We start from the raw sequence: 57,671 nt of genomic DNA on the forward strand, positions 1-57,671 counted from the left end.
AGCCACACCCCACCCGGGGGTTCTCCTCACATCAAGCCGACACGCCTGCTACCAACGTCACGACCGAGTACACCTAGCGCTTCACGACGGCGCCGACTGAGAATGCGACGTTCCTGCCCACGCCACCGTCGTCACCCGGCGCCCCGGGCGCGGTCCACCGCACGCGTGCGGTACCGGTGACATGCAGAGCGGCACCGGTATCGAAATCGACGAACAGCAACGCGGCCTCGTCGTCGACGGCCAGGTTGCCGTAGCTGTTGAACATGTTGTTGCCCGGGAAATCCGGCCACCACAGCCGGTCGGGGGAGTCGACTCGGACGAATCCGGGTGGACCTCCGCGGTGTGACGCATCGCTGCCTCGACTGGGATGACTTGTGCCCAAGAAGAATGTGTCGGACGAGGCGATCATCGCCCGATCGGACGGATCGAGAAGCGTTGCGCGCCTCGCGGGTATGCGAGGAGCGGAACCAAACGCGGCGACATCGATGGCGTGGGGGTGAATGTACTTGGGGCAGTTGCCGTATGACTGGTCGACGCGGACCGTCATACCCGCCTCGTCGGCGCCGACGAGCTCGCCGTTCACCCGCAGTCTGCGGCGGGTGGCGAAGTCGATGGCGATCAGCCCGACCTGCTGACCGATCGGGATCGCGTCCAGCGGATCGCCGGCGCGGGGCACGGCCGAGATGCGCACGACGTCGCCATCCCCGCGAAGGAACCCCGGCCGTCCCGCCAGTGGCGATACCCACAGGACGCCGGCGTGGTCGCGTCCGGTGAGCGCGGCGAACCGCTGCGACGCGAGAAACGCCGCGGCTCCCCGGGACAGCAGCGACGAGTCGAGCATGCCCTCCAGCCGGCTGGCCTCGGCTTCCACCCCCGCTTGGCGTTGTGTGGCGATCTCTCCCTCGTGGAAGCCCATTGCGGTCATGGGTGCAGTAACAACGCCGCCACCGCAAACCTTCCTAACGGTGTGGGGCCGGTGGGCCGGCGTTGGCCCTAGGCGACCGACACGATGCGCGCGACCGGCCGGCCGCCGCGCATGACCTCGATCGTCTGACCCGCCGCGACCTCGTCGAAATAGCGGCCGGCTCGTTTGCGCAGCTCGCCGAGCTCGATCCCCCCACCGGCGTCCGCTGGGACGGCGGCGGGCTCCGCATCGCCGGCGGACACGATCCGCGCCAGCAACTTGCCGCCGCGCACCACGCCGATCGCCTCGCCGGCCGCCACCCGGTCGAAGCACCGCCCGGCGCGTGTTCGCAGTTCGTCCAACCCGACCCAGCCCCCCGGGGCCACGGCGCCGACGGATCGGGCTGGAATCGGAGCAACCCTCCAGTCGCCGACGGATACGATCCGCGCCACGAGTTTGCCGCGCCGGACGACGTCGAAGGTCTCGCCCGCGGCGACGCGCTCGAGGTACCCGCACGTGTTACTCCGAAGTTGGCCTAGGCCAATCGATTCCCGCATTTCGCTGTGATCCCTTCGCTTACCTGATGGCCGGCGGCGCCAGCATGTCCTGCCAGCCGTCATCGCCGGTCTTTCTCGAGTTTTCGACCCCGTACTTCACGCCGTCGGGGCCCACCAGCTCGCCGCTCTGGGGGAGGTAAACGGCGGGGGGAGGGCCGCCCGGGGTGTAGACGCACGGATTCGGTTGCTGCCCATTGCATTCGACGGTCCCCGATCCAGGCCGCTGTAGTGGGTCGCTGACCGGTGGCGGCGTCCCCGGAACCCGGTCGGCGGGCGCCGGGTTGAGGCCGTTGTTCACCGACGGCGCGGGAATGACCAGACCCGGTTTCACTGGTTGGTCGCAGCGCGCCGCGGGCGCGGGGCACGTCACGATCTGGTTGGGGTCGCCGTACCACGGGTTGGTGCCCAGCGGAACGTAGGGCTTGGAGTCGCGGCATTCCCGCGGCGTGGCGGCCCGCTTCCCGGGCACGTCGACGCACGGCAGATTGCGCGCGCCGCGTACGGCGTTGGCGGGGGTGTCTTGCGGTATCTTGCAATAGGTTCCGGACGGCATCGGCGCCAAACTGGTATCCGCGGGAGACCGCCACTCGGCCGCCGGAAGGAAACCGGTCAGGCACGGCGGGGGCTGATTGATCGTGAGCGAGGTGCCCAGAGAGGCGTATCCCGGGAAGGCCGAGGTGACCGTCTGGCCTTCCGATGCGCCCTGCGGATACGCCACCAGCAGCTGCTCGACGCCCTTGTGATAGCGCTTCAGCATGTCGAGCACGATCTCGAGGTTCGCCAGCGTCTGCGGCAGCGACTCCCGGACATCGCCGAACACCTCGTTGACCTGATCGGCGGTCGGCGCCGCCTGGGTCAGAATGCTTTGCACGTGCTGGTCGTTTTCCGCGCTCTCGGCGGCCAGGATGTTCAGGTTGTGCGACCAGCGCTCGATCGAGTCGCTGGAGTCGACCTGACTGTCGATGAGTGGCCCGGAGTTTTGGACGATGTCGTTGATATCGGAGAGGTTGGTCTTGAAGTCACCGGCGATTGCCTGTGTCGCGTCGACGAGCCGTTGCAGCGCTGGGCCCAATCCGCCTACGGCTTGGGCGGTTTCGTCGAGTAGCGAGGCGATCTTGTCCTTGGGTAGCACGGCCAGCCCGCGGTTGGCCGCGTCCAGCGCCGGCCCGATCTCGGTGGGCACGGTGCCCTTGGTGATGGTCTGTCCGGGCGAAAAGTATTGGCTCGGATTGCCCGCCGACACCAGGTCGAGGTACTGCTCACCGACCGCGGACACCGAATGCACGTTCGCCGACGCGTCGATGGGGATCCGGTAGCGGTCGCCGATGCTCATGGTCACCCGCGCGCCGGTCTTGGTCGGCTCGACGTCGGTGACCGTGCCGATGGTTTCACCGCGGTAGGTCACGTTCGAGGTCTTATACAGACCCCCCGACGCGGGCAGGTCCGCCCTGAGCGTGTACTGGCCGATCCCCATCGCGCTGGGAATCTGCAAGTAGTACCAGCCCAGGGCGACCGCGGTGACCGCGGTCAGGATGGCGAACATGACCAGCTGGCGTTTGATGAAGCGGGTCAGCATTGCCGGTCCGCCCTTTCGACCAGCGGCCCGCCCGGGACGTCGTTGGGGTTCGGGGTGTAGCGGACGTCGGGGATCATCGTCTCGGGGTCGCGGCCCCACGACTGCTCGAGCGCGCGCAGCGCTCCGGAGAACCCGGTCCCGGTGAGGACCGCGTTGTCGACGGCGCTCATGGTCAGGTCGAGCGTCAGCGACAGGTTGAAGTAGTCGCCGCGGAACGCCTTGGGCACGGCGTCAATGTCGAACGGGCGGACGAGGATCAGCTTGAGCGCGCGAATCAGGTACGGCGCCCCGCGGCCCAGTTCCCGCAGCGGGCACTGCAGCGACTGCAAATCCTGGTGGATGTCGCCCCGCGCGCCCGACAGGTACTGGTCGGCCAGCTGGCTGAGCCGCCCGGTCGCGTCAACCGCGTTGATCAGAAGGTTCTGCTTGTCGGCGAAATGCTTGAGCAGGGGCGGGAATTCGGTGAGGACACGATCCAAGACGTCCGAGCGGGGACCCACGTACGCCAGCAGGCGGTTGGTGGAATCGATGGCGCGGGTGATGTCCTCGCGTTGCTCGTCGAGTCGGGCGGTGAAGGTGTCCAGCTTGCCGAGGAAGGCGCGGATCTGGTCGGCCCGACCGTTGACGATGTTGTAGACCTCGTTCTGCAGCACCTCGAGGTTGGGAATACCTCCGCCGCGCAGCACGATCGCGAGGCTGGCCAGCGTCTGTTCGGTCGTGGGGTAGGTGGACGCGTTTTTCAGCGGGATGAGGTCACCGTCTTTGAGTAGCTCGGGCGACGGGTTGGGTGGCGCCGCCAGCTCCACGTGCTGCGAACCCAGCAGGCTGGTCTGCCCGATCTTGGCGGTCGCGTTCTTGGGTAGCTTGACTTCCTTGCCCAGGCGGAGCGTCAGCGTCGCAACCCAGTTCTTCAACTGGATCGCCCGCACCGTGCCGACGAAGACGTCGGCCACCCGCACCCGGCTGTTGTCGTTGAGGGCCAGGGTGTCGGGCATCTGCACATAGACGGTGTAGGAGCCCGGTCCGGAGCCGGGCCCCCCGGGCATCGGCACGTTGGCGATTCCGTGCCATTTCGCGCACGACGCCAGCGACACGGCAGCCGTCAGCAGGGCCAGACCCTGCCAGGCCCGATGCCGGCCGCGGACGGCCAAGGCGCGCAACGCGTTCACGATCCCGATCCTGTCGATGCGGCCGCCGGTGTCGGCGCGACCGAGCCCGGGACCACGCCGGGTCCCGGCGGCGGTGGCGGGATCGGCACCTGCGGGGCCTGTAGGCCGATCGGTGGCACCACCGGGTTCTCGTCGTAGGCGTTCGGCGGTCCGGGCGGGGTTTGCAGCCCGGCCGGCGGGGGCGGGCTGTCCGGGCCGCCCATCAGTTCGCCCAGCGACTCGGGCGTCAACAGGCCACCCGTGATCGGCCCCACCTGCGTGCCCTGCATGCCTGGCGCGACGACCCAGCCCGGCTGCGTGTTGCGGTGCGAGAGCGGCGTATCGGGCACCCAGATCCCGGGGACGGTGGTGTCCTTGTAACCGTTCGGCGGGTGCAGCCGCGGTTCGGAGTAGGCGACTTCCTTGGGCAGGACCTCGGCGGTGCTGAACAGGTTCAGCCCGAACGGAAGGTAGTTGAACTTGATCGAATCGAGGATCGGCGCCAGGTATTGCGCGCACAGCTCGGCGGATTCTTGATAGCCCAACCGGCTTCCGGCCTGAATCATGCTGCACATGAACTGCATTGGGTTCGCGAAGTTCGGGATCGCGGGGATGGACATCACGGCGCCGTGCGAGGGGTGATAGATCTGGCTGAGGTTCGTCTCCAGCGTCGGCAGGACGTGCAGTGCGGTTTCCAAACCGTTCAGCGGGTCGGGTTGGACCAGCGTGGTGGTCAGGTTGGCGAGGTTGTCGACGTCGTGCGCGAGCACCTCTCGGTTCTTGGTCAGGAATGGGCGCAGCGTGGAGAGCAGGCTGTCGAATTGCTGGATGGCCGTGGACAGGTCGCGATCGGACCCGGTCAACTTGTCGGTGAACCGCGCCAGGTTGGTGTTCAGCGCGACGAACTGCTGGTCGTCTTTGTGCAGGGCGTTGACGAACTGCGCCAGGCTGCGCACCACCGCGAAGAAGTCACCACGGCCCTCGTTCAGCGCGGTCAACGACCGCGACAGGCTGTCCAGCGTGGTGTTGATCTGTTTGCCCTTGCCCGCCAGCCCATCCGCGAACGACTCGATGGCCTCGCCGAACGGGCCCTTGGGTTGCTCGGGCGTCGGCCCGAGCTTGGAGATGATGTTCGCGACGCTGTCGCGCAGTTCGTCCCACTCCGTCGGCACCTGCGTGCGCTCGATCGGGATTACCGCGTTGTCGGCCATCACCGGGCCGCCTTTGTACGGCGGCTCCAATTGGATGCTCCGGGACGCCACCAGCGTTGGGTTCACCACGACGGCGGAGGCGTTGGCGGGCACCTTGTACTTGTTGTCGTAGTGGAACGTCACCTTCATCTTGTCGCCGGCCGGTTCGATCTTGTCGACCGAACCGACGCGGACGCCCATGATCTGGACCTTGTCCCCGGAGTAGAGCGCGTTCGCCGTTGGGAGGTAAGCGATCACGGTGTTGGTGGTCAGCTTGTGATAGAGCCGGACGCCGATGAATATGGCGACCACGGCCAGCAGCGCCACCAACGCTCCGACGATCGTTCGGGTCCGCGGTTTGTGGATATGCAAGGCGCCGCTCAATTCTGGTTACCTCCCGTGATGCCGCTGCCTCCCGTGCCGCCCGGGTTGATGAACGGGGCGGGCAACTGCTGCCCGGGGCCCGGCGGCGCGGGTGGCCCCGGCGGCGGCCCCGGCGCGAACGTCGACGGTGGGGGAGTGGGGCCGGCGGGTTGCAGGTTCTCGGTGCGGGCGCCCGGCGGCGCTTGGGCGGGCAGCGGCACCGGCGTGCCGACGACGTCCGGCACCGGTTCGCCCGGTCGCCCGGCGATCGGGATTCCCGGGGTCGGTGGCAGGCCGTTCGGGTTCGGCGGCGACGTCGCGACGTCGATCGGCGCGGGGAAACTGCCGCCGAACGGCCCGGCGTTCACCCCCGCGCACGGCAGCGGGTTCCACGGCCGGGGCAGCGAGTCGGCCGGCGGGGTGTACGAACACGCCGTTCCGGGCGGGACGGCCGGTCCTGGATGATCCGGGGTGCCTTCCAGCACCGGGGGCGCGGGCGGCGGTGCCCCGTTGGGGAACCGGGTGCCGTTGGGGTCGGGCCAGCGGAACTCGGGGAGGCCGGCGCTGCGCCAGAAGTCTTCGGGGTCGATACCGCGCTTCTTGAACGCGGCGTCGACGAACGGCTGCAAGATCCAGTACGGCAACAGGTTGGACAGGACGATCTTGAAATAGGGTCCCGACGCGACGGATTCCCCTAGCGACGCGGCGAATTGGCTGACGTAGGTGAGGGTTTGAGCCAGGTCGTCTTTGCGTTCCACCAGCACATCGCTGATCGCGCGCAGCTGCTCCAGCACGGGGTTGAGATTCGGGTTGTCGTTGATGAAGCCCTGCACCTCGGCCGAGAAGGCCGAAATGTTCTGCAGCAGTGCGCTGATGGCCTGGCTGCGTTCGTTGAACGCCGCCAGCAGCGTCTTCGCGTTGACCAACAGCCGGTTGATTTGTTCGCTGCGGTCACCGAGCACGCTGGCCACCTGGTGGGCCTGCGCGAGGAGGTGCTTGATCTGTTCGTCGCGTTTACCGATGGTGTCCGAGAATTTGGTCAACCCGTCGAGTGCGGAACTGAGGTGCGGGTAGGTCTGATCGACGGTCTGCGACAGGACATTCAGCGACCGTTTGACGGTGTCGACGTCCCAGCCGGTGGCGGCCTTGGTGACGTCGAAGGCCGCGTCGTAGAGCTGATAAGGGGTGGTGCTTTGGCCCAGCGGCAAGACCCCACCGGGGCGCAACGCCTTGCCTCCCCGCGGCTCGATCTCGAGCACCTTCTTACCCAGGATGGTGTCGGTCTTGATGGCGAGCCGGCTCTCGGTGCCAATGGTGTTGCCGCCGATGGAGAACTTCAATCGAACGTGGTCGCCGTCGATCTCGAGCCCCTCCACCTTGCCGACGTTCACGCCGGAGATGCGCACCTTGTCGCCCTTGTTGAGCTGCCCGGTGTCGGTGAACTGCCCGTAGTAGCTCGGGCTGGCGAACATCATCGGGATACTGGTGAAGCTCTGGCCCACGGCGACCACCAGCGCCAGCACGGTGATGCCCATGACGCCGGCCCGGCCGCGGTTGAATTCCGTCAGGGTTCTCATTGCGGCGTGCACCTACCCGTGGGCTGCTGCCAGATCCGGACCGTGCGCACCGGGCCCCCGGGCTGCAGCCCGTTCCACCGGATCGACAGGTCGCAGAGGTAGAAGTTCACCCAGTCGCCGTAGAGCCCGATGCTGCGTCCGATCAGATTGAGCGCGTTCGGTGTCTTGTGGATCAGATCGCCGAGCTGATCGCGTTGGTCGACGAGCGGTTGTTGAAGGGCCTGCAGGTAGTTGATCGCCTTGTGCAGCAGGGCGCGGTTGTCGGAGAGCAGGTCGGCGACCGTTCCCGCGGCGTTGCTGATGTTCGCGGTGCCGGCGGCGAGCGGGTCGGCGTGGTTCTGCAGGCCGGTGATCAACCGTTCGAAGTTGTCGACGGTCTGGTCGAACTCCTGGCGATGCCTGACGGTGGTGTCGAGCACGACGTTGAGGTTCTTGACCACCTCGCCGATCGCCTGGTCGCGTTCGGCGATGTGGGCGGTCAGCCGCGCGGTCTGGTCCAGGATGTCGTTGATGGTGCCGCCCTGACCCTGAAACACGGTGATGATGGACGACGCGATGGTGTTGACCTTGTCCGGTTCGAGCGCGCGGAACAGCGGCTTGAAACCACCGATCAGGGCGTCGAGATCCAGCGCGGGCGAGGTTCGCGACAGCGGGATGAAGCCGCCGGGCGGCAGGGTGCGGTCGGCGCCCTCGCCCTCGCCGCGTTTGAGCTCCAGGTAACGGTCGGCGAACAGGTTGAGATAGCGGATCTGCGCGGTAGTCGTCTGGTACAGCGGTATCGAGCGGTCGACGTCGAAGTCCACCATTACCCGCTGGCCGCCATCGATCAGCCGCACCGCCTTGACCTTGCCGATCTCCACCCCGGCGGCGCGGACGAACTGGCCGTCCTTCAAGCCGGTGGCGTTCTTGAACTCCGCGGTATAGCTGTTGGTGCTGTTGAACCGCATCTGAGCGAACACCACGACGATCGACACGGTGATCAGCAGCAGCACCAGCGAGACGATGCCGAGTTTGATGGCGGATCCGGTGATTTTCATGGGTTGATCGTGTTGTCCCCGACTTGGCGGCCCCACACGTACTCGATTGCGTACGGTGAGCCGGTATCCAGGTGGTTGTAGGGCGCGAGGCTGGCGCCGGTGTCGACTACCAGGCTCGGCGCCGGCCACAGGTCATGGGTGATCGCTTGCCAGCAACCCGGCGCGCCGCCCGGCCCGCCGCGGGCGTTCACCTTCGGCAGATTGTCCGGGTACACAAAGGGATTCGGCGCGCCGCCGACCAGCCCGGCCAGCGTGAGGAGCCCCATGGTGGCCGCCGTGCCGGCCAAGCCGGGCAGCGTGAGCATGCCACCCAGCCCCGACGTCAGCTCGGTCATGGTGCGCAGCGCGTAGCCGTTGCCGCCGCCCGTCGTCGCATAGGCGGCGGGTTCCTCGTCGTAGTAATTGCGGATGGTGCAGAAGAATTCGGGGCTGTAGGTATCGAGCAGCTGGGCGGTGGGCACCAGATCGGCGGCCCCCCGCTGCAGGTAGGGGCCGCCGCGGGCGAAGATGTCCGCGCCGGTGTTGCCCAGCCCGGCGGCCGCCAACAACGCGGCATCCAGGTCGGCCTCCTGCCGGTGCAGCGTGCGCGCGGTGACCACCGCGTGGTCCAGGGAGTCGAACAGATCCGGTGCGGCGTTGGCGTAGACGTCGCCCAGGGCGGCGAACTGCCGAATGTCATGCCGGATCTGCGGCATTTGCGGATTGATGTCGTCGAGGATGGCGTTGGCGTTGACGATCGACTGCCCAAACTTGTCGCCTAACCCGGTCAGCGCCTGCGCGGCCGCGGCCAGCGTGAGGTTGACCTTGACCGGGTCCAGCTTCTCGGTGATCGTGGTGAGCGTCTCGAACAGCGTGTTGAACTCGGTTGTCACCGACCGCGCATCAATCACGTGGTCCGATGTAATGCGTTGGGGGGTAGGGTTTTTCGGGGAAGTCAGGGATACGTACTTGTTGCCGAACAACGTGGTCGCCTTGATGTTGGCGTCCACGTTGGCCGGAATCAGCTCGATCCATTTCGGATTCACGTTCATGACGAACTTGGCCGCCGGTACGCCGTCACGCTCGGTCTCCGAAATGGTGGCCACCCGGCCGATTTCCACGCCGTTGTAGGTGACCTTCGACCCGGGATCCATTACCAGACCGGCCCTGGGGGCCAGCATCGTCAAGCGCGTCATCGGCGAGAGCTGGCCCCGAAACTGCAACCACACGAACCCCAGCACCACCGCGGCGACCACCAAGAACACCAACGCCGCCGTCCGGTACGGCGGGATGCGCTTCGGGTTTTCCTTGGGTTTCGGTGCCGGGGCTGTCATTGGCGGCTACACCGTGAGGTTGAAGTTCGGGGTTTTGCCGTACACCGCCATCGCGGTGAGCACGACGACCACCACGATCGTGATCAGCGACAGCCGCATCGACCGGCCCACCGCTTCGCCAACCCCGACCGGCCCGCCGGTGGCGGTGTAGCCGTAGTAGCAGTGGGTGGTCATCACGACGACCGCGACCAGGATCACCTCCGCGAACGACCAGCCCACGTCGTTGAGGCGCAGGAAGGTGTGGAAGTAGTGGTTGTAGGTGCCGATCGACTGCCCGTACAGCAGCACGGTGGTGACCTGCTGGGACAGGAAGGCCATGGTCATCGCCAACCCGTAGAGCGGGATGATGACGATCAGACCGGCCAGCACCCGGGTGGATGCCAGGAAGGGGACCGACCGGATGCTCATCACCTCGAGCGCGTCGATCTCCTCGCTGATGCGCATGGCACCCAGTTCGGCGGTGGCGCCGGCGCCGACCGTTGCCGCCAGCGCCTGCCCGGCGGCCACCGGCGCCACAAACCGCACATTGACCAGCGCGGCCAAGAAACCCGTGAACGCCTCGACGCCGATGTTGCCCAGCGTCGCGTAGCCCTGGATAGCGACCAGTGACCCCGCGGACAGGGTGATGAAGCCGACGATGGCGGCGGTGCCGCCGACCACGGCCATCGCGCCGGTACCCATGCCCATCTGGGCGACCATTCGTAGCAGCTCTTTGCGGTAACGATGCAGGGCGAAGGGAATCTGCCCGACCGCGGTCAGGGCGAACCAGACCATTTGGCCGATCTCGACCAGCACCCGGTCCGGGGCTTCCGCGTACCGAGTGAAGGCGGCCCGGGGAAAATGGAGATGCCGTGCGGGAACCCCTGTGGTTGCGGCCATTTCAGCGCCCCGTTCCGAACCGAACACCGATGGTGGTCAGCGCCGCGTTGACCGCGAAAAGCGCGATGAAGCAGAGGACCACCGTCTCGTTGACCGCCGTGCCCAACCCCTTGGATCCGCCGCGGACGATCAGCCCCCGATAGCAGCCGACCAGGCCGGCGATCAGACCGAACGTCGCGGCCTTGATGAACGCGATCACCACCTCGGGCAAGCCGGTGAGCGCCGTCAGCGTGGAGAGGTAGGCGCCGCTCGAGACGTTCTGCAGGTACACGCTGAACAGATAGCCGCCGCCCAGGCCGACGGCGACCACGAGGCCGTTGAGCAGTACCGCCACGAGTGTCGAGGCGACGACGCGGGGGACCACCAGCCGGTGGATCGGGTCGATGCCGAGCACCTCCAGGGCGTCGATTTCCTCGCGGATGGTGCGCGCGCCGAGGTCGGCGCAGATTGCGGTGCCGCCCGCGCCGGCGACCACCAACACCGTCACGATCGGGCCGAGCTGGGTGACCGCGCCGATCGCGGCACCGGCACCGGATACGTCGGCGGCGCCGATCTCCGCCAGCAGGAGGTTGAGCGTGAAGATCAGGAGCACGGTTTCCGGGATCGACACCGCGATGGTGGGCAGCAGCGAGACCCGCATGAGAAACCAGCCATTCCAGATGAACTCACGCCACTCGAACGGCTGCCTCAGCGCCTTTCCGGTCAGCACGCACATGCGGAAGAACCCGCCGGCCACTTCGGTGCCCGGTCGTATCCGGCTAACGACTTTGCTGCTAGACAGGTGTGCGCTGGTCATCGCGCCGCCCTGGAACCGACCACGCGACGAGGCGCGAGATCTCGGCGCTGCGTCCCGTGCGCGTTACATGCCGTCGCGGAGCCGCTCGAGCCGAGCCCGATTGAGGATCGGCAGATCGGGTGAGCGCGCCGCGAAACGCGATGCGCTAGAAACCCTCTGGAAGCGTGTGGAGACGACGGTCGCGGTCGGCTTCTTCGCCCCGTGTTGCGATGCCCGCAGTCCCATTCCTGGGTTGTCGCCTTGGTCGCTACGCCGCTCGACCGGATGGTCCCCGAATCGGCACTCTGGCGCCGCGCCCTCCGGCTCCACGCCGCCCTCATCTGCGCCACGCAGCAACTATCGCATTAGACCGTACGGTCAGTCAATAACACCGGGAATCATCGGAGTTTCGTGATCGCGACCCATGGGCAAACTTCCAGCCCGGTTTCCGCCAATTACGCTCGGAACAGGCGTCTTTAAGGGTTCTAACGCGACGGCAATGGGTGTTCCGGGTGATTCCGTGAAAACGGGGACAAGTGAAGTCTCGCCGGATAAACTGACCGAGCGTACAGCGATGGATCGAGCGCGCCTCGTCGCGGTTAACTGCCGTCGGGCTGGGCGGCTCAGCGCTTCAGCGCGGGTCCGGTTGTGCAGTTGCCGCCATGCGCAACGGATTTCGTCGTGTGGCGGTCAATCCGACCGTTCCGCGACCGCGGCTAGGCATTCACGCACGACGGAAACGACGTCAGCGGAAGGGCTGGCCCACGTGCTGAGCCCCAGCCGGTCGAGTAGCAGTCCACCGAGGAACACATCGACGAAGGCAGCCCCCACTTGTTCGGGCGAACGTGCGCCGGCGGGATCAAACCATACCCACATCCACTGCAGCGATCCCCACAGCTGCAGCGCAGCCAGTTCGACGTCGACGCTGCGGAAAACACCGCACTCTATGCCCGTTCGGATCTCGTCAATCGCCAGTGTTTGCAACTGATCACGCAACTTACGCACTTGCTGCATCGCCGGGTCGTCCGACAGCTGAACCACCTCGCGCTGGCTCGCTACCGTGGCATCGCGCGCGGTCACTTGCAGGAGAGCGGAGGCGTAAATGATTGCCGCGATGCGTTCGTGGGGCGCGGCCAGGCGGGCCCATGCCATCTGCAGCACGTCGAGTTGCCCGGCCAGGTGGCTCTCTTCAAGCTCGCGCAACATCTGCGCTTTGGTTCCGAAGTGATGGACAATGGTGCCCTTCGACATGCCGAGCTCGTCGGCGATGTCGCCCATATTCGTTCTGTCGTAGCCACGTTCGGCGACGTAGCGAACAAACGCGTCGAAAATCTCGCTGCGTCTACCAGGCGATCGGGGCATCATCCACCCTTCGCTAGACTAACCGTACGAACGGTCCATCATAAGCTTCGCCGTGTCAAGATCCCGTTAGCCGTGCCGCCGGCCGATTGTCGCGCGGCGGCCCGGGAACTGTGCGATCCGCTGGAAGCCTACAGCGCCCTGCGGCCGGCGAACCGGTCCGGCGCCGTGATGACATATGTGTTCGCCCCGGGCGCCGCCTTGATCTCGCCGGCGGCGTACACGGTCATGAGCTCTTGACCGTCGCTGTCGGCGACGCACACATAAGTGTCCGTCTCGGCGTCGTAGTCGAAGCTGTCCCAAGCCAATACGAACGCCAAGCAGTTGCCGTCGCGGTCTGCGATGACGAGCTTGTGAACCCCGGACTCCTTCAACAGCTCGGCATCCTGAGCGTGCCGCTGAGGGATCTGGTTGTCCTGGACCGTGAGGCTGTTTAACATATGGCTGCTCCCTCTCCGTCGGACCCGGGCTCGGATCCTTAGACGGTCCGCGCCTGGTCGAAACGTTTCTCCCGGAATACCGCCCCGACCAGGGCACTAGGGCCTCTCTCGGGGGGCCGTAAGTCGCTAACCCCGCCGCAGCCCGCCTCAGGCGCTCGGGCGCCCCTGCGAGCGGTGGCCGGTCAGCGGCGACAGAGTCCTGGGACGCACCGCGACCAAGAGCACGCCGGTGGCAAAGAGGGCCGCGGCCGGCCACGAGAATCGCCCGTCCGGGGCGAAGCCGCCCTGCGCCAAGAAGTGCAGGCCGACCGCTGCCAGGACTGCGCCGGTCACCATGGTCGCCTCGGCCCAGCGATCGCGCAGCGGCAGGCCGAACGTGGGCAGGGGAACCGCGAAGAACCGCCGCTGCCACCACAGCAGCAGCAGTTCGACCGCGGTGACCACGCTGAGGATGGTGATCCATTCCAGCCGGACCAGCCACCACGCCACGGAACCCTCGGATGGCTGCGGAATCAGCCCGGCCGGGTAAGCGATGATCGCGACGATGACGACCGGCACCATGTGCCACAGGTAGAGAGCCATGACGTTGGCGTTGGCGGTGGACAACACCCGCTGCACCGGGCCGTGGCGCAGGACCCGGTCGAGTGTCGCCGCCAATGCCATCGCCAGGCCAGCCTGGGCGCAGGCGAACGCCATCATCGCCACCGTGGGGGGCGTCGTGTTCTCGATCGGCTCGCCGGGAACCCCGATCATGCTGACCGGATACGGCCCCACCCGAATCAGCAGTGCCAGAGCAACGGCCGAACCGGCCGCGAGCAACACCGGCCTGCGCCCGGCCAACAGCCCACCGTGCCAAGCGATCCCGAGCTGGTAGAGCAGACCCCAGCACATCAGGTAATTCAGCCAGCCGATATACGGGACGTGACCGGCGAGCGAGACGGCGTCGACGAGCACCACACCCGCGGCCAGCGCTGCCGGCACCCTGAGCCCCCAACGTCCGTGCGCCGCAACGGCAATCGGGGTCAGCGACACCACCAGCACATACACGGCGAGGAACCATAGGTGCATGGCCACCGCCCAACCCGCGTATTCCAGCACCGTGCCCGACACGTGGCGGACCTGAAGGACCACCACGAGCGCCGAAACCAGCGCGACGTAGACCGTGGTCGGTCCGAGCACCCGCGCCAGTCGATGCCGAATCCAGGCCTGCCGGGAGAAGCTGTCGGCGCCGCGGCGATGTGCCCACGACACCGCACCGGCGTAACCGGCCACGAAGAAGAACACCGGAACCGCCTGAAATATCCAGGTCAGCCATTGCGTCCACGGCATGTCGAGCAGCGGGTTTTCGCGTCCGAATTGCCCGTCGTGATAGGTCACCGAACCGGCCAGCCAGTGGCCGAGCACGATGAGAACCACGCCCGAGGCGCGGTAGAAGTCCACCGCCAGATTGCGGGCCGGTCGCGCGGTTGCTACGTCGTCCATCGGATCGCGGCAACATCGATGCGGTGCACTCGCGCAACGGTACCCGCCCCGTGGCGTCCAGTCGCGAAGCGCACAATGACTCCATGAAACAAGCGCGCCTCGCGAACCTGGAGGTCGGTCGCCTCGGCTTGGGCGCGATGGGCATGTCCGTCGCCTACGCCGGCGCCGGCACCGACGACGCCGAGTCGATCCGTACCGTTCATCGCGCGATCGACCTGGGCGTCACGCTGATCGACACCGCCGAGGTCTACGGCCCCTACATCAACGAGGAATTGGTCGCACGCGCCCTGCAGGGCCGGCGGGACCGGGTGGTGTTGGCCACCAAGTTCGGCCTGATTTCGCACACCGGCCGCAACGGCTTGGACAGCAGCCCCGCCAACATCCGGATCGCGGTGGACGGCTCGCTGCAACGATTGGGCACCGACCGCATCGACCTCTACTATCAGCACCGCCTCGACCGCGAGACCCCGATCGAAGACACGGTCGGCGCGTTGGCCGAATTGGTCACCGCCGGGAAGATCCGGCACATCGGCCTGTCGGAGGTCGGCGTGAACACGATCCGGCGCGCACAAGCGGTGCACCCCATCACCGCGGTGCAGTCGGAATACTCGCTATGGACGCGCGACCAGGAAGACCAGATCCTGCCTCTGCTGCGTGAATTGGGGATCGGGTTCGTGCCCTACTCGCCGTTGGGCCGCGGCTTCCTCACCGGCGCCATCCGCTCCACCGAGGGGCTGCCCGACAGCGACTACCGCAAGACCAATCCGCGGTTCTTCGAGGAGAACTTCCGGCACAACCTTCAGAGCGCGGACGAATTACGGAGCATCAGCGCTGACGTCGGCGCCACTCCCGCTCAGGTCGCGCTGGCCTGGCTGTTGGCGAAAGGTCCCGACATCGTGCCGATTCCGGGAACCAAGCGGGTGTCGCGCCTGGAGGAGAACGTCGGCGCCGACGCCGTCGAACTGACACCGGACCAACTGTCCCGGCTCGACCGGATCACCCCACCCAAGGGTGGCCACCATGCCGAGGCGCAGATGCAATGGATCGACCGTTGATGGGCACGCGAGAACTAGGCATTTGTCGGCGCGAGTCATGTTGCGGCACAACAGAACTCGGTCAGCGCGAGTCGATCTAGTCGGCGCCCGCCAGCGCCGCCGCGCCGTACTTCTTCTCGATCAGCCCCCACGGGTCGGCGTAGGGGCCGCGGCCCTCCAGCCGGCGCTGCACCGCCAGCGCCGCGCGCAGGACCGGCCGCAGCACCGGGCTCAGCAGCCGCAGCACGGTCCGCCTGCGCCCCTGCGTCCCGGCGATCCAGTCCAGGGTCTGGGACCAATCGTGCTCCTGGAAGTCGAGCAACGCCTGCGCTTCGGTGGTGTCGTACCAGCCGGTGAAGCTCCAGCCGCGGTCGTCGCCCGGGTCACCGGGCAGCCCCGCGGAGGGGCCGAGCGGGCCCAGGCCGGCGGCCCGCATCAGATCGTCCTGAAGCCCGTGCTGCAGGAGCACGTACGTCTCGTTGCCCCCGATGAGCAAAGCCTTGCCGGAAATGGCTGCCCCGCGATCGACGCCATTGGCGAACGCCAGCGCCACATCGCGCGCATCGACCGCATGTATGCGGTTGTCGCTCGGCATCGACCGCATCAGGATCAGGTAGTCACCGTTGATGCCGGCCTGAGTATCCGGCGAGATGACGCCGGCCAGCCGGAAGAGCGCGTAGGGCAGGCCGCTGCCGCGGATCGCCGCTTCGGCAAGCACCTTGTCCTCACCGTATTGATCGATCGGATTCACCGGGGTGTCCGGGGTGATCCGCTCGGGTTGGCGGTAGGGGTTGCGCGAGCCGTAGACCGCGGCGCTGGAGGCCATCAGAAACAGCGGTGGGTCGGGGAGCGCGGCGCAGGCCGCCAAGAGATTCTCGGTACCACCGACGTTGACGCGACGGGCCAACGCCGGGTTGCGGTACGACGGTGGGGAGACGATCGCGGCCAGGTGGATGACCGCTCCGGGCCGATGCGTCTCGATGAGCCGCCGCACCGCTTCGGCGTCCATCAGGTCGGTGTACGCGGGGATGAGCGTCCCGGAATGCCGGCCGCCGGCCAATTCTTTCTCCACCGCGACGGTGTTGTCGTTGCGCAGATCCATCGCGATCACGGTGCGTCCGCGGTCGAGCAGGATCCGCGTGCAACCCTTGCCGACCAGTCCGAACGCGCCGGTGACCAAAACGGTGGCGATTGTCATGACCAGTCACCGCCCATCAGCCGGCCGGCGGCCTTGCCGATCGCCGTGCGAACCCGCGGGGAGACGTAGATCGAGAACAGGGGAGTCACGATGTCCTCGCGGAGCCGAGTCAGCTTGGAACTCTTGATAACCCACTGGCCGGCGACGTTTTCGTAGGTCTCGTGGTAGTGGCCGTAGCCGACCAGGGTCACCCCCGGACCGAAGCGGACGACGTCTTGCAGGGCCCATATTCCGCGCGCCGTCGTCGCGGACGTGACCTCGATTTCGGGGGCGTGCACCTGGTGGGCGGTGGGCTGTGTCGGCCGGCCGAGGGCCCGGCGGGTGAACGCGACGAAGTCGTCGGCACCTGCGATCACCTTGCCGCCCGCTTCGGAGGTGTCGCTGACGAAGTCGTCGGAGAATATCGTTCGCCACGCCGCCCAGTCCTTGGCGTCCAGGTAGCGGCAGTAACGGGCCTTGAGCTGCTTGATGGCTTCGATCGCCGGCATCGTGTCGGCGACCAGCATGTCCGCGCGCTCTGTCATAGCGGCTCGATTCCTTGCGTAAGCGTTCCGGCGTGACGTTTCACTGGCGAAGTGTAAACCGGTCAACCTTTGTAGTAGACGACCTGATGGGTGGTGGCCAGCAGCACGCCATCCCGGGCCCATACCTGGGCGCTCTGGTCGAAGTAGCCGCGGCTGAAGCGGTTGGCGTGGGCGGTGCACAGGACGAAGTCATCGCCCGAGCGGTCGAGTTCGTGCTGATCGGCGTGGAAGTACGTCGTCAACGAGATCGTCCCGGACGGGACGAAGCCGCCGCGCCGCAGGAACACGCGCGGGTAGAAGGCGTCCGACAGCGCTGCCAACACCGGGTAGTCGATGGGGCGTCGCGCGGCGTCACGCAGCCACAAGGTGGTCGTCGACGACGGGCTCGGTTGCCCGTCCTTGCCGGGCATCGGGCCTTCGACGAACCGCATGTCATAAAGGCTCGTCCATCGGACGAGGCCCGGATCGGTGGCAGGCACCTGCTCCGGGTCCGGGGCGCTCGGCGGACGCAGCTCCGTGTCGGCCCAGCCGTCGCGGCGAATGGCGAACAGCGCGGTCGCCGTGGTCTTGATGTCGCCGTCCTGGCTGAGTTTGGCGATCCAGTGCTGGTTGGTGCGGTTGGTGCGCGCGGCCCGCAACGAGATGTCGAAGTCGCCGTCGGCGATGGGGGCGGCGTAGTTGACGGTCAGCGCCAGCGGCTCGCCGATGCGGTCGGGGTGCGATTGGACAGCGTGCAGCATGACGGCCGCGGTGATTCCGCCGAAGGGCCCCACCATGTTGGCCCACTCTGGATGGGTCCGGCCGCGCCTGGTGCTCGCGTCGATCTTCTCGAGCTGGATGGCGTCGTCGAAGGGATGTGTCATGAGTCGAACGCAGATTACCGGCGTCGGGCACGGAGACTCGCCGCGGGCCGGGCGGACAACGCCCGTGATATACCGTCCGGCGAGCGACAACCTCTGCGAAAGGACGGAACCGTGACGAAGACTCCCGCCGAGCTGATCGACGCCAGGATCTCGGAGCTCGGAGATTGGCGCGGCGAAATGCTCTCCCGCATCAGGGAACTCGTCAAGGAAGCCGAACCCAACGTGGTGGAGGAGTGGAAGTGGCGCGGCGTTCCGGTCTGGTATCACAACGGGATGATCTGCACCGGCGAGACCTACAAGAACGTGGTGAAGATGACCTTCGCCAAGGGCGCCTCGCTGCAGGATCCCGCGCGCTTGTTCAACTCCAGCCTGGAAGGCAACACCCGGCGCGCGATCGATTTTCACGAGGGCGACCAGGTCGACGAGCAGGCCCTGAAGGGGCTGATCCGTGCCGCGGTGGAGCTGAACCGGTCATAGGCGCCGACCTGTACAGCGGCGGCGGCGGTGCTGTACAGTCGCCCAGCACACGGTCGACGCTCGAATGAGAGGCCATCGGTGAATTCCGAGCCGGTCGAACAGTTCCGGAGCCGGGCCAGGGCCTGGCTGGCCGAAAACCTGCCGCGGCTGGATTCCGGGGACGCGATGGTCCTGCAGCGCGACGAAATGACCTCCTGGCGGCGCGCCCGAGAACTGCAAAAGAAGCTGTACGACGGCGGATTCGCCGGCATCTGCTTCCCGCGCGACTATGGCGGACTCGGCCTGAGCTACGCACACAAGAAGGCGTTCGACGCCGAGGCCCTGGCCTACGAGACCCCGCTCATGCTCAACGTGCCCTCCTTCGCCATTTGCTGCGCCACGATCCTCGACATGGGCAGCGAAGAACAGAAACGCACCCATATCGCGGCCGCGTTGCGCGGTGACGAAGTGCTGGTACAGCTGCTGTCCGAACCCAGCGGGGGATCGGACCTTGCTGGCGTCCTCACGCGCGCCGACCGCCGCGACGGACGATGGATCATCAACGGCGCCAAGACCTGGAGCACCTGGGCGTTCGCCGCCGACTACGGCCTGTGTCTGGCCCGGACCGATTGGAGCGTGCCCAAACACCAAGGCCTGACGATGTTTCTGATGCCGCTGAAGCATCCCGGCGTCACGATCAACCGCATCAAGCAGGTCGACGGCTCCGTGGAGTTCTGCGAGGAGTTCTTCGACGACGTCGAACTCGGAGACGACGCCGTCGTGGGGGAGCCGGGGAAGGGCTGGGACGTCGCGTCGTGCCAGCTCTACCACGAGCGCCGCACCATGGGGGACGGATCGGAATACACCAGCGGGCCGGGAATCGCTGAGGCCCAAGATATTTCGGTCGACCTGCTGTCCCTGGTCGAGGAGACGAACGGGGCGGGCAGCGAACGAGTCCGCGACCTGGTGGGCCGGGCCCTGGTCCACCGAGCGGTCCAGGGGCAGCTCAGCGAGCACGTCTTCCACGCCGTGGCCAATGGCTCGCTGCCGCCCGCCGCCGGTTCGATCATCCGACTGTGCATGGCCGAGGTGCACGATGTAGAAACCGACACCGCGTTGGCGGTCGCCGGCCCTGCCGCCGCGGTCGATGACGAGGCGGGGCTGCTCGACGTCGGCACCCGCTACCTCGGCCGTCAGATCGCCAGCATCGGCGGGGGAACCACCGAGATGGCGCGCAACGTGATCGGCGAGCGGGTGCTGAACTTTCCGCGCGAGTACGCCGCCGACCGCGGCGTGCCCTTCAACCAGGTGCGGCACGGAAAAGCCTGAAGGAGGCCGGAATTGAGTGACCAGCTTCGTGACATCCGGGAGTTGGCAGGAGACTCCGATGCCTACCGGAACGAACTTTACCGGCGGTGGACGGGGCTGCTCAGCTACCGCTACATCGGCCGCAAACACTCCTCGATGGACCTCGGTGAGGTCGACGACACCGTCACCATTCGCCGCGACATGCGCAACGAGGCCGGAGGAATCATGGTGGCGCCGTTGGCCATTTCCTCCCCGGAGGGATGCCAGACGGACATGGTCGCGGTGCCCAACCCGGTCATCGCGTCGGTGCAGATCATCGACCCCGGCTACGACGTCAAGCGGGTCGAGATCGTCGGCTCCGGCATCGTGCATCAGGGCCGCACCATGGGCTACGGGCGGTGCAAGATCGTCGACGCCGACAACCCGGACCGGGTGATCGCCTTCAACGAGGGCCAGGGAGCGATCATCGGCATCCCGCCCGAAGGCCTGGGCCGCATGGACGTTTCGGGCACCGAACTGGTGATCGAGGACTCGCCGGACCTGCCGCCGCTGTGGCAGGCCTTCGGCGCCAGCAGGCGTAACGATGGCCACTGGGTACTGCCCGAGCTCAGCACCGAACTCGCCTCCCCGGACGCCGCGCTGCACATCGGCCCCCAGCACGTCGTCCTAGAAACGGCGGCTATCGATCTCGCCGCCGGCATCGCCGGGACCCGAAAGCTCCAGGTGGTCAGCTGGCACGTCATGTTCATGTCGCGCGGCAAGGTGGGCCCCTTCCGGGTGGAAGGAGTCGCGCACCGCGGCGGGCCCGGCCGGGTCGGCGTGCGCATGCTGCTGCACGACGAGGGGAAGGCCGACAAGGCCGTCACCTCCGCCGCCGCGGTCTTCGAGGTTGTGGGCTAGACATCATCGCCACACGCGAAGGAACTCTCGTCTGAATTGAGAACGGAAACCGACAGCTATTGGCCTGCCTTCTTGGCGTCTTGGATGAAGCGGACAGACGCAACGATCGAAGCGACTGCCAGTACAGCGATCATTACCCAGAGTGGCAATGTGGGCTTGAGGAGGCCACTTATGAAGGTCAACGCGGCCAAAGTGATCGCGCCGAGCAAGGTCACCACCGCGACTGTGAGTTCGAGGATTGCACCAGGTCGGTATCGGACCCGACTCCAAAACCCTGCCGCCCTGAAGCGGACTTCGACACCGTCGGTTTCACCTTCTCGGGCAAAACCGTCGAAACAGCTTTGGGTGACCGCGATATCGTTGGACGTGTCATTGGTGAGCTGCGTGCGCATTATCACCTTCTTACCGGTGCGATCGCTCCGGCCCATCACCACAGCGGACGGCGGATCCCCATTGGCGTTCGCCCATTCCCGGGTAAACACCGCGCGTCCCTCAGTAGCTAGACGATCTTGGGGGTAGATCACAGCGACCCGCCAATTCACGCTCCCACACCCCCGCCGGCTGCGATAGGAGTTGACTGCGCATACAACTCGGAGAGCACCAACATGCTGGTGTCCGCACCCCCGACGACGTCCAGTCGCCGGAACGGCGACTCTCCGGGCTGAAGATTCCACACATATGCATTGAGGCCCAGCGCGTCGGCGAATAGGACTGTGTCGATGGCGCCGCGTGTGGTGTAAGCCTCACCGAGCCAAACTGTTTCATCCAGATGAGGATGGATCGAGGCCATCCAGGATGGCATCTCCATGCGAATCCAGTTGCCGACGCGGCTGATGATCTCGCCGACCCCTGCCGTGGTCATCTCGTCAAGGCCACCGCGCTCGTCTTCGAAAATGTCGCGCAAGCCGCCACTAAATCGCAGTTGGCGCGCAACCTGGTCCCGCACAGGCTCCTGGACTTCTTCTGAGGCCCTGACGAGAAAGTCGGCCCTACTCTCTTCATCGTCCTTGAGCCGGAACAGGCGTCGAAGCGTCTCCTTCAAAGCGTCGGATCGAATGAGGCGTCGTCGATCCTCTGATGCTGCTGCAACGTTGGGGAGTTGGAGCTCAAAATCGAGAGTACTAGTGAATGTCGCTTGATTATGTCCTCCAAAATGCGCAGCAGGCTGTCCACCGCCGGAGGGACCACTTGACGAGCCACCAGCGGTGGGCCCCATGGGTGGACCGCCCCCAGGGCCACCTGGAGGTCCGGCAGGTCCGCCACCTGGCGGTCCGCTTCCAGGGCCTGATGGTGGAGGCGGCGAACCGCCAGCGCTGGTCGTGAGCAGTCCGATTATGCAACCTGAGCACATGAATCGGGGCTGTCCGCGGGGCTTGCCTCCGTGGTTCGCGCAAGCCAGACTGTTACACCTCATGCAGACACCGATGGATTCCGCATTGTGTGCGACACCGATAGCGCATTCGAAGCAGTTAGTCACGCGGCCCCCTACAAGCGTTCGACTAATCCCGTACCAAATATGCTCCGATGCTGAAGGTGGGAGGACCCGAATTGCCGAATCAAGCTGACAAAATGCAATGCGGATTGGCCGTCCCCGGGGACACTCACAGACCAAGCCAAAGTATCCGGGGCTTCCGCTCATTTCGCCGTAGTTCGACAGCATCGGCTGTTGGCGGACAGGGCCAGATGAGTAAACGCGCTTAAACGAACCTTGGCCATACATCGGCTCCGCTACGTATGGTGCAAGGACGTACCGAAACGACAGGAGAATCGCAGTGGCAGATCGGTTGGCCGGAAAGGTCGCGCTCATCAGCGGGGGAGCGCGGGGGATGGGGGCCTCGCACGTGCGGACGCTGGTGGCCGAGGGGGCCAAGGTGGTGTTCGGCGACATCCTCGACGACGAGGGCAAAGCGGTGGCGGCGGAGGTCGGAGACGCGGCCCGCTATCTGCACCTCGACGTGACGAAACCCGAGGACTGGGATGCCGCAGTGGCCACCGCCGTCAGCGAGTTTGGTGGCATCGATGTGCTCGTCAACAACGCCGGCATCATCAACGTCGGCACCTTCGAGGACTACGCGCTCTCGGAGTGGCAGCGGATCCTGGACATCAACCTGACGGGCGTGTTTCTCGGCATCCGCGCCGTGGTGAAACCCATGAAGGAAGCCGGGCGCGGATCGATCATCAACATCTCCTCCATCGAGGGGATCGCCGGCACCATCGCCTGCCACGGGTACACCGCCACCAAGTTCGCCGTCCGCGGGTTGACCAAGTCGGCGGCATTGGAGTTGGGGCCCAGCGGCATTCGGGTGAACTCGATCCACCCCGGGTTGATCAAGACGCCGATGACCGAGTGGGTGCCCGAGGACATCTTTCAGACCGCGCTGGGGCGGATCGCCCAGCCCAAGGAGGTCTCGAACCTCGTCGTGTACCTGGCCAGCGACGAGTCGAGTTATTCGACCGGCTCGGAGTTCGTCGTCGACGGCGGCACCACGGCCGGCCTTGGCCACAAGGACTTCTCCGCGGTCGACACCGCCGGGCAGCCCGAGTGGGTTACCTAGCGGCAGCGAGGGATTCGGTCTCCTGGGGCGCCTTCTCGTCGCTCGGCTTGGGCCACGGCGAGGGAACCGGGCGCTGACGCACGCGTTGCGGCCACCAGAACCACTTGCCCAGTAAGGCGGCGATCGACGGGGTCATCAGTGACCGAACGATCAGGGTATCGAACAGCAGACCCAGTCCGATCGTGGTACCCACCTGCCCGATGACCGTGAGCTCACTGACCGCCATCGTCATCATCGTGAAGGCGAACACCAGGCCGGCCGAGGTGACGACCGAGCCCGTACCGCCCATCGACCGGATGATTCCGGTGTTCAGGCCGGCGTAGATCTCCTCCTTGAACCGCGCCACCAACAGCAGGTTGTAGTCCGCACCCACGGCCAGCAGGATGATGACCGACATCGCGAGCACCATCCAGTGCAGTTCGATGCCGATGAGGTGCTGCCAGATCAACACCGACAGGCCGAACGACGCGCCCAGCGAGAGCAGGACGGTGCCCACGATCACCGCGGACGCCACCACCCCGCGTGTGATCAGCAGCATGATGATGAAAATCAAACAGAGCGACGAGATCCCGGCGATCAGCAGGTCATAGGTGTTGCCGTCGCTGAGGTCCTTGTAGATCGACGCGGTGCCCGCGAGATAGATCTTCGACCCCTCCAGCGGCGTGCCCTTGAGCGCCTCGTAGGCGGCCTTCTTGATGGCGCCGATGTGCGAAATGCCTTCCTGCGACATCGGATCGCCGTCATGGCTGATGATGAAGCGCACCGCGTGCCCGTCGGGCGAGATGAAGTTCTTCATCCCCTTCTTGAACTCGGCGTTGTTGAAGGTCTCCGGCGGCAGGTAGAACGAGTCGTCGTTCTTGGACGCGTCGAAGGCCTTGCCCATGGCGTTGGAGTTCTTCTGCGCCTCGTTCTGCTGATCCTGTAGACCCTTCTGGGTCGAATACATGGTCAGCATCGTGGTTTTCATGGCCTTCATGTTCTCGATCATCGACGGCATCAGCGCCACCATCTGCGGCATCAACGTGTCCAGATGGTCCATGATCGGCAGCAGGCTCTCGATGTCGTCGGTCATGATGTCGATGCCGTCCAAGCCGTCGAACACCGAGCGCAGCGACCAGCACACCGGGATGTCGTAGCAGTGCCGTTCCCAGTACAGGTAGCTGCGGATCGGCCGGAAGAAATCCTCGAAATCGGCCATGTGCTGGCGCAATTCGTTGATGTCGATGGTCATGTCGTGCATCTTCTTGACCATCTGATGCATGTCGTTGGCCATCTGCGACGTGATGCTCGACATCTTTTCCATGCTGTCGATGGTCGTCTGCATCATGTCGGCCTGGTGCAGCATGTCGGCCATCTGGTCTTGTTGGTACTTCTGGTTCATCTGCTGGGTGACGCCCTGCATGCTGATCTGGAACGGGATCGACGTGTGCTCGATCGGCGTGCCCTGCGGTCGCGTAATGGCTTGCACGCGGCCGATTCCGGGGACCCGGAAGACCGTCTTGGCGATCTTGTCGATCACCAGGAAGTCCGCGGAGTTGCGCAGGTCGTGGTCGCTTTCGATCATCAGCACTTCGGGATTCATCCGCGCCTGGGAGAAGTGCCGATCCGCGGCCGCGTAGCCCTCGTTGGCGGGCAGGTCGGCCGGCAGGTAGTTGCGGTCGTTGTAATTGGTGCGGTACCCGGGCAGGGTCAGCAAGCCGATCAGGGCGATCCCGATCGTCACAACCAGGATCGGCCCGGGCCAGCGAACCACGAGCGCGCCGATCTTGCGCCACCCGCGAATGCGTTGCGTCCGCCGGGGTTCGAGCGTCCTGCGGAAGCGGGTCGCCACCGAAATGACCGCGGGCCCAAGCGTGAGAGCCGCCGCCACGACCACCACCATGCCGATGGCCAGCGGGATGCCCAGCGTCTGGAAATAGGGCAAGTTCGTGAAATGCAGGCAGAAGGTCGCGCCGGCAATGGTCAGACCCGACCCGAGCACCACGTGAGCGGTGCCCTTGTACATCGTGTAGTACGCGTCCTCGCGTGACTCGCCCACGGCACGGGCTTCCTGATATCGCCCGATCAAGAAGATCGCATAGTCGGTGGCGGCCGCGATCGCCAACGTGACCAACAGGTTGGTGGCGAACGTCGAGAGCCCAATGATCTTGTAATAGCCCAGGAAAGCGACCATTCCGCGCGCGGCCGACAGCTCGAAGACCACCATCACCAGCGTGAGCAACACGGTGACGACCGACCGGTAGACCAACAGGAGCATCCCGATGATCACCGTGAACGTGGCCGCGGTGATGAGCTGCAGGCTGCGGTCGCCGGCGGTGTGCTGATCAGCCGAAAGCGCCGCGGGCCCGGTGACGTACGCCTTCACCCCGTGGGGCGGGGGCAGGCTCTTGACGATGTTCTGGACGGACTCGACCGATTCGTTGGCTAAGGCCTCGCCCTGGTTACCCGCCAGGTACACCTGGACGTAGGCGGCCTTGCCGTCGTTACTCTGCGCGCCCGCCCCGGTGAGTGGATCGCTCCACATGTCCTGCACGTGCTCAACGTGTTTGGTGTCAGCGTCGAGCTTCTTGACCATTTGGTCGTAGTAGGCGTGGGCGTCGGCGCCGAGGGGATTTTGGCCCTCGAGCACGATCATGACCGAGCTGTTGGACTTGTACTCGTTGAAGATTGCGCCCATGCGCTTGGTCGCGACGACCGACTGCGCGTCGTCGGGGGTCATCTCCACGGAGCGCATCTTGCCGACCTCGTCCAGCTGCGGCACGACGGTGTTGAGCACCGCGATGATGGCGATCCAGCCCAGGATGATGGGCACCGCAAACGTTCGGATCAGCCGCGGAATCTTGTCCCGTATCGGTTCGCCGGCGACGGCGGGGATGGTGTCGGTGCGGGCGTCATCGAAATGTGCGCTCATGCGGATTTCACCAAGCAGAAGGTCAGGGCGTGCACGCCGTTGGTTTGGTTCTCGGCCTTGACTTCGTCGTCGATGGTGATGCGGCAACCGAGGGAATCACCGTCGCTCTGCGCCGACAGGTTCGGGAAGACCGATGGTGCGGTCGTGCTGAGCACCAGCGTCCACGGCAAGGGCGCGCCGTCGACCCGCTTCGGGTCCGCGGACAGGTCCAGGTAGTTGACATTCGCGCTGCTGGCCGAGCCGAATACCTCGTACTTGACGACCTTGGGCTTGAAGGGCTTGGAATCGTCCAGGCGGGGGCTGGTCATGATGCCCGTGTCCTGGGCACCGAAAAACGACTTGACCCGGGCCACGGCAAAGCCGCCGACCACCAGGACCGCGACGATCAGCAACGGCAACCACGCGTTACGCACAAGCTTCGATACCTGCACCTAGGTGATCCCCTTCCCGTCAGGCGGCCGTCATCTCGTCAGCGTCAGCATGACCGGCGCACTGCCCATGGGCAGCGAAGCGCCACGATTTACGTTGCGCCGCAATGATTTGCCGATCACCTTGATGCGTGCGCGCTCGAACGCCCGAAGCGGGAAAAGCTGCCCAAGCGCACCGGCAGTCGGCCCTGGTACCGGCGAACACCTACTTCATGAAGCGCTTCCGGAGACTGCCTGATGAGCATAGTACATATTGTGCATATCTTGCACGTCATGCAAGAAATAGCCGCGGTGTTTCAGGTCACTTCGTGAAGATGCCGTTGACCAGCGCGGCGGCCCGTTCCACGTAGGGCATCGGCGTGTCGTCGGTGGCGCCGGCTTCTCCGCTGGACCAGCGCTCGATGCCCGAGCGCACGGCCGTCAAGGCCAGCGCGGCGATCAGCGCGGGGATCTCGTCCTCGGGGCGCATGCCCTGGCGACGCGCGACGACGTCGGTCAGGTGGTTCTGGAACCGCTCCAGCTCGGCGAGGAATGCGGCCAACACCGCCGGGGAGGTCTTGGCGAGTTCCAGCATGCCGGCCGCTTGTTCGCGTTTCGGCGGCACGTCGCGCAGGTGGTGTGCGGCCAGCGTGATGAGCTCCGCCAGCACCACCGAGTAGGGGGCGGGTCCCGCCGCGACGAACTCCGCTACCAGCTCCGGGGGTATGTCCGACGGGCCGTATGCGATCGCGGACTCTTTGTTCGGAAAGTAATTGAAGAAGGTGCGCGTCGAGACGCCGGCGTCGGCGCAGATCTCGTCGATGGTCACCTTGTCGAATCCGCGTTCCAGCGCCAGCCGCACCGCGGCGTCGCGGATGTCGGCGCTCGTCTGGCGGCGACGGCGCTCGCGCAGGCCGACCGGGTTGGACATCCACCCATAGTTGCACGTTCTGCACACTTTGCAGTCAAAAGGCGCCGGATTTGGGCTGCCGGTCGGCTCGGAGGGCGGGTGCGGTGTTCCGCGTCGCGGCGGCCGCCAAGGACAGGTTCGGTCTCACGAGACCTTGAATGCCCCTAGCTTGCAACATATTTCGTCGCTACGTGCGGGGCGCGACCAGGGCGTCCCGAAGGTGATCGCACTGGCTGCTGAAAAACTTCACCGAAACCGGGGCCTTGTCCACAATCTGGTCGAACGCGTGGAACGCGCCGGGGGCGATCTCCTCGTGCACGGGAACCCCCGCCTCGCGCAGGCGTCGCGCGTAAAGGCGGCATTCTTCATAGAAGAGGTCCAACGTGCCGACCCCGATCCATGCCGGCGGCAGGCCGGACAGATCGTCGCGACGCGCCGGGGCCGCCTCGGTGGGATCCGCGCCGTTCAGGTACCAACGCCACGCCAGCTGGTTGTCGGTCTCGGTCCACATGATGCGTTTGGCGCCGCCGTGTTTGTTGCCGGTGCGATCGTCGAGCATGGGATACACGAGCATCTGAAAGATCGGGTGGACGTCTCCGCGGTCATGGGCACGTTGCGCGATCGCCGCCGCGAAATGCCCACCGGCGCTTGCGCCGCCCACCGCGATCCGGCCCGGGTCGACCCAGGGTTGACGCGCGAGCCACAGCAGCGCCGCGTAGCAATCTTCGACCGGAATCGGATAGGGATGCTCGGGGGCCAGACGGTGTTCGACCGCCGCGATCGCGACACCGGTCAGCCGCGACAGCTTCCGAAGGTATTTGTCGTCCTGGGCGGCGTGGCCCATGATCGTGCCGCCGCCGTGAACCCACAACAGTGCGGGTGCCCGCTCGGGAAGACCGGCCGGGCGGTGCAGGCGAACGGTGACGTGCTCGTCGACCGCCGCCTCCGGCACGTCGCGCAGCCGCCCGGTGCTACTGAAGACGTTCATGATCGCGCGTTGAACCTTGAGACCCCGATGCAGGGCGTATCCGCGGGGCAGAAATCGGGCGACCTTGCGCAGGCCCGGGTTCACCGCCTGCCGGGCGGTGAAGGCGTTGTCGGCCGACCAATTCGCCATCAAGCCCTCTATCCTTCGGCCCCCGCGGACACGCCGACCATACCGGACCGGCGATCTGCGCCGGGGCAACTTCCCGGCCTGACCAGCGCCGCCCGGGCGCGGCTGATTGGCCTGGCGGGGGACAGGGTATCCGGGGTCGTGGCTTCGACCCTTACCAAAATCATCAGCGTCCTGGATCCACGCACCGGCGACACGGTCACGCAGGTGCCGATCACCGAGCCGGCCGACTGTGACGAAGCGGTCGGGCGGGCCGCGGCCGCCGCCGAGGCGTGGGCCCGCACGTCGCCGGCCGAACGCGCGGCCGCCATCGCGGCTGCCGCCGACGACGTCCGCGCCGCGGCCGACGAACTCGCCGAACTGAACGAGCGGGAAACCGGCAAGCTGCGCGACGACGCGCGCGGCGGCGTGGACGCCGGGATCGACACGCTCCTGCAATACGCCCAACTGGGACCCCTGCACCGCGGGCAAGCCCTGCAGGGCGGCTGGTCGGCCACCGATCTCATGGTTCCGCAGCCGCGCGGCGTGGTCGCGGTCATCACCCCGTGGAACGATCCCGTCGCCGTGGCGGCCGGGCTGCTCGGTGCGGCACTCGTCACCGGAAACACGGTGGTGCACAAGCCAAGTGAGCGCTGTCCGCAAACGGGGCGCCGGTTCGCCGAACTGCTGGCGGCTCGGCTGCCCGCCGGCGTGCTCGAGATCGTGGACGGCGACGGAACCGTTAGGGAACGGTTGGCGGGTGCGGAGCAGGTCGACGTCGTCGCCCATGTCGGCAGCAGTGCGACCGGCCGGGAGATCGCCCGGGCCTGCGCCGAACGCGGCGCCAAGGCGCTGCTGGAAAGCGGCGGCAATGACGCGTTGATCGTCGACGCCGACGTCGACCCGAGCTGGGCGGCCGCACAGACGGCGCTCGGCGCCTTCGCCAACGCCGGACAGATCTGCGTGTCGGTGGAACGCGTCTACGTCGTGCAATCGATCGCCGACGCGTTCCTCAATGCGTTGATCGACGAGGCGATCTCGTGGGCCGACCGGATCGGGCCGCTGGTCGACGAGCGTCATCGCGAACACGTGCACGCGCATGTCGAGGACGCAACCCGCAACGGGGCCCACGTGCTCGTCGACGGCGAGCCGCGACCCGGGCCCGGCTCGTTCTATCCGCCCACCGTGTTGACCGATTGCACCGCCGACATGCTCGTCATGCGCGAGGAAACGTTCGGTCCCGTCGCGCCGGTGCGGGTGGTGCCCGACTTCGCCACCGCGTTGACCGAAGCCGCGCACGACCGCTACGGATTGGCCGCCACCGTGCTGACGGGCAGCATGGCGCATGCCCAGGAGGCATGGCGCAGCCTGCCCGTGGGGACCGTCAAGATCAACGACGTCTTCGGCGGCGCGCCGGGCGGCGCCTCCGAACCCCGCCGCGCCAGTGGCACGGGGTTCGGCTTCGGACCCGAACTGCTCGACGAGCTGACCGCGGTCAAGGTGGTGCACTGGTCGGCACCCGGCGACTGACCGGACGGGGCCACCCATAACGTCACAGTGACGAATTGCGTTGGGGCGACGCATCATTCGTGCAAAAGGGGCGTCCGCGTCTTCGGTCGAAATTGTTGCCCGGGGGACGGCGGGCCGTGGCCCTATAGGGCGGGTCATCCCGACGGCGGCATATTCTGCGGGCGAGAAACCTCGCGGAACCGGAAGGCGCGACGCCGAGCCCCGTCCCGTATTGGCTGATGTGCCATCACGATTGGCCGCATGCGAAGGGGCGTGCCAGGCATCAAATCGTCACAGTGACGTATTGATGCCGCCGAGTCCATCGACTGCGGGTGAGTCCCGGGGCGGCGTGCCGGCCCTTCGGCGCACCGCGCGCGTCCCGGCGCCGACGGTATCGGCACTCAGTCCGGTGTGCTGCGTTCGGCCGCACCGCGCGGCGCGCGCGACCGAGACACCATCCGAGGCCGGGGGCGCAGACTGTCGGCGCTGCACACGAGAAGACGGCGGCTGCCAGGCTTTTCGGGCAAGAGCGCCGAACGGCCCGGTTGCCGGTGTGCCGATAAGTGACATTATGTCAACTAAGCTACGCCATGGGCCGAGATGCGTTCAATCTTCAGGGGCCGGCCAACCGGTTCCCCATCAGGTTTTGATGGGGTCGCTGGCGGCGATGGTAGCGCCGTTTTTATCTAGGGCCTCGATCGTGAAGTAGTTGCCCGTGGTGGCGGTGCCTGCGGGCAGTGCCACCGGGGTGTTCAGGCCGTTCCAGTCGGTGGTTACCAGTGACTTGAGCGAGTCAGGCGAGGGCCCGGACAGGACCCGCCACTGGATGACATCTGTGGCGCCGTTCCACACCGCATGCAATGTGGGCCGGCCGTTGTCGTTGGACACGGTCAGCTCCGGATTCTGAGTGGGATGCCCGCTCCACTCCTGCAAAAACGCGCGGTATGTTCCATCCCCCACTGCCATCGCCTTGCTGCCGGCGCCGACTTGTTGCGTCGAGGTTTGGGGCTGGGTTGCGCTCCACACGATGCGTCCGTCGGGGGCGAATTCGGTGATGTGGTTGGCATCGCCCCAGCCGCTGAACGTGTTGCCGTTGGGAAGTGCTTGCGCGCTGCCCTGGGTGAAGGTGTCTACCGGTTGGGGCTGAACCCAGTTCCGCAGCAGGGTCGCGGTCTTGGGCTGTCGGTCCAGCCGGATCCACATGATGCTCGATGCGCCATGGCGTTTTCCACCCAGATCGACGTTGTTGTTGAACAACATGATCGTGTTCTCGTCCACGAATGTCGCGTCATGCTGTCCGGCGAAGTCCACCCCTGGGCCGGGTTTGAAATCCGAATTCTTCCCGCCCAATTTCCAGTTGATCGCGCCGGTTTGCGTGTTCACATCGACCAGCTCATTGGCCGAGCGAACCGACACCAGCATATTTCCATCTGGGTCGGGGGCAATCGAGTTGATATGCAGCGGAAGTACCCCTTCACCCGGAATGCCCTGCAGCTGGGTGTAATTGAGCACGCTATCGGTCACTGGAAGGTGCTGCGCCGAATCCCACGCGAGCAATGTCTTCCCCGAAGCAACATCGACAACGTTGACAAAGCTGTCGGCGATTTTCGCGGTTTTGGGCCCGCCGATACCAGACAGGTCGGCATCGACCTCCTTCACCGATGTGATCAGCGCATGCCCATCCGGGGTAAGCCGAAACTCGTGAAGATCCGACGCGCCGCCCTCTGTGGTGATCTTCTTGATGATGTTGTAGTTCGTATCGGCGATGTAATCGGCACCGGAGAACTTGTCGCCCTGAAACCAGGTCAGCACTGGTTTACCTTGATAGGTCTGCACCTGGAAATTCACGGCATCCTGATCGCCGGGGATCTGCAAAAACCACACCGGCCGCCCTTTTTTATCCAGGATTTCCGGGCCTGACGGAATTCCGGGGTTCCCGTTGCCGAACAGATTCGCCGCGCCAGGCGCGCCACCATTGATGAACACAAAACCCGAACCGCCATCCTGCTGGTTCACCGTGACGTTCAGCGGCGGCGGTGCCAGCTGTGTCTGCGGCACCGCCGAAAGATCCTTAATACTGGGCGCTGCGGAAACACTGGGCGCCGCGGAACCTGCGGATTCAGGCGCTTTACTGGGCGCCGGAGAACACGCAGACACCAACACCAGGGCTGCCACCACTACACCGGTTGATGACTTCACCGGGCCAAAGTTAGCGAACGCTCCTGCGAATTCATCTGTGCGTCTGCCGTGAAGACGAGCGCCTTGCGTTGGCTCACAGGCTGATTCGCTTAGATGCGGTCGTGGTTCTTCACCTGACGCGTCGACGCCCTCGGCCTTCAACTGCCCGGCGAGTGCGTCGAGGCGCTCTTTGGCGCGGGCGACGAGTGCGACGCTGGATCCCTCGCGGGCCAAGCGCCGCGCGACGGCGGCACCGAGGTGCGGGCCTCCACCGAAGATGGCTCTCACTTTGGACATCGGATGTGTCTCCTCTGAATTCATGCGGGGGTTCGGTGCCGCGATTCGGCGGCGCCGCGGCGCCGTTGCTTGCGAAAACGACGGACTGGATCGCCATAACGCCCGCGAGACGGAACTCATCAGACCGATTTGGCCGCTGGCGTCGTCAGAAGCGCCGACGGCGGATCGACAGGTGGAGACGGACACGCTGTCCGAGATTACATAAGGGACTTAACTAATGGAAGGGGTCACGCTGTAGATTCTCATGACTCGCGACCGTGTGATCCGATTTTACACCGCTAAGACTAACTCGGCGACCAAAAGGTGTACAGGAACCTGGGGTAATACATAGTGTCGTGATGTATAGTCCCGGGGTATGGCCAAGTCGGAAGACGGCATAGACAGGATCGCCGAAGTCGTCCGACAGGCTGCGCTACTGGCCACGCGTCACTTGCTCAATCGCGAGGAGCTCAGCGTGTCCGCAATGGAGGTGCTGCACACGCTAAGCGTTGAAGGTCCAACTCGGCTCACTACGCTTTCCGAGGCCATGCACGTGAGCCAGCCGGCAATGACCCAGTTGATCCAGCGTCTTGACCGCCGCAAGTTGGTGGCTCGCGTGGCCGATCCAGAAGACGGCCGCGCAACCATCGTCAATGTCACTGAGAGTGCACGAGATCTGTTGCACCGCCTGCGCAACGAAGACAACGAGAAGCTCGCCGCCCTCCTAGCGATGCTCTCTGCGAGCGATCAAGAGGCGCTACGACTTGCTATGTACGTCGCCGGGCCGATCATTCAACTACTCAATGAAAACGCCGCACTGCTCGCGCAGGCCACCACCACCGGGCCGCGCAACGAGCCGATGAACCGCAACTAGTCGGCTAGGAGACCTCACGCGCAGCTTTGATCGCTGCGGTCATCTACCAAGAGATTGTCAAGGAGAAGTGATGGGTACCGCTGTCATCGGGTGAGCCGGGCCCGGCCTAGACGGGGCTATCGGCCATCGGGGTGAACCTAAGACGATCGCGAGATCCATTGGTACCAAACCCGACGTGGCACCGAACTGGCCTACACGACACCGAGTGCGAAGCGACCGCATGACCGTAGCGCGAAGTTCTTCACAGCGAAGCCGTTACCGGCTGCCACCGGACGCATCCGCCTGCCGCAGGCGATACGCGCCTGCGGCAGGCAATCCACTGAAGGGGAAACAATGACCAACCTGCTTGTCCTGGGAGGCAGCGGCCGCACCGGGGTCCATGTACTCGCGCACGCAGCCACACACGGTCATCGCGTTCGTGCCCTGGTGCGCAACCCGGACGCTGTCCAGGCCCCGGACGGCGTGGAACTCGTCGCGGGCACGCCGTCCAATATCGACGACATCCGCAAGGCCGCCCAGGGTACCGAGGCGGTGATCAGCACCCTCAACAACTCGCGCGCCTCGGACAATCCCTGGGCCAACCCCGTCAGCCCACCGATGTTCATGACCGACGCCACCCGTAACCTCCTGACCGTGATGGGCGAGCAGAACATCCGCCGGATCGTCATCAACTCCACCATGGGCGCGGGCGACGACTGGGCTCGCATCAACCCGCTGTTCAGGTTCTTGGTCAACATCTCCAACATCAAGGCCGGCTTCGTCGACCACAGCGGCGTCGACCAGATCGTGCGCGCCTCCGATACCGACTGGACTCTCGCCAGAGCAGTCGCCCTCACCGACAAGCCGGCCCGCGGTCCCGTGCGGGCCGCGGAGGCCGGCACCGAAAAGCCCGGCATGCGGATCAACCGCGCCGACCTCGCTGCTTTTCTCGTTGACAGCGTTGAGCACGGCACCTGGATCCACCAGGCGCCGCTTGTCTGGAATACCCGAGGCTGATCCGCCATAGGGCCGTACGCCGCACTGCCGACGTCCGTTGCGGTATCACATCACGTTCAACGCAGAGCAAGTGACAACCGTCGACCGCCGTCGATTACCAGCGAATCAACAAGGCTGCCGCCACTGTGCAGCGGCAGCATTGCCGGCGGTCAGACAGCTCACGGCTTTGTCGGCATCGACCTGCAGGGCGAAGGCGACCTGTACGTGGAATTCGGCGACCCCAACCAGGGCGGCACCCTCACCGAGGCTGGCTGGAAAGTCCACACCTGATCCCACGTTGACTCGCCGAGCTGGAACCAGCGCACTCCATCACAGTCGGCCGAAGTCGAGATACCGTACCGCGACGAAGGACACTGGAGCGCAACGCTATTCGCGGCGCGGGACCTGACGTGCGCTGCAGGCCAGCGAACAGGTATCCGAAGTACCGCTTCCGCTCGACGGTTCGTCTGGCTTGCCTGAGCGAGCCGATCGGCACCGACCCCGTGAGGCTGTTCCGACGGTGTGACGCTGCTTCGACCGTGGTAGGAATGCGGCGGGATCGAATATGGCGGGTTACCAGTAAGGCTATTGCGTGCCCTGCCCCTCAACGGTTCTCGCTTATCAATCGAGGCCCATCATTCCTCGGCGAGATGTGGTGGTCATCGCGCAGACTAGGACTCGCATCCGACGCTGTGGAGGACCGATACCGCAATGAATCCGGTTGCCGAATTCGACTTCATCATTGTGGGTGCGGGCAGCGCAGGCTGCCTGCTCGCGAATCGGCTCAGCGCCAACCCCGATCGCCGTGTGCTTCTGATCGAGGCCGGCGGCAAGGATGACTGGTTCTGGATCAAGGTGCCGGTGGGCTATCTGTACACGATCGCCAACCCCCGAACCGACTGGTGCTTCACCACCGAACCCGACCCTGGCCTTGCCGGCCGGAGCATTCACTACGCGCGCGGCCGGGTGATCGGCGGCTGCTCGTCGATCAACGCCATGATCCACATGCGCGGACAGGCCAGCGACTACGCGCTGTGGGCGCAGGCCACCGGCGACGAACGCTGGCTGTGGGGTGGGCCGGACAGTCCCGGCGAGACACTGGCGATCTACAAAGAGTTGGAGAACTACTACGGCGGAGCCGACGATTGGCACGGCGCCGGTGGTGAGATCCGCGTCGAGCTACCGCGGGTGCGCTGGAAGATCCTGGACGCCTGGCAGGCCGCCGCCGCCCAAGTGGGCATCTCCCCGATCCATGAATTCAACCAGGGCGACAACGCCGGCTGTGCGTACTTTCACGTCAACCAACGGCGTGGCCGGCGATGGTCGATGGCCGATGCCTTCCTGCATCCCGTCGCCCACCGGCAGAACCTCACCGTCTACACGCACACTCAGGCGTTGCGGCTTTTGGTGGATGACCACGTCCACGAGGATCAGCGTCGGGGCGCCTGGACCACGGCGCGGCACCGCGTCGCCGGAGTGCGCCTGCTCAAAGGCGGACAAATCGTCGATATCCGGGCGCGACAGGAGGTGATCCTGAGCGCCGGAGCAATTGGGTCGCCGCACCTGATGCAGGTCTCGGGGCTCGGCCCAGCCGGCCTGCTCGCCCAGCATCAAGTGCCGGTGGCCGTCGATCTGCCGGGAGTGGGCGAAAACCTCCAGGACCACTTGCAGATTCGAACCATCTACCGGGTCCGGGGCGCCCCGACCGTCAACACCCTGTACCGGAACTGGATCACCCGGGCGGGCATGGGTCTTCAGTACCTGCTGTTGCGGTCAGGGCCCATGACGATGCCGCCTTCCACCCTGGGGGCTTTTGCCAAGAGCGACCCCGCGCTGGGAAGCGCCGATCTGGAGTGGCATGTGCAGCCCTTGTCGTTGCCGAAGTTCGGCGAACCCCTGCACCCCTTCGGAGCGATCACTCCCTCGGTCTGCAATCTGCGACCCACCTCGCGAGGCCATGTGCGGATGGCCAGTGCAGATCCCCTCATCTATCCGAAAATCTTCTGCAACTACCTGTCGACCGACGTCGATCGTCAAATCGCGGTGCGGGGCCTCCGGATGACCCGGCAGATCATGGCGGCGCCGGCCCTCGCCCGCTACCGTCCGCAGGAGTTTCTTCCGGGGCCGCAACTGGTGAGCGATGAAGCGCTGCAGAAGGCGGCCGGCGAACTCGGTACGACCATTTTTCACCCGGTGGGTACCTGCGCGATGGGAGCATTTGACGCTCGCGGGCGGCCGCGCTCGGCCGCCACGGTGCTCGACACCGACTGCCGCGTGTATCGCGTTGCAGGCCTTAGGGTGGTCGACGCCTCGGCCATACCCACCATCATTTCCGGCAACACGAACGCGCCGGTGATGCTCATCGCGGAGCGCGCAGCGCGGGCGATTGTGGGATGAGTCGGCTAGAGCCCGGATGGGACGACCTTGTCGTTTACCGTCACCGCGACCTGGCCGGTCGCCGGGTTGTACTCGATCTTGCCGTGCTCGAAGGTCGACACCTGCAGGTCGCCGATGACGTTCACGTCGCTGGTGGGCAAGCCCAGCGGCCCTGCCGAACCGTTAGTGCCGGTGACCGCGGGCGTGCCGTCCGGGCCGCGTGGGACATTCCAGGCCTCCCGGATCTTGCCCACGATGATGTACGCGGGTGTGCCGGCCGCGCCGTTCCTGGCGGTGATCGCGCCGCCCTGGAATTGCTGGAACACCACGCCGCTGTCCCGCGTCCCCGCGTTGCGGTCACCCGTCAGCGGCTTGCCGAGCGCCTTCTTCTGATCCTCGGTAGCCGACGAGTACTTGACCGCGATCGGGCCGGTCAGAGTCACCTCGACGTCGCGCTCCCCTATGAGCCTCACCTCGGTGGGCGGCGCCGGGGCGTTAGACGTGGCGGTGGCGCTCACCCCGACCTGAGGCGGTGCCGACGCGTCGACGCTTTTGCCATTGCTGCAGCCCGCAGCTATCAGCGCGACGGCGGCCAGGCCGACGATTGCAGCGTGGCGGTTTGCGATCGTTCTCATAGGCTTCCTCTCGCGTCTTCCTGTGGCGGGGTCAAGTCGCAGCTGACCATTTCGCCCGGACGGGACTTCAAACCGAATCACCTTGATCCGCAGGCGATCGCCCGACCGAACTTACAGTGCGGTCATAGACGGCAAGCCAGAGCACCGACCGGCGCGCGATGAAATCCAGCCGCAAGTGCCCCGGCGTCAGCGCTCGATCACTGTCAACGAGCCATGGTTAAGGTCGCTGCTGACGTAGGCGAAGTGCGTGACCGGGTCGACGGCGATGGCGAGCGGGTTGTTTCCGACGGCAAGGATTCCGGTGACTATGCGTTTGGTGGTGTCGACCACCGACACGGACCCACCGCTGTAGTTGGCCACGTAGGCGGTGTTCGTCGGCGGGTCCACTGCCACCCCCGCGGGGCGTTGCCCGACAGGCACACTAGCGGTGACGCCGAGGGTAATGGTGTCGACAAACGACACCGATGCATCGTCGCCGCTGGCGATGTACGCCGTGTGCGAGGCGGGGTCGATGGCGATCCCGGCCGGGTGGACGCGAAGCGCGACGGAACCGATGACAGTTCGGTTCGTGGTATCGATGACCGTCACTGTCGGATCGGCAGTGGTGACAAACAAGCGGTGCGCGTTCCGATCAATGGCTACGCGGCTTGGGCCTTTTCCGGTGGGCACCGTCGCGGTCACGGTATGCGTTGTCACGTCGATCGCCGACACCGACGCGGTATCACCGTTCGTGACATAGGCGATCCGGGCGTCCGGGTCGACCACTACTCCGCCCGGATGGCTGCCGACACCGATTCTGGCGATGACCGTGCCATTGGTGGTGTCGATAACCGACACCGAGGAGTCGTCGTAGTTGGTGACGTAGACGGTCCGGGTCGATGGATCTACGGCAACACCCACCGGGTGGCGTCCTACAGCGATGGTGGCCGTGACCGTACGGCTGCCGGTATCGACCAGCGACACGGAGTTGGAGCCGGTGTTCGCCACATAGGCGGTGTGGCCGGCCGAGTCGACCGCGACACCGAAGGCGCCATTGCCTACCCGTACTGAGGTGGCGATCGTAGGTGGACCACTTGGCGCTGCGGTGACTCCCGAAGTGGGCGCGCCTCCCCCACTAGGCGCCGACGGCGGCGGGGCGGCCGTCGCCGGCCGCGGCGTCGGCGTAGATCCAGCCGTTGAGGTGTGTGCGCGCATCAGGTATAGGCTCGCGCCCCCCAACACCGCGAGCACTGCGATCACCGCGGCGGCAACCACCCAAGATCGCTTGGTGCGCCTACGGTTCCCCGCTATCCCCTGCTGCGGATCGGGGGATAATGACGTCCGCGCTTGCTCCGTTGGCTCACTCGGTCGTGAGGCCACTCGAGTGGGGACAGTGACGTTGTGCGACGGTACATTCGGGTCCGGCACATGCAGCGGCACCGTGATCGCGTCGCGCGCGGCGCGTGCCATATCCACAGAGGTGGCGTAGCGCTGCGCCGGGTCTTTGGCCATGCCGGTGGCGATGACCGCATCGAATGCCGGGGGCGCGCCGGAGTCAGAAGGGCGCGGCGGCGGCGCCGACAGATGCCCTGCCAGTTGTTGCTCGATGCTGTCACCCGGAAATGGGGCGCCTCCCGTCAAGCACTCGTAGAGCACGCAAGCAAGCGCGTAGATGTCCGAGCGTGCATCGGCCTCACCGACTTTGAAGCGCTCGGGTGCCATGTAGCGCAGCGTGCCGACCACCGAGTCCGTACCAGTCAGGCCGGTCTCGCCGAGAACACGTGCGATCCCGAAATCGATCAGATACGCGAAGTCATTTTCATCGAGCAAGATGTTGGAGGGCTTGATATCCCGATGCACCAATCCGATCTTGTGCGCGGCATATACGGCGTATGCCACCTGCTCGACGATGTGCACCGCACGTGACGGAGGCATTGGACCGGAGGCCAGCACGGTTGCCAGGTCGCGCCCTTCGATCAGGCGCATGTCGACGAATAGCCGCCCGTCGATCTCCCCGTAGGTGTGAATTGGCACCACGTGAGGGTTGTTCAACCGTGCCGCTGAGTGAGCCTCGCGGCGGAATCGTCGTTGAAACGTCTCGTCCGCAGCAAAATGCGCCGGGAGAACTTTCAGCGCGACTATCCGATCGGTGACGGTGTCATAGGCTCGCCAGACCTCGCCCATGCCACCTCGGCCGAGCAGATTTATTAATCGGTACCGGCCGAACGGGGTCCCTTCCATGGAAACCTCCCGATGGCAGCAATCAGCAACACCTTAGTCCACAACTGACGCGGTTTGGGGAAACTCCCGCAACGGCCGGCTGGCAGCTAAGAGCGGATTGCCCATTGGTGCGGCCCTGCGCGTCGCGACAACCGACGACGCGTGAGTGCGCTTCGACAACGCTCAAGAGATCTTCTTTGCGATTTCGTGGGCGATCTGAGCACCCCGGTCGCCAACATCTTCGGCGCACGCGCTCACATCGATGACGATGTTATTGGAGGCCGTCAACGCCCGTTGGCACGACCAAAGTCCCCCGCCTTCTTCTTGCACCCGCGTTATCGTCAAAACGCTGTCCTCCACGCGGGCCTTACTCAGCGTCCAATAGTGGGGTGCGGGGTCGCCCGGGTCGTGGAGATCGACGCGCCGGTTATCACAATTCGCCCAGCCCGCTACCTGGCCGGAGTAGAAGTCATTTGCGGCCAAAGCCCCCGGGAACGCCACCACCGCCTGGTAGGCAACGTGATCCGCATTATCGCGGCGGTCCTTCAGCTGCTGCACGCGCACGGCCGTCCAGCCGCTGCCTTGGTAGGAGTAATCCTGTGCCTCGGCCCAGACCAAACATCCATCGGCGAGAGGCCGATTGGTGTACATGGTGTCGCCGGATTCAGCGACCTCCATGTGGGCGGCCATGATGGAGCCGATTTCGGTTGGGCTGAGCAGCAATCCAGATAGCGCACTGGTTGGAAGCGGTTGCGGCGCATGGCCCATCGTCGGAGCCGCCACCACTTTTCCGTCGACGTTCACCGTGCACCCGGACACCAGGGCGGATAGCGCCAGAACCGCGAGCGCATGCCTGCCTGCCGGCCCGCCCGCTCCCCTTGTCCTTCGCATCGGTCTTGTCAGCCGCCTAACTCTTCAATCGGTACTACGTGCAAGCACTCCCTGGACGACCGGCCTTGCCGCACAGTCGATCCCAGGGTAGGCACTGCACATGGCGAGATGCTCATCGCGGACAGGTTGCTCTAAGGGTGAAATCACTGAGCTTGGTGTAGTCGTGAAGCTGTTTGATCTTGCCAGTCAGCGTGTAAGTGTCACCGTCTTGCGTTAGCGTCGGGGTTGGCGCCCCTCCGGTCGATGTCGGCTCCCAGAAGTAGGCGATTCCATCGGCGCTGAAGTCCAGAGTTTCGAGCTTGCCCCCCGCGGCGTCGACGATGATGGTTTCAGCGGACTGCGTCTTGGCCGTGACGAGCACCGCGCCGCCCATATCGCGGCATTGGACGTCGTGCAGCGGGAAGGCCCTGCCGGCCAACGTCAAAGTGTCGCGTTGCGCCGCCGCGGCCGCGGTGGTGGAGTTGGCCGAGGCAACCGTCGCAGATGGGGGCCGCTGGCCGCAGGCCGTGCTCGGCATGCCAGCGATAAGGAGCAGGATCACAGCTGTAGCTCCACTGGCGGACGTTGATCTGGACAATGCTGAGAGCTGTCCTCTCCCAATGTTATTCGCAAGTGAACTGCGCACCGCCATTCCGGAGCATCGGCAGCATAACCGATACGGAGGCCGTCAACGTCGCGGACTCGCAGGTACAACCAATCAATGAATGCGCACCCGCCGTCGATCAGTTTGCCGACCAAGCATTCCGAACCGTGAGCGATACGCCCGGAATCGAATATGGCGGATTGATCCGCTACTGGCCCATGGTCAAGATCGCCACCGCGGCCACGCCGATCACCGCCACCAGCGCTACCAAAATTACCGCGATCGCGGCGCGCACGATCTCTTCTTCCGTGAATCGCCAGCGCGGCTGCAATTCGGCGAGAACGGCGTCCCCTCGCCAGGCGAAAGCGTTGACTCTCGCTACCGCCGAAGCGACATCGTCGTCGTCGCAGGACGCGTATCTCTCGACTGGCTCACGCGCGGCGATTGCGGTCGTCATATCAGCCCCCAGGCTTGCGGTCGCCGATTGGCGTTATTTGAATGGAACCTTCGGACTTCTCGTGAATTCAATGATGGAGTGTCCAAATCACGATTGCGGTAACGATCCTTAACGGTCACGGCACGGAGTCGCGCTCCGCGTCAACCCTGCTCGGCAACTGAGCTGACTTGGCGGCTGCCGGCGGGCGTTCCAATCGTATTCCAAGCGCCCACTGCTACGTTTCGGCGGCGCAGTACCTCGGTCAGGGCTCGTAATCGAAACGGCTGTGGCACCTTCTCACGGCCGCCAAAGCACCCATCACGCCCTAACCGACCGGTCCGCGGCTAGGTCCTCGACAGAAAGGTATTCACATGACCGAACAACCGGCAGTGCCGGGCAATTATCCGGCGCCGCCGCAGTCCGGATCGTTGCCCCAACAGGCATATACGCAGTGGTTGACTCGTGTGCTGGCGTTCCTTGTCGATTCGATCCCCTACGCGATCATCGTGGGTATCGGGTACGGCATCGAGGCGGCGACCCAGGAGACTGCTTGCGTCACCGATACCTCGGGCTATAACTTGGGCCAGTTCTGCGCCACCGGTAACTCCCCCATAGGGGTGGCCGCCTTCTCCCTGTCGCTACTCGTTGGACTGGCCTACATGGTCTGGAACTACGGCTACAAACAGGGAACCACCGGGTCGAGCATCGGGAAGTCGATCATGAAGTTCAAAGTGGTCAGCGAGCAGACCGGCCAGCCGATCGGTTTCGGCATGTCGGTCGTACGCCAGCTCGCGCACTTCGTCGACGCCGCCATCTGCTACATCGGCTACCTGTTCCCGTTGTGGGACGCCAAGCGGCAGACGATCGCAGACAAGATCATCAAGACGATTTGCCTGCCCATCAATTGAGACTCGTATAGGCGCTGCCGGGTCATGTCCGGGCGGCAACCAAAATTTAGCCGCCCCAAGCTAATTCATCACAGTAACGAATAGCTGGGCCGGGGTTTGCCGGTTTCCCTCACCCATCCGACGCCGGAGCCGCCCGGGCCTCCCGGGTTCGCCTCCCGTCCAACTCCCTCCTCGCTGTCAGTCCCACCGCCGCAAGCCCCAGAAAGAGTTGTCCGATACGTTTGCTAGCGACCAGGTATGGTCTCACCAATCAGATTTTTCCCTGGTTAGGTGTGATGGTCGCGTATTTGCTTTCCGGGGCTGTCGAAGCCCGCGTTGACGGTGCGGTCGCGTCGCTTGGGGGCCCAAAGCAGCGATGCGTGCTCGCTGTACTCCTCGCCCATCACGGCACGGTTGTCAGCGTGGACCGGCTCATCGACTCGGTGTGGGAAGACGAACCACCGGCCAAAGCATTGACCTCGCTTCGTTCTTATCTTGCGAACCTCCGCAAGAGCCTGGCCCCCTCTTCGCCGGCCGCCGCGAGCGCGGCACCTCGGCTGGAGTCCCGGCATTCCGGCTATCAACTGAATCTTGTCGACGGCGACTCCGTCGACCTGCACGAATTCGAGGATTTGGTCAAGACCGGCTACGGCGCGCTGGGCCGGGGTGAGGCAGACAAGGCTTTCGATGTGCTCACCCACGCGTTGACCTTGTGGCGGGGCGACCCATTCGGGGAGTTCAGCCACCGCGACTTCGCACACAGCGACACGTTGCGTTATGCCGAGTTGCGCAATACGGCGATCACGACACGGTTCGACGCCGCGCTGCGCCTCGGCGACGGGCGCGACCTCATTCCAGAAATCGAGGCCGCGCTTGCACAAGACCCCCTGCAGGAGCGGCTATGGGGGCATCTGATGCTGGCGCTGTACCGAACCGACCGTCCGGCGGAAGCGGTGCGCGCGTACGACCGCGCCTGCGCGGTTCTGGACCGCGAGATCGGCACGCAACCCGGCGAACGCCTGCGAGTTCTCTACCAAAAGATCAACGATGGCTCCCCCGAACTCCAATTCGACGGGCAGGGCCCGCGGCGGATCCGCCTGTCAGACGGACCGGTGTCCGGGCGAGAACAGCTGGTTGGACGTGATGTGGAACTGAACGCGATGGCCCAATCGCTGTCGCGGGCGCGCGCCGGATGCGGTGAGCTGGCTCTGGTGACCGGAGACAGCGGTATCGGCAAATCGACACTCGCGCGGGCTATTTGCCGCGATCCGCGCACGGTGGACATGGCCGTCGCGTGGGCCGCGCATCCCAGCGACATCCAGCTGCCGCTTATGTGGACATGGATCCAGATCTTGCGACAGCTCGGAGACGATCTTGGCGAACCCGGCCGAGAGACGCTGCGCAGAACGGTCCCGGGAGTCATCGACGCCCTGGTCCCGGAGTGGAACGACAGCCATGACGCCACGTCGGTGCGCGCCCCCGCGACCGGCTTCGAGTTGATCGAGGGTGTCGTCATGGCGGTTTGCACACTCTCTTCGGTCAGACCGCTATTGATTGTCCTAGACGATCTACATGTCTCGGATTCAGCGTCGTGCGACGTGCTCGTCCTCCTGACGGAGCATCTCCCCCGGTACCCCATTGAAGTCATCGGCAACTGGACGTTCCTCGGCCGAGACCGGCCGGCGAATCGGCCATCGTTCGAGCGACTGATCAGGTCAAGTGGCGTCAAAACCCTGCATTTGAGCGGACTCCAGCGTGATGCGGCGGACGATCTGGTCGAGGCACTCGCGGGCGGGGCCGCCCCGGCGCCCGTGCTTCAGTTCGTCCGGACACATGCCGCGGGTAATCCGTTCTACATCAAAGAGCTTGTCCGGATGATCGCCACCGCCAACGACCTTCAGAGCATCCCGGAATCAGCGGAGGAAAACGTATCCGAGGTTATCGCTTCAGTGGTGAGTCGACGGCTGACGGCGCTTGACCGCCCCTGTCGCCGCATCATGGAGGCGGCGGCGGTAATCGGTCCCCAATTCGACGTCACGATGCTGGCCGACATCGCGCACCTGTCCACCGTCACGGTTCATAGTCAGCTGGAGCCGGCTTACGAGGCCGGACTGATCGACGAGGTTCCCGGTTGGCCGGGAGCGTACCGGTTCAGCCACGGTCTTCTCCGGGATGCGGTCCTGACGCAGGTGCCACCGGCCGAACGTGCCTATTTACATGCCGCAGCCGCGACGAGTCAGGCTGCGATGGTTGACACCGGCGCGTACGAGGACGTCATCGCGGCCGCCGACCATGCCTGGCGCGCCGGCCCGGAACTCGATGCCGATCTGGCACTTGATATTCACGACTCGGTTATCCGGCGGGCCCTGAATCGTTCGGCGTACAACGATGTGGCAATCCTCGCCGCGCATGCGCTGGATGTCTCCCGGCGGATGCCGCCCAAGCCCGAATCACTCGAGCATCAGGCAACATTATGGCTGCACCTGGCATGTATGAGGTCGATCCTGGACGGCCAAAGCAGCGACACCGCCAGCGAAGCACTGCAACGCGCCTTCGAGATCGGCGAACGGGCGAAGGGCCGCAACTTCTACGGCACCGTCGCGATGCAGTGCCTAATCCTTTGCGGGCAAGGACGAATCGGCGAGGCACGGACTCTGGCTAACGGCCTGAACGACCAATATGCCGCCAGTCACGATCCCGACATCGGAGTGGCAAGCCATTTCATCGAAGTCATGGTCCAAGGCCTGAGCGGAAATCTGGATGCGCAAGCGGCCGCGGCCCACAAGATGCTGACGCTGTTCCCGCCGCCGGACGAGGTTGTCGATCCGCTGCACTTCTTCCATCCCCGGGTTTACTGTTGGCTGGCCCTCGCCGAGGCGGTGCGCGGCAACAGGGCCACGGCCGTCGAGTATTGCCAGGCCGGCCTCGAATTGGCGCAAAGCCGTCGCGACCATTTCAACGTGCTCTCGGCCAAACTGGTGATGGTCGAGATCGACGCGGTGCTCGGCATCATCGAGGGCACTGCGGCCACTGCGGACTCCGTGTGCGAGGAGATGAATGCCGCCGGCGCTCAACAATGGGCGGCGTGCGCCGCCATGGTGTCCGTCTGGGCCAGAACCCTCAGCGGCGAAAACCCCAATTCGGACAAGGCATTTGAGGCCTTCGATCTTTACACCAGCGACGGCAGCACCGTTATGACGCCGTTCTTTCTCGCCCTGCTGGCCGACATCGAAGACCACCACGGCAGAAGTGATCGCGCGCACGAACTCCTTGTTCGCGCACAAGCTGTCGCTAGATCAACCGGCGAACGCGTGTGGGACGAGCGGCTGGCGGGCCGCATCGCCGAACTCTCGACTGCCGAATAGGGCCGGGCTCAAGGTTTTCCCGTGGCCGTCAAGATTCTTGCGTTGATCATCTCGTGCGCGGCCATCGCGGCAGGGTGGGCATACGTGCGCACTGCCCGACGCATGTCCTCCTTCGCGACGACCCGCGGCACGGTGGTACGCCGGGAAGTGACCGCGGTGCCCGTTCTTTCCGGCCGCGAGGGCCGCTGGGGGAAAGGCGGCGGGTACCAGCCAACAGTGACGTACACGTATGTGGTCGACGGCGTCGCGTACACCTCGGACCGGTGGGGTTATGCCACCCAAGGGCTTAAGCGCAGCCAGGCCGAACAGGCACTCGCGGCGGTGCCCGACGAAGTCGACGTCCATTACGATCCCAGCGCGCCGCACGTCGCCTACCTGCACACGCATACATCGCGTATCGGGTATGCGCTCATCGCCGGCGGTGCGGTCGGTGTAGTGCTTGCGCTGGCTTCACTGTTGACCTGACTCGCCGATCGTCCAGTCGAAATTCCAATCGGATTCCAACCCCACGTTGCTAGCTTGGCTCAGCGCCGATCGGGCGCGCTCGCCACGGCGTGAGCAATACCTGGGAGGTCCGTATGTATCGATGGATGGCGGTGGCGATCACGACGGCCGCCGTGACCGTGGCGGGATGCTCGACGACGAAGTCGACCGTTGTACAACCCCCCGCTTCCAAGCCGAGTTCCTCCGCGGCGGCCCCATCGCCGCAAGCCGGCTCGTCCCAGGCGGCCGCAGCCGCCGACCGGCTAGACCCGAGCGCCTGCGTCGAAATCACGCAGGCAAACCTCGACCTAGCGACGGCGACCAACGCCGACGCTGCCCGCAAGGCCGGCGACACCTTCGAAAAATATGACCTGCCCGGGTCGGTCAAGGAGGCGGTAGAGCATTTTGTCGGCACGCGCGGCGCGCAGTTCGACGACCCCCAATACGACAAGTACAACGGCGCCATCGAAGGCTGGATCAAACAGGTCTGTCCCCTCTAGAACCGAACTAGCCGCGTCGTGGCGTGCTCGACGTCACGTTCAGCGCATGCTTGGCGACGTACCCAGCACCGGCGACGGAGCCCAGATCGTCCTTGGCGCAACGCAAGACACCCGGTAGCTGGCCGGCATCAACTTGTTGCAAGCCCGCAAGAAAAAACTCGTGACATGCGGTTGACTTCTACTCGAGCGCGGGGTGTACCCGCGACCGCGAGAGGACGACCATGCCTACCATCACCACGTCGGACGGTGTCGAGATCTTCTTCAAGGACTGGGGCTCCGGCCAGCCGATCGTTTTCAGTCATGGCTGGCCCCTGACGGCCGACGACTGGGACGCGCAGATGATGTTCTTTCTGCACAAGGGCTATCGTGTGATCGCTCACGACCGGCGCGGGCATGGCCGATCCGAGCAGACCGGGACCGGCAATGACATCGACCACTGGGTGGCCGACCTGGCCGCGTTGACCGAACAGCTCGACCTGAGCGAGGCCGTCCATATCGGGCACTCCACCGGCGGCGCCGAGGTGGCCCGCTACGTGGCGCGCCACCAGGAGCGCGTGGCCAAGGCGATACTGGTGTCCTCCCCAACACCGAGCATGGCGCAGACGGAGAGCAATCCGGGCGGGCAACCCCAGGAATGGTTCGACGCGGTGCGGGCGGGTGTCGTGGGAAATCGATCGGAGTTCTATCGCGCGGTGCCCGAGGGCCCGTTCTACGGGTTCAACCGACCGGGGGTGGAGCCGTCCGAGGCGGTCATCGCGAACTGGTGGCGGCAGGGCATGTCCGGCAGCGCCCACGCTCACTACGAGACGGTGGCGTCGTGGCTCGAGGACTACACCGAGGATTTGCGGACGATCACCGTTCCCGTCCTGGTGATGCACGGCGACGACGATCAGATCGTTCCGTTCACCAGCGCGGTGCCCCGAGCGGTCGACGTCCTCCAGAACGGTGCGTTGAAGACCTATGCCGGCTACCCGCACGGCATGCCGACCACGCACGCGGATGTCCTCAACCCGGATCTGCTCGCGTTCATCGCGTCCTGACCGGCAATGTCAGGCGACGGCTACTGCCCCAAGTTGGGATCGGTAGTGGCGAGCGCGTTGTCCACTTCGAGTCGAAAGCGGCCCGCGTTGGGCCGCCACCCGACAGAATTGGACGATCATGATGCGACGAATCGTGCGGTTGGCGACCACCACCTTGGTTGCCGGCGGTTTGGGCGTCGCGGGTCTCGGGCTCGCCGCGGGAACCGCCAACGCCGATGGCGGCCCGCACCGCTGGTGCCCGGGAGAGCCACTGCCCCCGACCGGTAACCATGTCACCAATCCGGTCATTTGGGACAACAACATCTGCCACACCTACTACTACGTGTACTTCGGGCAGGGCAATGTCGCCCAGAACATTTGGGACGGTGACAACCCGCCGCCTCCCCCGCCCCCGGCGCCGCCAGCGCTCATCAACAAGGACAACTGCCAACAGATACTGGGCATTTTCTGCCCCCACGCTTGACGGAGGCTGCAGCTGCCTTCCGGCGCTTGTCCGGCGTCGGGGGCCGTGGCCGGCACGGATAACCAGTGTGGTGGCCCGTGTGACGACGTCGAACCCTGGAGCGCGTGTCTGGCACTAGCCTCTGCGTTGCAGTTCGCAGCCAACGCCAACAGAAGGGTCGATGTCGCCCCGAGTGCCGTAGCTCGCCAACGCGAATCTCATTGCCGATCGCCGACTTTCAGGAGTCGTCAGGCGGCGCCCATACCCATCGCCACCAGCAAACCCCCAATCGCCGCGAAGGTGGCGACCAGCAGCCTCCGATGTTGAGCACTGGCCCAGGCGTGCAGCGTTCTCAGTACCGATTCGGTTCTCGCCGGCGTGATCAGATAGCCCAGCAGGATGACCTCGACAACCGCAAGCATTCCGACCAGGAACGCGAAGGCGGCGCAAACCTGCGATCCGAGCGGAGCACCCGAGGGAACGACGACCGCGAGCACGGTGAGAACCACGTCGGGTGACGGCCCCATGAAGACACCGAGCGCCAGCGCAACCCACAACGCCCCGGTTTCCCACCCTCGGTGGGCGCGAACGAGTAGCCGTCGGGTCGCAGATTCATTCTCCGTCGGTGTCCCTTGCCCGAGCCCCAGCAGTCGCGAGACTGCGGTCGGTGTATGCGATTCCAGCAGCACCGACGAGGCGTTTCCGCCCCCCGCAGGCAGGTATGCGCGCTGACGCGTCGCAAAGCGCACGGCCATGATCGCGGCGACCGATAGGGAGAGCACACCCAAACCGATTTGAAGGTGCTGGGCGCCGGAGTGCACGCCCGGGTTGGCCGAATCTTTCACCAGAGCTCTCAGAACCGGCGTGCCGTGCAGCACCAGCAACGGAAGCAGCAGGATGGGAAAGCCCACCATCAGGCTGCCGGCCCAGTAGGTGAGCAGGTTGTGCACGGGCCGTGGCCTGGAGATCACGAGCAGGGTGACACCGAGGCGCAAGGGGTGCACCGCCACCAGTAGCGACAGGCCCAGCACCGAGATCAACACGGTCGGACCCCCTAACCTGTGGAATCGTGTCGGTGGGCTTTAACTGAAGCCGCAGTCACTTCGGCCGAGGCGAACTTCATCGCACATGCGCAGATGGCCGGTCAGGGCCCCGGCCGACAACTTGACTTCCGCGTCGTCGTTTGGGACCGGCTCCATTTTCGCAGCGTACGGGACGCTCCAGCCCGACGAAGAAATTTTGACGCGAATAAGTTAGACGATTTCTGTTCGTCAAACCGAACCTCTCGTAGAAACGAACGCGTGACACGCGGAGTCAGCGGGCGAGGCCGCCTCCGCGGTGACGTGGCGGGTAATGTGCCGCGCCTTTGCTCACCAGAGCGTCACGAAGTTCTCAATCCGCCGCCGCGAGACACCTCGCTGTGAGCAGGCAGACGCCGGTACCCAAATCGCCCGTTTGTCAACGGATTCGGAGGTGATCACCCTAAAATTGCTGCCGTGACTACCACGGCGCAATCGCCGGTTCCGGCCGCTGGAACGTCTGATCCCCTTGAAGTCGCTCCGCCGTGGACGTCGCTGAAGAAAATAGGTTTCCGGCTGCTTTTCACCATTGGTGTGGGGATGCTCTTCGGCGTTGTTGGCGGAAGCGTCGTGAAAGACAGCGTCGGCCGGCACCCGCTCGAACCGATGGTCTGGCTACTCGCGCAGGTCGGCAGCTACTTGACGAGAGGTCGTGGTGTCGAGATCGCCAAGTCGGCCGGCTCGGACGTGTTGTGGTTGTGGTGTTTGCATCTCGGTTGGCTGGTGCTGGCCGTGCTGGTCACCGCGGCGTGGACAGTCATGGATCGGGGGCGTTCCGACTACCGACGCCTGGCCGCGTCGTTGATCGTGTTCGCGCGGTTCGGGTTGGCCGTGGTGTTGATCATCTACGGCCTGGGCAAGGTGATTCCCGTCCAGATGGGGTTCATGACGCTTCCCCATCACCAGCTGCAGCTGACGGGCGACACCAGCCTGTTCGAGACGTTGTGGGGCTTCATGGGCGACTCCCCGGCGTACTCGGTGGCTACCGGGCTGGTTGAGCTGGTGTCGGGACTGCTACTGCTGTGGAACCGCACGCAGCTGCTCGGTGCGCTCGGGGCGGCGACGGCCATGGCGCAGGTGTTACTGCTCAACGTGACCTACGACGTGCCGGTCAAGCTGGCCGTCGGCGAATTGTTCTTGATAGCAATCGGTATCGCGTCGCCATACTGGTCGAACCTGGCCCGCGTCCTGCTCAATCGCGGGGAGACTCGCCCCGTTCAGCACTGGCTGCCGCTTGGTGCGGGTAAACGCTGGCTGCGACGAACCGGCGTGGTCGCCAAGTTCGGTATCGCCGGCTCGTTGCTGGTGTCCAGCGCGATGTGGGACGCCATGTTGTTCAGCGTGTACAACACCCCCACCTCGACGCTCGACGGAGTTTGGCGCGCAACGTCCTTCACCGTCGACGGGCGCGAGGCGGCACTCAATCAAACGAGCCCGCAACCGTGGACCAATGTGGCGATCGCCGACCGCAACAAGGTGCCCCAATTCGGCGTGGTCAAGTTTGTCAGCCAGGCGCCGGCCGGCTACACCACCACCTGGCAGCTCGAGGTCGACGGGGATCGGCTCAAGTTGCGCAAGCCCGAATCGAATTCGGCCGAAGTCTTACTGCGCGCGACCCAGCCGGACAAGGACCGCCTCGTGCTGACGGGCCAGTTGGACGGCAGGCAGATCAAGGGCACATTCGAACGCCGGTTCATGGAACGCGGCGAGTTCGTCTTCCGGCTCATCAGCCCGGTCATCCCGGTGGGTTCGCTGCAGTAATCCCTCGACCGACAGCACCACGTGGAATCACGATGCCCGACAACGGCCCGATTCCCGCGAATATCAGGCAGGAGCTGCAAGCGCTCGATCGAATGCGGCTTGGTTCTTCTTCATTCGACGCACGATGGGCGACCAACCCATAAGCGTGATCATCACCGAGTTGAAGATGTTGAACGGAAACCTCATTGGCCTCACGATGTCGAGGAACAGCACGACGCGGGTTTCCTCGGTGTTGTTCCACACCTCGTGTTCGTAGGTGTCATCGAACATCAGCGCCACGCCCTCCTCAAAAGAGGCGGTCTCGTCACCGACGCGGATTGCACATTCGCCATCCTGCGGCACCACCAGCGGCAGGTGATAGCGCATGACGCCCTGGTAGGGACCGCGGTGCGGAGGAATCTTCTTTCCGGGGGACAGAATCGAGAAGAAGGCGGTTTTCATGCCCGGGATTTCGTGCAGCAAACGCGCGGTATCCGGACATTCTTCGCATTGTTTACCAAATCGCCGGCCGTAAATGTAGAAGAAATAACTAAGCCATTTGTCGTCGTTCGATATTGCTGCTATCGTCTCGACGATTTCTTGATGGTTCGGAATGGTCTCCGGAACCGACAGCAGGGCCTTCAGTTCGGCCTGGACCTTGCTCGTCTCGGAAATGACATGCTGGTGCCATTCGAACTGGGTGGGATCGATGAACGGCGTCGTCTCGACCAGTGAGAATCTCCTCGGGACCATCAGGTTGACCACCTTCAACCCGGGCGCGATGGTCAGAAACAAGAGGTATCGCAATGCCGCCAGCGCTTTATTGACACCACGATTCGGTGGGCCTGCATCCCGTCGACCGGGCGTTATGTCGTCGGTCATTTTGGGTGCGTCGATGGTCGCCATGGAGGTGGTCTCCGATCCTTGTTTTTTTGCGTCGAGTTTGTGCTGATGTCGCCGTACGAAGTGCCTAGCGCCGAAAGACGAAGTTCACTGGCGGACTGCCCTCCCCGCCGGGGCGGCCCGGTTCAATGAAACACATCGTATGAGGTATACAATATGTATTTATTGTGCAACAATGCGATCATATTGTGGCATGCCTTCGCCCCCGTGTCTATGGTTGGAGCAATGTTTCGCGAAGTAGTGTCTGCCGGTCCGCCCGCGCGGGGCGAGCAGTCCAGCGTGGACCGTATTCGCGACGTTGCGCTCAAGACTTTCGCCGTGCACGGCACGGAAGCGACTTCGCTGCGGATGATCGCCGAATCTGCCGGCGTGTCAATTGGATTGGTTCAACACCACTTCAAAACGAAGGGGAACCTCATCACGGCGGTGGACGAGTACGTGATGGCGGTGCTGGGCCAGTCGTTGGCGGGCCCCTTGCCTGGGGCCCCGACGGACCCGGTCTCCGCGGTCGCACACCGGGTGACCGACCTGGTTACCAATCATGCGCCTGTCATCGACTACATGTGTCGCGCTGTGGTCGACTGCACGCCGATGGGCGTGCGAATCTTTGACGGCCTGGTCGACATTGGTCGGGGACACTGGGATCAACTGGCAGAACAAGGAATGGTGCGGCCAGGCCTTGATCCCGATTGGGTAGCGCTCAACCCGATGGTGTTGGTGTTGGGTATCTTTATCGTTCGTTCGCATCTGGACCGGCACCTCCCCGATCCCTTCACTGGCCCGGCGCAGCTGGACAGGTGGCAAAAGGCCACCGACGCTCTGATTCGAAGCGGCCAGATAATCGCACCTGAGCCCAAGACGGGTGGCGACTGACGATCCGCGGTCGTTACGGAACAACACTTCCGCTTCCCTAGCGCACCCCAGCCTGTTCTCGGCTGCGTATCGGGATGCATGAGTGCGAAGCATCGCGTCCGGTCATCGTTGCCATCAGCGCCCGCTGGAAGGTCCGGCCCGGCAAATTCTCCGAAACGGCGGCCTCGACGATCAAAGGCGCCGCCGATGTGACCTCCGAGATGCTCGTCGTCCAGGCCGGCGGCACCGACAATGGACCGAGCGGAACCGCCTCACCCACTCCTGCGGACGGCGCACCGACGGCGGACGAGGGATGGAACGGCCACACCACCCGATACTCAGCGCTCGCCACGTGTCCCGCCTACCGCTAAATGCCTGCTGCCGAAGGGATTCGAGCCCATTCCAACAGCCCACCCACATCGAGCTGAGGCTGAATTCCCGCGGTGCCCGCCAGGCCTGGTGTGGTCAGTCCCCCCAACGCCGAGGCCCCCAACGCGGCGGATGAGCTGGGCGTGGCCGCGGTGACGGTGACGCTGCCGAAGACGTTGGTGATGGACGCACCCGCCGGGCCGGCAATGGCGACGGCGGCGTTCCCGAAGGTTTGGACGGCGACCTGTTCCGTGCCGACAACGGGCAGTGTGGCGGATCCGTTGACGAGGGTGACCAGTACCTCCTGGAAAGAACCAGGGGTGAGGATGAGCGGGCTGGAGCCGGCGGTGACGTCAGCGCCGGCAGGGATCAGAGTGCCGCCCTCGGAACAATCGATAATTGTGTGGATTGTGCTGCCGGAGTTCACAATGACCGAGCCGAAGCTGATGAGATTGGTGCCGGGACCCGTGATCGTGATCGAGCCGCTGTTGACGAACATCCCCGTGTCAGTCCCAATGGTGATGGTGCTGCCCGGGGCGACGGTCACCGTCTGGCCCGGGGCGACGGGCCCGACGGTGTCGACGGTGGTGGAGCCCAGGGTGTGCATCGTGGCATTGGTCGAGGCCACCTGCTGAGTGGCGTTGGCGGCCTGTGCCGCCGCCTGGGCCTGGGCGCCCTGCCCCGCCGGGTTGGTGGTCCGCGGCGGCTCGTCGAACGGGGCCAATGTGCTGGCGGTCTGACACGCGGCGGCATAGCCATACATCGCCGTCGCATCTTGAATCCACATCTGCGTGTACTGAGCCTCGGTCGCGGCGATCGCCGGGGCGTTCTGCCCGAAGAAATTGGTTGCGATCAGCGCCAGCAACTGCGCCCGGTTGGCGGCGATCACCGGCGGGGGCACCGTCATCGCAAACGCGGCCTCGTAAGCCGCCGCCGCCGCGTATGCCTGGGCGCCCGTCTGCGCCGCCTGTGCAGCGGCGACGGACAACCACTCCACATACGGAGTGGCCGCGGCCGACATCAGTAGCGACGAGGGTCCCGACCACGCCTGGCCGGTCAGCCCCGCTAGCTCCGTTGCGTAGCCGCTGGCTGTCGACTCCAGCTGAACCGCCAGCGCCTCCCACCCCGTCGCGGCGGCCAGCATCGGTCCGGAACCGGGCCCGGCGTACATCAGCCCGGAGTTGACCTCCGGAGGTAGCGACGCAAAGTCCATGTGGTCAGCCCTTTCCGCGGACGGCGGTGGCTACATCGCGGCCATGAATAGTTTTTCAACAGATATGGAATAACTCTCGGTGGGCAGCGTACAGCCGTCGCGCTGCCTTTTCAATGACTATTGAAATGATATGCTTCGGCCGTGTCGCCACCTCGGGAACTCGTCAAGCGGCGCGGTAGACGTCAGGGTCAACCCGTGTCGCGCGACGCGGTTCTCCGCGCGGCAAAGCGGCAGTTCGCCAAGCATGGCTATGACAAGACGACGCTGCGAGCGATCGCCGACGATGCGCGAGTCGATCCGTCGATGGTCCTCTACCTCTTCGGCTCGAAGGCGGCGTTGTTTCGCGAGTCGATGAAGTTGGTGCTGCCCTCGGACCTGCTGACGGCCGAGATCGCCGAGACGGACGACGATTTGGGCTGCCGCGTGGTGCGGGCCTACCTTGGCCTCTGGGAACAGCCCGATACCTCCGCGAGCATGGCCTCGATGGTGCAGTCGGCAACGTCCAATCGCGATGCCAACGACGCGTTTCGCGGTTTCCTGCACGACTATTTGTTCACCGCGGTGTCCGGCGCGTTGGGCGGTGGTGACGAAGCGCGACTGCGCGCGATGCTGGCCGCGACCAACCTCGTCGGCACCGCGATGCTGCGATACATCATGCGGGTGCCACCCCTGTCGTCGCTCGGCGTTGACGAGGTGGTCGGCCTGATCGGGCCGACGGTGCATCGGTTCCTGACCGCACCCGCCGAGGAGCTGGGGCTGAACGTGGCATCGCAACCCCCGAGACGGCGCCGAAATACGCGGTGACGACGCCGATCTCGAAGCGGCCGCCGCTACACCGCCGTCGCTTCGAGGATGCTGAGCGGCGACACGGTCTCGACGACGCGGTTCAACCGGAAACCGGCCTTGCCGAACAGTCGGCGATATTCGTCCGCGGTACGTTCGCGCGCGCCGGCGACGACCAACATCTCGATGTCCACCCACTTGCCGTGGAAGTCCCGGTCGTGCTCGGGAATGACGAACTCGCAGAGCAACAATCGCGTGCCGGCGCGGGCCGCGCTGCGGACGTTCTTCAGGATGCGAACCGCGTCGTCCTCGGGCCAGTCGTGGATCACGTTCTTGAGCACATACGCGTCGCCGCCCTTGGGTGCGAAATCGAAGAACGAGCCCTCTTCAATGCGGACGCGGTCGTCCACACCGTACTTCCGCAACAGTTCCGGAGCGCCCGCCACGACCTCCGGAAGATCGAACAGCACGCCGCGCGACTTCGGGGCCGTCTCGAGGATCGCCGCCAACAGCCGACCGTGGCCGCCCCCGACATCGACGATCGTGTCGAACGCGTTGAAATCGTAGGCCGCGGTGAGGGGCACGTTCGCGAACTCGGACACATTGGTCATGGCGGAGTTGAAGATTCCACCGAGTTCGGCCTCTTCGGTCAGGTACTCGAAAGCCGGTTTGCCGCGAAGCTCGGGGACCACCGCATTGCCGGTCCGGATCGCGTCGGTCAGGTGGCTCCAATGCTCCCGATGCTGAGGTGACCCGACCCAGCGGGCCATCCCGGCCATCGAAACCGGCGCATCGGTGCGCAGCGTTTCGGCAAGCGGGGTAAGCGCATAACGCCCGTCGCTGCGCTGGCTAAAAACTCCCACACCGATCAGCGCCCGCAAGAGTCGCCCCAGCGCATCGGCGTCGGCGTGGACCCGGCCTGCCAACTGCTCGCCGGAAAGGGGGCCATCGGCCAGCGCGTCCGCCACGCCGAGGTCCGCTGCGGACGCGATCGCCTGGGCCACCCACGCGTTCAGGATCAATTCCATCATCACCGCCGGAGGCGGAGCGGAGCGTTGGCGCAGCCGCGCCAGATAGTGACGGGCCTGTTCGACGGCTCGCGCGACCCTGACCGGCGGAACCTTAGACGTCAAGTGACTACCTTTCTCGTTCACAGTCGCCACCACGGACGCGTGCCGTATAGGCAGGCAACCGCATTCGCGCGCCGACACACACGGCAACCGCCTAACGGTACCTGTCATGCGAGCGATCGATAAGCCCGCCAGTGACTATGCCCGCCACCCGACAACATTTCAATGACTATTGAAATAATGGCCCCCTCCCCGTATATTTCTGACGGGGGGCCGGATGAACGGAGAAGTCATGTCACGTCTAGCCACGAAGGTCCTCGTCGCGGCGGTCCTCGCTTTCACGGCCGTAACGGCGACCGGCTGCCTTCCCTCGGCCAGTGTTGGACCACCCGTCGGGGTGGCGGCCGGGTAGCACCAGTCCTGCCCCGCGCTTCATTGCGAATCGGCAACGGCGACTTGGTTATTGCTTCGGCAGGATCATTACCTCGGCCGGGATGTCGCGCAGGCCGCGCATGAACGAGTCGAGCTCGTCCGGGCCGAGGTTCTCTCCCGACAGGACGAGGTCGATCTTGGGTTTGTTCCCAGCGGTGCTGACCCTGACGTCCTCCACCGGGCGGAAAGCCTCCGCGAGTGCGACAACTTTGTTGATGGCGTCCGGGGCATCGCTTGAACCTGCGCGAGAGGGGGCGGGCATCTCTCCTTCGGATTGCGACATGCCAAGCAGACTGGGGTCTTTGAGAATCTCGGCGCCTGCCATGAGGAAATCCTCGGACCATGTGTGCCCCACCCGGCCAGACCAACCTCCCGGAGCCGACGGGCGGTCACCCGAGTTGTCCGACGCGACTTGAAGCAGGGGGCCGAGGACCTCGCCGAACGTTGCGGCGTATTGCGATTCGCGATCGCCGCTGTCGGCGGGCCCCATCCATGGCTTCAAAACGCTCGCCAGGTCCCCGTCCGCGGCGCGTTCCTGAGACGCGAGATACTGCCCGACAGCCAGCGGCGCCACCGGGCGGCTTACGACGCCGGCCCGCGCCAGGGCGGCCACGCCCTTGTCGGAGTTCCGCTGCGCCTCCACCTCGCGGAGGTCAAGTTCGAGTGACGCCACCCGGCGATAGTCGGAAGCCACCTGTTCCAAGAAAAGCCGTGCGGTCATCGCGGGATTGGCGCGCTCCCCGGTCCGGCTGCCCGATGGCAGAAGCGGACGAGAGAAGCGATCGACCCGGTCCAACTGACCGTCCCAGGCCAGGGCCGCCG

The 57,671-nt window shown here is 65.1% G+C and carries 52 protein-coding genes and 1 pseudogene (1 of these 53 running past the window's edge); 19 read left to right on the forward strand and 34 right to left on the reverse strand.

Annotated elements, in window-relative coordinates:
- Nucleotides 1-73: 73 nt before the first annotated feature.
- The 13 genes from A5730_RS01795 to A5730_RS01855 all read right to left on the reverse strand — a co-directional run bounded on the left by A5730_RS01795 (nucleotide 74) and on the right by A5730_RS01855 (nucleotide 14,600).
- A complete protein-coding gene (locus tag A5730_RS01795) occupies nucleotides 74-925 on the reverse strand; it encodes a pyridoxamine 5'-phosphate oxidase family protein (RefSeq protein WP_067894815.1) in 852 nt (283 codons plus the stop codon).
- 68 nt (nucleotides 926-993) lie between these two features.
- Complete coding sequence (locus tag A5730_RS01800; RefSeq protein ID WP_067894818.1) at nucleotides 994-1,461, reverse strand: type II toxin-antitoxin system Phd/YefM family antitoxin; 468 nt, start codon at nucleotides 1,459-1,461, stop codon at nucleotides 994-996.
- 19 nt (nucleotides 1,462-1,480) lie between these two features.
- On the reverse strand, nucleotides 1,481-3,037 hold the full coding sequence (locus tag A5730_RS01805; protein WP_067894821.1) for an MlaD family protein: 1,557 nt from the start codon (nucleotides 3,035-3,037) through the stop codon (nucleotides 1,481-1,483).
- Nucleotides 3,031-4,206 (reverse strand): virulence factor Mce family protein, encoded by a 1,176-nt coding sequence (locus A5730_RS01810; protein WP_067894823.1) that lies wholly within the window; start codon nucleotides 4,204-4,206, stop codon nucleotides 3,031-3,033. The genes A5730_RS01805 and A5730_RS01810 overlap by 7 nt, the downstream gene beginning before the upstream one ends.
- Nucleotides 4,203-5,759: a virulence factor Mce family protein gene (locus A5730_RS01815; RefSeq protein ID WP_067894826.1), complete on the reverse strand. Its 1,557-nt coding sequence runs from the start codon at nucleotides 5,757-5,759 to the stop codon at nucleotides 4,203-4,205. Before A5730_RS01815 ends, A5730_RS01810 begins: the two co-directional genes overlap by 4 nt.
- On the reverse strand, nucleotides 5,756-7,315 hold the full coding sequence (locus tag A5730_RS01820) for a virulence factor Mce family protein (protein ID WP_067894829.1): 1,560 nt from the start codon (nucleotides 7,313-7,315) through the stop codon (nucleotides 5,756-5,758). The genes A5730_RS01815 and A5730_RS01820 overlap by 4 nt, the downstream gene beginning before the upstream one ends.
- Nucleotides 7,312-8,352: a virulence factor Mce family protein gene (locus tag A5730_RS01825; RefSeq protein WP_067894832.1), complete on the reverse strand. Its 1,041-nt coding sequence runs from the start codon at nucleotides 8,350-8,352 to the stop codon at nucleotides 7,312-7,314. The genes A5730_RS01820 and A5730_RS01825 overlap by 4 nt, the downstream gene beginning before the upstream one ends.
- The gene (locus tag A5730_RS01830) at nucleotides 8,349-9,665 is read right to left on the reverse strand and encodes an MCE family protein (RefSeq protein ID WP_067894835.1); all 1,317 of its coding nucleotides are present in this window, start codon (nucleotides 9,663-9,665) and stop codon (nucleotides 8,349-8,351) included. The genes A5730_RS01825 and A5730_RS01830 overlap by 4 nt, the downstream gene beginning before the upstream one ends.
- 6 nt (nucleotides 9,666-9,671) lie before the next feature.
- Nucleotides 9,672-10,544 (reverse strand): ABC transporter permease, encoded by an 873-nt coding sequence (locus A5730_RS01835; protein WP_067894839.1) that lies wholly within the window; start codon nucleotides 10,542-10,544, stop codon nucleotides 9,672-9,674.
- A 1-nt stretch (nucleotide 10,545) separates the two neighbouring features.
- Nucleotides 10,546-11,259 carry an MlaE family ABC transporter permease gene (locus tag A5730_RS01840; protein WP_369804363.1) on the reverse strand — a complete coding sequence of 238 codons (714 nt, stop codon included), beginning with the start codon at nucleotides 11,257-11,259 and terminating at the stop codon, nucleotides 10,546-10,548.
- Nucleotides 11,260-12,009: 750 nt separating this feature from the next.
- Nucleotides 12,010-12,684: a TetR/AcrR family transcriptional regulator gene (locus A5730_RS01845; protein ID WP_231633714.1), complete on the reverse strand. Its 675-nt coding sequence runs from the start codon at nucleotides 12,682-12,684 to the stop codon at nucleotides 12,010-12,012.
- A 125-nt stretch (nucleotides 12,685-12,809) separates the two neighbouring features.
- A complete protein-coding gene (locus A5730_RS01850; protein WP_067894842.1) occupies nucleotides 12,810-13,118 on the reverse strand; it encodes a hypothetical protein in 309 nt (102 codons plus the stop codon).
- Between the two features lie 147 nt (nucleotides 13,119-13,265).
- Complete coding sequence (locus A5730_RS01855) at nucleotides 13,266-14,600, reverse strand: acyltransferase (protein WP_067894844.1); 1,335 nt, start codon at nucleotides 14,598-14,600, stop codon at nucleotides 13,266-13,268.
- Between the two features lie 83 nt (nucleotides 14,601-14,683).
- Between A5730_RS01855 and A5730_RS01860 the strand changes: the two genes are divergently transcribed.
- Nucleotides 14,684-15,655 carry an aldo/keto reductase gene (locus A5730_RS01860; protein ID WP_067895321.1) on the forward strand — a complete coding sequence of 324 codons (972 nt, stop codon included), beginning with the start codon at nucleotides 14,684-14,686 and terminating at the stop codon, nucleotides 15,653-15,655.
- Nucleotides 15,656-15,731: 76 nt separating this feature from the next.
- Here the strand turns inward: A5730_RS01860 and A5730_RS01865 are convergent, their stop codons facing one another.
- The 3 genes from A5730_RS01865 to A5730_RS01875 form a co-directional block, all read right to left on the reverse strand.
- Nucleotides 15,732-16,832: an NAD(P)-dependent oxidoreductase gene (locus A5730_RS01865; RefSeq protein WP_067894847.1), complete on the reverse strand. Its 1,101-nt coding sequence runs from the start codon at nucleotides 16,830-16,832 to the stop codon at nucleotides 15,732-15,734.
- Nucleotides 16,829-17,356, reverse strand: a complete 528-nt coding sequence (locus A5730_RS01870) for a nuclear transport factor 2 family protein (RefSeq protein ID WP_067894850.1) — start codon at nucleotides 17,354-17,356, stop codon at nucleotides 16,829-16,831. Before A5730_RS01870 ends, A5730_RS01865 begins: the two co-directional genes overlap by 4 nt.
- A gap of 62 nt (nucleotides 17,357-17,418) precedes the next feature.
- Nucleotides 17,419-18,219, reverse strand: a complete 801-nt coding sequence (locus tag A5730_RS01875; protein ID WP_067894852.1) for an acyl-CoA thioesterase II — start codon at nucleotides 18,217-18,219, stop codon at nucleotides 17,419-17,421.
- A gap of 111 nt (nucleotides 18,220-18,330) precedes the next feature.
- Here A5730_RS01875 and A5730_RS01880 point away from each other — a divergent pair, with 111 nt between their 5' ends.
- From A5730_RS01880 to A5730_RS01890, 3 genes are all read left to right on the forward strand, one after another.
- Complete coding sequence (locus tag A5730_RS01880; protein WP_231994592.1) at nucleotides 18,331-18,696, forward strand: DUF1801 domain-containing protein; 366 nt, start codon at nucleotides 18,331-18,333, stop codon at nucleotides 18,694-18,696.
- A 78-nt stretch (nucleotides 18,697-18,774) separates the two neighbouring features.
- Nucleotides 18,775-20,004, forward strand: coding sequence for an acyl-CoA dehydrogenase family protein (locus tag A5730_RS01885; protein WP_067894854.1), 1,230 nt, complete (start codon nucleotides 18,775-18,777; stop codon nucleotides 20,002-20,004).
- 12 nt (nucleotides 20,005-20,016) lie between these two features.
- Entirely contained in the window at nucleotides 20,017-20,883 is an 867-nt protein-coding gene (locus A5730_RS01890) for a hypothetical protein (protein ID WP_067894857.1), read from the forward strand.
- Nucleotides 20,884-20,939: 56 nt separating this feature from the next.
- Here A5730_RS01890 and A5730_RS01895 read toward each other — a convergent pair whose 3' ends face one another.
- A complete protein-coding gene (locus A5730_RS01895) occupies nucleotides 20,940-21,275 on the reverse strand; it encodes a hypothetical protein (protein ID WP_156745646.1) in 336 nt (111 codons plus the stop codon).
- 146 nt (nucleotides 21,276-21,421) lie between these two features.
- Entirely contained in the window at nucleotides 21,422-21,925 is a 504-nt protein-coding gene (locus A5730_RS24550) for a hypothetical protein (RefSeq protein ID WP_067894863.1), read from the reverse strand.
- Between the two features lie 730 nt (nucleotides 21,926-22,655).
- On the opposite strand from A5730_RS24550, the gene A5730_RS01910 reads away from it, so the two are divergent.
- Nucleotides 22,656-23,438, forward strand: coding sequence for an SDR family oxidoreductase (locus tag A5730_RS01910; RefSeq protein WP_067894869.1), 783 nt, complete (start codon nucleotides 22,656-22,658; stop codon nucleotides 23,436-23,438).
- On the opposite strand, the gene A5730_RS01915 is transcribed toward A5730_RS01910, so the two are convergent.
- The 4 genes from A5730_RS01915 to A5730_RS01930 all read right to left on the reverse strand — a co-directional run bounded on the left by A5730_RS01915 (nucleotide 23,431) and on the right by A5730_RS01930 (nucleotide 28,783).
- Nucleotides 23,431-26,349: an RND family transporter gene (locus A5730_RS01915; RefSeq protein ID WP_067894872.1), complete on the reverse strand. Its 2,919-nt coding sequence runs from the start codon at nucleotides 26,347-26,349 to the stop codon at nucleotides 23,431-23,433. The two genes, A5730_RS01910 and A5730_RS01915, sit on opposite strands and share 8 nt — an antisense overlap.
- Nucleotides 26,346-26,780: an MmpS family transport accessory protein gene (locus A5730_RS01920; protein WP_197281027.1), complete on the reverse strand. Its 435-nt coding sequence runs from the start codon at nucleotides 26,778-26,780 to the stop codon at nucleotides 26,346-26,348. The genes A5730_RS01915 and A5730_RS01920 overlap by 4 nt, the downstream gene beginning before the upstream one ends.
- Nucleotides 26,781-27,078: 298 nt before the next feature.
- Nucleotides 27,079-27,687, reverse strand: a complete 609-nt coding sequence (locus A5730_RS01925) for a TetR/AcrR family transcriptional regulator (RefSeq protein ID WP_055399290.1) — start codon at nucleotides 27,685-27,687, stop codon at nucleotides 27,079-27,081.
- 166 nt (nucleotides 27,688-27,853) lie between these two features.
- A complete protein-coding gene (locus A5730_RS01930; RefSeq protein ID WP_067894875.1) occupies nucleotides 27,854-28,783 on the reverse strand; it encodes an alpha/beta hydrolase in 930 nt (309 codons plus the stop codon).
- A gap of 138 nt (nucleotides 28,784-28,921) precedes the next feature.
- On the opposite strand from A5730_RS01930, the gene A5730_RS01935 reads away from it, so the two are divergent.
- Nucleotides 28,922-30,289 carry an aldehyde dehydrogenase gene (locus A5730_RS01935; protein WP_369829845.1) on the forward strand — a complete coding sequence of 456 codons (1,368 nt, stop codon included), beginning with the start codon at nucleotides 28,922-28,924 and terminating at the stop codon, nucleotides 30,287-30,289.
- A 618-nt stretch (nucleotides 30,290-30,907) separates the two neighbouring features.
- Here A5730_RS01935 and A5730_RS01940 read toward each other — a convergent pair.
- Nucleotides 30,908-32,929 (reverse strand): arylsulfotransferase family protein, encoded by a 2,022-nt coding sequence (locus tag A5730_RS01940; RefSeq protein WP_231994593.1) that lies wholly within the window; start codon nucleotides 32,927-32,929, stop codon nucleotides 30,908-30,910.
- A gap of 169 nt (nucleotides 32,930-33,098) precedes the next feature.
- On the opposite strand from A5730_RS01940, the gene A5730_RS01945 reads away from it, so the two are divergent.
- The 3 genes from A5730_RS01945 to A5730_RS01955 all read left to right on the forward strand — a co-directional run bounded on the left by A5730_RS01945 (nucleotide 33,099) and on the right by A5730_RS01955 (nucleotide 36,968).
- Nucleotides 33,099-33,596, forward strand: a complete 498-nt coding sequence (locus A5730_RS01945) for a MarR family winged helix-turn-helix transcriptional regulator (RefSeq protein ID WP_067894881.1) — start codon at nucleotides 33,099-33,101, stop codon at nucleotides 33,594-33,596.
- Nucleotides 33,597-33,929: 333 nt separating this feature from the next.
- Nucleotides 33,930-34,592: an NAD(P)-dependent oxidoreductase gene (locus A5730_RS01950; protein ID WP_067894885.1), complete on the forward strand. Its 663-nt coding sequence runs from the start codon at nucleotides 33,930-33,932 to the stop codon at nucleotides 34,590-34,592.
- A gap of 690 nt (nucleotides 34,593-35,282) precedes the next feature.
- The gene (locus A5730_RS01955; protein WP_067894888.1) at nucleotides 35,283-36,968 is read left to right on the forward strand and encodes a GMC family oxidoreductase; all 1,686 of its coding nucleotides are present in this window, start codon (nucleotides 35,283-35,285) and stop codon (nucleotides 36,966-36,968) included.
- A gap of 5 nt (nucleotides 36,969-36,973) precedes the next feature.
- Here A5730_RS01955 and A5730_RS01960 read toward each other — a convergent pair whose 3' ends face one another.
- The 4 genes from A5730_RS01960 to A5730_RS01975 all read right to left on the reverse strand — a co-directional run bounded on the left by A5730_RS01960 (nucleotide 36,974) and on the right by A5730_RS01975 (nucleotide 41,213).
- Complete coding sequence (locus A5730_RS01960) at nucleotides 36,974-37,582, reverse strand: LGFP repeat-containing protein (protein WP_067894891.1); 609 nt, start codon at nucleotides 37,580-37,582, stop codon at nucleotides 36,974-36,976.
- Between the two features lie 186 nt (nucleotides 37,583-37,768).
- Nucleotides 37,769-39,745, reverse strand: coding sequence for a protein kinase (locus tag A5730_RS24105; RefSeq protein WP_369829846.1), 1,977 nt, complete (start codon nucleotides 39,743-39,745; stop codon nucleotides 37,769-37,771).
- 219 nt (nucleotides 39,746-39,964) lie between these two features.
- On the reverse strand, nucleotides 39,965-40,585 hold the full coding sequence (locus tag A5730_RS01970) for a sensor domain-containing protein (RefSeq protein WP_231994594.1): 621 nt from the start codon (nucleotides 40,583-40,585) through the stop codon (nucleotides 39,965-39,967).
- A 199-nt stretch (nucleotides 40,586-40,784) separates the two neighbouring features.
- Nucleotides 40,785-41,213, reverse strand: a complete 429-nt coding sequence (locus tag A5730_RS01975) for a lipoprotein LpqH (RefSeq protein ID WP_067894897.1) — start codon at nucleotides 41,211-41,213, stop codon at nucleotides 40,785-40,787.
- A 71-nt stretch (nucleotides 41,214-41,284) separates the two neighbouring features.
- Here A5730_RS01975 and A5730_RS24560 point away from each other — a divergent pair, with 71 nt between their 5' ends.
- The 7 genes from A5730_RS24560 to A5730_RS02010 all read left to right on the forward strand — a co-directional run bounded on the left by A5730_RS24560 (nucleotide 41,285) and on the right by A5730_RS02010 (nucleotide 48,429).
- The gene (locus A5730_RS24560; RefSeq protein ID WP_197506107.1) at nucleotides 41,285-41,824 is read left to right on the forward strand and encodes a hypothetical protein; all 540 of its coding nucleotides are present in this window, start codon (nucleotides 41,285-41,287) and stop codon (nucleotides 41,822-41,824) included.
- A 238-nt stretch (nucleotides 41,825-42,062) separates the two neighbouring features.
- Nucleotides 42,063-42,599 (forward strand): RDD family protein, encoded by a 537-nt coding sequence (locus A5730_RS01985; RefSeq protein ID WP_082946677.1) that lies wholly within the window; start codon nucleotides 42,063-42,065, stop codon nucleotides 42,597-42,599.
- 275 nt (nucleotides 42,600-42,874) lie between these two features.
- Complete coding sequence (locus tag A5730_RS01990) at nucleotides 42,875-45,943, forward strand: AfsR/SARP family transcriptional regulator (RefSeq protein WP_067894906.1); 3,069 nt, start codon at nucleotides 42,875-42,877, stop codon at nucleotides 45,941-45,943.
- 21 nt (nucleotides 45,944-45,964) lie between these two features.
- Nucleotides 45,965-46,408, forward strand: coding sequence for a DUF3592 domain-containing protein (locus A5730_RS01995; RefSeq protein WP_067894909.1), 444 nt, complete (start codon nucleotides 45,965-45,967; stop codon nucleotides 46,406-46,408).
- A gap of 125 nt (nucleotides 46,409-46,533) precedes the next feature.
- A complete protein-coding gene (locus tag A5730_RS02000) occupies nucleotides 46,534-46,926 on the forward strand; it encodes a hypothetical protein (RefSeq protein ID WP_067894912.1) in 393 nt (130 codons plus the stop codon).
- A gap of 221 nt (nucleotides 46,927-47,147) precedes the next feature.
- On the forward strand, nucleotides 47,148-47,966 hold the full coding sequence (locus tag A5730_RS02005) for an alpha/beta fold hydrolase (RefSeq protein WP_067894915.1): 819 nt from the start codon (nucleotides 47,148-47,150) through the stop codon (nucleotides 47,964-47,966).
- A 118-nt stretch (nucleotides 47,967-48,084) separates the two neighbouring features.
- Entirely contained in the window at nucleotides 48,085-48,429 is a 345-nt protein-coding gene (locus A5730_RS02010) for a hypothetical protein (protein ID WP_067894918.1), read from the forward strand.
- Nucleotides 48,430-48,546: 117 nt separating this feature from the next.
- Here A5730_RS02010 and A5730_RS25360 read toward each other — a convergent pair.
- Nucleotides 48,547-48,630 (reverse strand): annotated as a pseudogene (locus A5730_RS25360) (hypothetical protein); the annotation flags it as partial.
- A gap of 26 nt (nucleotides 48,631-48,656) precedes the next feature.
- A complete protein-coding gene (locus A5730_RS02015) occupies nucleotides 48,657-49,451 on the reverse strand; it encodes a GAP family protein (RefSeq protein WP_197506109.1) in 795 nt (264 codons plus the stop codon).
- 444 nt (nucleotides 49,452-49,895) lie between these two features.
- On the opposite strand from A5730_RS02015, the gene A5730_RS02020 reads away from it, so the two are divergent.
- On the forward strand, nucleotides 49,896-51,248 hold the full coding sequence (locus A5730_RS02020; protein WP_369829847.1) for a hypothetical protein: 1,353 nt from the start codon (nucleotides 49,896-49,898) through the stop codon (nucleotides 51,246-51,248).
- Between the two features lie 63 nt (nucleotides 51,249-51,311).
- Here A5730_RS02020 and A5730_RS02025 read toward each other — a convergent pair whose 3' ends face one another.
- Nucleotides 51,312-52,133 carry an aspartyl/asparaginyl beta-hydroxylase domain-containing protein gene (locus tag A5730_RS02025; RefSeq protein WP_082946678.1) on the reverse strand — a complete coding sequence of 274 codons (822 nt, stop codon included), beginning with the start codon at nucleotides 52,131-52,133 and terminating at the stop codon, nucleotides 51,312-51,314.
- Nucleotides 52,134-52,355: 222 nt separating this feature from the next.
- On the opposite strand from A5730_RS02025, the gene A5730_RS02030 reads away from it, so the two are divergent.
- On the forward strand, nucleotides 52,356-53,003 hold the full coding sequence (locus tag A5730_RS02030) for a TetR/AcrR family transcriptional regulator (protein WP_067894924.1): 648 nt from the start codon (nucleotides 52,356-52,358) through the stop codon (nucleotides 53,001-53,003).
- 37 nt (nucleotides 53,004-53,040) lie between these two features.
- Here the strand turns inward: A5730_RS02030 and A5730_RS25365 are convergent, their stop codons facing one another.
- The gene (locus A5730_RS25365; protein WP_082946680.1) at nucleotides 53,041-53,334 is read right to left on the reverse strand and encodes a hypothetical protein; all 294 of its coding nucleotides are present in this window, start codon (nucleotides 53,332-53,334) and stop codon (nucleotides 53,041-53,043) included.
- A gap of 15 nt (nucleotides 53,335-53,349) precedes the next feature.
- Complete coding sequence (locus A5730_RS25325; protein WP_067894930.1) at nucleotides 53,350-54,564, reverse strand: PPE family protein; 1,215 nt, start codon at nucleotides 54,562-54,564, stop codon at nucleotides 53,350-53,352.
- A 141-nt stretch (nucleotides 54,565-54,705) separates the two neighbouring features.
- On the opposite strand from A5730_RS25325, the gene A5730_RS02045 reads away from it, so the two are divergent.
- Entirely contained in the window at nucleotides 54,706-55,368 is a 663-nt protein-coding gene (locus A5730_RS02045; protein ID WP_067894933.1) for a TetR family transcriptional regulator, read from the forward strand.
- Nucleotides 55,369-55,394: 26 nt separating this feature from the next.
- Here A5730_RS02045 and A5730_RS02050 read toward each other — a convergent pair whose 3' ends face one another.
- Nucleotides 55,395-56,480, reverse strand: a complete 1,086-nt coding sequence (locus A5730_RS02050; protein WP_067894936.1) for a methyltransferase — start codon at nucleotides 56,478-56,480, stop codon at nucleotides 55,395-55,397.
- Nucleotides 56,481-56,877: 397 nt separating this feature from the next.
- Nucleotides 56,878-57,671, reverse strand: partial view of a hypothetical protein gene (locus A5730_RS02055; protein WP_067894939.1) — the 3' portion only. Its footprint extends 985 nt past the window's final position; only the last 794 of its 1,779 coding nucleotides appear in the window; its start codon lies beyond the right edge, outside the window — the gene reads right to left on this strand; its stop codon occupies nucleotides 56,878-56,880.

Source organism: Mycobacterium sp. ACS4054, assembly GCF_001667275.1.
Lineage (GTDB): Bacteria > Actinomycetota > Actinomycetes > Mycobacteriales > Mycobacteriaceae > Mycobacterium.

Bases quoted from the DNA above. Each gene is read 5' to 3' on its own strand.
- A5730_RS01840 (WP_369804363.1), bottom strand. From the start codon at position 11,259: ATGTGCGTGCTGACCGGAAAGGCGCTGAGGCAGCCGTTCGAGTGGCGT.
- A5730_RS01800 (WP_067894818.1), bottom strand. From the start codon at position 1,461: ATGCGGGAATCGATTGGCCTAGGCCAACTTCGGAGTAACACGTGCGGG.
- A5730_RS01930 (WP_067894875.1), bottom strand. From the start codon at position 28,783: ATGGCGAATTGGTCGGCCGACAACGCCTTCACCGCCCGGCAGGCGGTG.
- A5730_RS01925 (WP_055399290.1), bottom strand. From the start codon at position 27,687: ATGTCCAACCCGGTCGGCCTGCGCGAGCGCCGTCGCCGCCAGACGAGC.
- A5730_RS02010 (WP_067894918.1), top strand. From the start codon at position 48,085: ATGATGCGACGAATCGTGCGGTTGGCGACCACCACCTTGGTTGCCGGC.
- A5730_RS01805 (WP_067894821.1), bottom strand. From the start codon at position 3,037: ATGCTGACCCGCTTCATCAAACGCCAGCTGGTCATGTTCGCCATCCTG.
- A5730_RS01830 (WP_067894835.1), bottom strand. From the start codon at position 9,665: ATGACAGCCCCGGCACCGAAACCCAAGGAAAACCCGAAGCGCATCCCG.
- A5730_RS25325 (WP_067894930.1), bottom strand. From the start codon at position 54,564: ATGGACTTTGCGTCGCTACCTCCGGAGGTCAACTCCGGGCTGATGTAC.
- A5730_RS01960 (WP_067894891.1), bottom strand. From the start codon at position 37,582: ATGAGAACGATCGCAAACCGCCACGCTGCAATCGTCGGCCTGGCCGCC.
- A5730_RS01845 (WP_231633714.1), bottom strand. From the start codon at position 12,684: ATGATGCCCCGATCGCCTGGTAGACGCAGCGAGATTTTCGACGCGTTT.
- A5730_RS01860 (WP_067895321.1), top strand. From the start codon at position 14,684: ATGAAACAAGCGCGCCTCGCGAACCTGGAGGTCGGTCGCCTCGGCTTG.
- A5730_RS01990 (WP_067894906.1), top strand. From the start codon at position 42,875: ATGGTCGCGTATTTGCTTTCCGGGGCTGTCGAAGCCCGCGTTGACGGT.
- A5730_RS01820 (WP_067894829.1), bottom strand. From the start codon at position 7,315: ATGAGAACCCTGACGGAATTCAACCGCGGCCGGGCCGGCGTCATGGGC.
- A5730_RS01955 (WP_067894888.1), top strand. From the start codon at position 35,283: ATGAATCCGGTTGCCGAATTCGACTTCATCATTGTGGGTGCGGGCAGC.
- A5730_RS01895 (WP_156745646.1), bottom strand. From the start codon at position 21,275: ATGCGCACGCAGCTCACCAATGACACGTCCAACGATATCGCGGTCACC.
- A5730_RS02030 (WP_067894924.1), top strand. From the start codon at position 52,356: ATGTTTCGCGAAGTAGTGTCTGCCGGTCCGCCCGCGCGGGGCGAGCAG.
- A5730_RS01865 (WP_067894847.1), bottom strand. From the start codon at position 16,832: ATGACAATCGCCACCGTTTTGGTCACCGGCGCGTTCGGACTGGTCGGC.
- A5730_RS01915 (WP_067894872.1), bottom strand. From the start codon at position 26,349: ATGAGCGCACATTTCGATGACGCCCGCACCGACACCATCCCCGCCGTC.
- A5730_RS02000 (WP_067894912.1), top strand. From the start codon at position 46,534: ATGGCGGTGGCGATCACGACGGCCGCCGTGACCGTGGCGGGATGCTCG.
- A5730_RS01855 (WP_067894844.1), bottom strand. From the start codon at position 14,600: ATGGACGACGTAGCAACCGCGCGACCGGCCCGCAATCTGGCGGTGGAC.
- A5730_RS01945 (WP_067894881.1), top strand. From the start codon at position 33,099: ATGGCCAAGTCGGAAGACGGCATAGACAGGATCGCCGAAGTCGTCCGA.
- A5730_RS01835 (WP_067894839.1), bottom strand. From the start codon at position 10,544: ATGGCCGCAACCACAGGGGTTCCCGCACGGCATCTCCATTTTCCCCGG.
- A5730_RS01825 (WP_067894832.1), bottom strand. From the start codon at position 8,352: ATGAAAATCACCGGATCCGCCATCAAACTCGGCATCGTCTCGCTGGTG.
- A5730_RS02025 (WP_082946678.1), bottom strand. From the start codon at position 52,133: ATGGCGACCATCGACGCACCCAAAATGACCGACGACATAACGCCCGGT.
- A5730_RS02005 (WP_067894915.1), top strand. From the start codon at position 47,148: ATGCCTACCATCACCACGTCGGACGGTGTCGAGATCTTCTTCAAGGAC.
- A5730_RS01870 (WP_067894850.1), bottom strand. From the start codon at position 17,356: ATGACAGAGCGCGCGGACATGCTGGTCGCCGACACGATGCCGGCGATC.
- A5730_RS01795 (WP_067894815.1), bottom strand. From the start codon at position 925: ATGACCGCAATGGGCTTCCACGAGGGAGAGATCGCCACACAACGCCAA.
- A5730_RS24105 (WP_369829846.1), bottom strand. From the start codon at position 39,745: ATGGGCGAGGTCTGGCGAGCCTATGACACCGTCACCGATCGGATAGTC.
- A5730_RS01950 (WP_067894885.1), top strand. From the start codon at position 33,930: ATGACCAACCTGCTTGTCCTGGGAGGCAGCGGCCGCACCGGGGTCCAT.
- A5730_RS01875 (WP_067894852.1), bottom strand. From the start codon at position 18,219: ATGACACATCCCTTCGACGACGCCATCCAGCTCGAGAAGATCGACGCG.
- A5730_RS01850 (WP_067894842.1), bottom strand. From the start codon at position 13,118: ATGTTAAACAGCCTCACGGTCCAGGACAACCAGATCCCTCAGCGGCAC.
- A5730_RS01985 (WP_082946677.1), top strand. From the start codon at position 42,063: ATGACCGAACAACCGGCAGTGCCGGGCAATTATCCGGCGCCGCCGCAG.